A 57,671-nucleotide genomic window follows, 5' to 3' on the forward strand; every position below is an offset into this window, starting at 1 on the left:
CTCCCAACCCCGAGTCCTCGACGCCCGTGGACTAAGCAAGGCGCATGCCTGAGCATTCAGAGGCACTTCAGGGCGAGGAAGCCGACAAGCCCCCGGGAAGGACTGGAGTTTCTCCAGGGTGATCCGGAGGTGATCCGGTCAACGCTTCAGGGCGAGGCTTCGGAGGTGGGGAGCTGGGCGAGCAGGCGCTTCGCCAGTTCGTGATTGGGGTTGAGCGCCAGCAGCTCGTTCAGCAGCGTCCGGGCCGTGTCCGGGTCGTTCTGCCGGAGCGCCAGGCGGGCCCCCAGCACATAGGCGCGCCGGTAGGTGACATCCTGGCCGCGCAGCGTCCCCAGCTCGTCGGAGATGGTCTTGAGCGTGGTCGCGGGCGAGCCGGAGTTGAGGGCGAACTCGGCACGGGCGAGGACGCTCCAGGACGGAGGGATCTCCACCTGGCGCAGGCGTTCCGCGAGGCCCAGGGCATCGGAGGCACCGGTCACCGCGGCGTAGAGGGCCTGGGCCTTGAGGCGCGCGGCGACGGTGGCGGCGGGCTCCACGTCCGGAGCGACGCGGAGGGCTTCGATCAGCGTATCGAGCGCCTTGCGCCGCTCGGCGATGTCGGTGCGCAGCGGCCGCATCTGGCCCTCGAGCTCGCCCATGTCCGAGCGGAGCGCACGCGCCTGGGCCATCCATTCCGGCGACGACTTCGCGGCGGTGACCTCTTCAACCTGCCGCTTGAGCTGAGTCGCCTGGATTCGAAGCAGGTCGAGCTCCGCGTGCAGGTCCGCCAGTTGGAGGGTGTAGGCCACGGCCAGCTCGGCCTGGGCCTCGGCGTACTTCGGGTGGGCGGTGGCCAGGTCCTTGAGGCTCTGGATGGCCTGTTCGCGCGTAGGAGCATCATCGCGGCGCAGGCTCATCACGGCCGCTTCCTTCTTCGACACGGCCTCCACGGGCATGGCGGCGTTGCGGTCGCGGAAGGCGGGATACGCCAGGTACCCGGCCAGGGCGATGCCCGCGAGCACCGCGAGCACGAGGAGCACCTGGCTCACCGCCGAGGAGCGCCGCGCGCCATCCTCGATGGTCAAGGAGCCGGTGCGGGAGGAGGCACCGAGCAGTTCTGGAGGCAGATCGCCGGAGGGCTTCCGGGGAGGAAGGGGCCGGTCCAGGCCGCCCCCGAGCAGCGACGCGCCGGAAGACGCCGCGGCGGGCTTGGAGGGCTCGGTGCGGGCGAAGGGCGCGTCGTCGTCAGAAAGGGAGACAGTCGCGGTCGGAGCGGAGGCCGCCCAGGGCACGTCGCTGTGGCCATCCGGAACGAGCTTGGGACGTGAGCCGCCAGCCGCCGACCAGGGAGGATCCGAGGGGTCGCCCGAAGGCGAGATGTTCTCGAAGGACCGGGGGGCCGCACGGAGCGCGGAGGGCTCAGAAGGGCCCGACACCGCACCGAACGCCTGCGTGGAACCACTGGCCTCGACCGGGCCCGGCACCGCGCCGAACGCGCGGGTGGAACCGACCGCTTCGGCCACCGGCGAACCCGAAGGGCCCGGCACCGCGCCGAACGCTCGCGTCGCTCCACTGCCCGCATCGGCAGCACCAGGAGCCGCGGGGCCCGGCACCGCGCCGAACGCACGCGTCGCTCCACTGCTCGCGTCGGCAGCACCGGGAGCCGCAGGGCCCGGCACCGCGCCGAACGCACGCGTCGCTCCCCCACCCTCTGCCGCGGGCCCGCGCGATGAAGAGCCAGGCTCCGAGAGACGGAACGAACCCGAGGACGACGCGTTGACAGCGCCGAACGCGCGCGTTGTCGCGCCAGGCGCAGGCACCTGGCCCGCTGACGCCACGGGAGGCCCCCCTACTCCAGGCCCCACTGCCCCGAAGGCACGCGTCGCGCCCATCGCCGCGGGAGGCTGTGCCCCAGACGCCGCGGGAGGCGGCGACGCGACCGGCGCGATGGACGGAGGCGGAGGAATCACGCCGGACGAAGACAAGGCTCCCGAAGCCGGCGTCGGCTGCGGAACGAAGGACCCCGAAGCCGTGGTCGAACCCGCGAACAGGTTCGTGGACTTCAGGCCGGCGCTGCTGTCACCGCCGAAGATCTGCGTGGACGACTGCGTGCCCGTCCGGTCGCCGCCACCCGCGGGAGGAATCTTCGGCGCGGGAGCCATGACCCCGGTGGGCGAAGCCATGAACACGTGGCCACACCGCGTGCACTGCACCGAAGCGCCGCCAGGCGGCAGGAGTCGGGCATCCAGCACGTACTGCATCGAGCATTGCGGGCAGGCGATCTGCACCGGCCGTGCTTACCACACGCTCCCAGTGGCCGCCGCCGCGTCCAGCACGGTGGCTGCCCGGAGGGTCTCCAACTTGGCAGCACCCACGCCGGGCACCGCGTCCACGTCTTCCCAGCTCGCGAACCGGCCCTGCTCCTCGCGGGCGGACACCAGCCGTTTGGCCAGATCGCGGCCCACACCGGGCAACAGGGCCAGCTCGGACTCGGAGGCCGCGTTCAGGTCCAGCTTGAGTCCCAGCGCGAGCGCCTGAGCCCCCGTGGGCACCGTCCCCGCGCCGCAGGTGGCCAAGCCCGACGGGTCCAGCCGCACGGCCTCCGGCGGGCAGTCGAGCGAGGGCCGCGAATCCGGCCACCGCGCCCGGGCCGTGAAGCCCAGGGCGAGCAGCCCCAGCGACAGCGCCGCGAGCGCGGACGTGCGCCCGAACCGCCTCAGGCCTTCTGCCCCTTCAGCGCGTCCACTTCCGACACGGTGGGCGTGGCCGTCACGGGGGGCGGCGCGTCCAGCCCGAAGGCCGTGTGCAGCGCGCGCACCGCCAGCTCCGTGTACTTCGTGTGGATCACGCAGGACGTCTTGATCTCCGACGTGGAGATGAGCTGGATGTTGATGCCCTCCTGGGAGAGCGTCTGGAACATCCGAGCCGCGACGCCCGAGTGGTTGCGCATGCCCACGCCGACGATGGACACCTTGGCGATGGTGTCATCGACCTCGACGCCCGTCGCGCCCACTTCCTGCGCGGCCAGCTTCACGACCTCGTGGGCCTTGGCGAAGTCAGACTTGGCGACGGTGAAGGTGACGTCGGTGCGCCCCTCGCGGGACAGGTTCTGCACGATGAGATCCACCACGATGTGCTTCGCGTCGAGCGCTCCGAAGAGCTTCGCCGCGGCGCCCGGCTGATCCGGCACGCCCACCACGGTGATCTTCGCCTCGTTCCGGTCGTACGCGACCCCTCGAACCAGCACGTCCTCCATGGATGCGTCCTCCTCGCAGACGAGCGTGCCCGGATCCTCGGTGAAGGAAGACTTCACCCACAGGGGCACCTTGTACTTCATGGCGAATTCGACCGAGCGGATCTGCAACACCTTGGCGCCCAGGCTGGCCAGCTCCAGCATCTCCTCGTAGGTGATGCGGTCCAGCTTCTTCGCGGCCGGGCACACGTTGGGGTCGGTGGTGTAGACGCCGTCGACGTCCGTATAGATTTCACACGCGTCGGCCTTGAGCGCAGCGGCCAGCGCGACGCCCGTGGTGTCGGACCCGCCGCGTCCCAGCGTGGTGACGCTGCCCGTCTCGTCCACGCCCTGGAAGCCGGCGACGACGACGATCTTCCCCTGCTTCAGCGCGGCGCGGATCGGCTCCGCGTCGATGCTCTTGATGCGCGCCTTGGAGAAGGTGCTGTCGGTGACGATGCGCACCTGGTGGCCGAGGAAGCTGACGGCCTTGCCGCCCTGCGCCTGGATGGCCATGGCGACGAGCCCGATGGACACCTGTTCGCCGGTGGCGACGACGACATCCTGTTCGCGCTCGTCGGGCCGGTCGGTGATCTGCGCCACCAGTTTGAGCAGGCGGTTGGTCTCACCGGACATGGCGGACACAACCACCACGACGTCATGGCCGGCCTTCTGGGCGGCGAGGCAGCGACGCGCGACGTTCTTCATGCGCTCGGTGTCACCCACCGAGGTACCGCCGTACTTCTGGACGATGAGGGCCACGGGGCTCACGACCTCCCTGCACGGACGGGCGCACGCTATATGGGCGCCGGGGCCCGGGTGTAAAGGGCCTCAACCCTCCCTGCCGCGAATCCGCTAGCGTTCGTGGCCCAACGACTTCAAGCCGCATTCCCGGAGTACCCAGACATGTCCCGCCCCCGCCTCCTCATCGATGGTGACACCCTGAAGCTGGAGGAGATCCTCCAGGTCTCCCGCCACGAAGTCACGGTGGAGCTCGCCCCCGAAGCCGCGAAGCGGGTGCAGGCCTCCCGGACGTTGGTGGACCGGGTGGCCGCAGGGGACACGCCCTCGTACGGCATCAACACGGGTTTCGGCACGCTGGCGGAGGTGCGAATCGACCGGAAGGACCTGCGCGACCTGCAGCGCAACCTCATCCTGTCGCACGCATGTGGCGTGGGGAATCCCCTGCCCCTGCCGGAAGCGCGGGTGCTGCTGCTGCTGCGGTGCAACGTGCTGGCGAAGGGCTTCAGCGGCATCCGGATGGAGACGCTGGGGTTGGCCATCGACATGCTGAACCGGGACGTGGTGCCGGTGGTCCCCGAGCGCGGAAGCGTGGGCGCCTCCGGAGACCTGGCCCCGCTGGCGCACCTGGCGCTGGTATTGATTGGCGAGGGCGAGGCGTTCTTTGAGGGCGTGCGGATGCCGTCGAAGCAGGCGCTGGAGAAGGCGGGCCTGAAGCCGGTGGTGCTGGAGGCGAAGGAAGGCCTGACGCTGATCAACGGCACGCAGGCGATGTGCGCGGTGGGCACGCTGACGCAGCTGCGAGCGGAGCTGCTGGCGGACGTGGCGGACATCGCGGGAGCGATGACAGTGGAGGGCCTGTTGGGCAGCCACAAGCCGTTCCTGCCGGAGATCCACGCGGTGCGTCCGCACGCGGGCCAGAAGGCGGTGGCGGACCACCTGCGCCGGATTCTGAAGGGCAGCGAGCTGGTGGAGACGCACGTCAACTGCAGCAAGGTGCAGGATCCGTACAGCCTCCGGTGCATCCCGCAGGTGCACGGCTCCGCGCGAGAGGGATTGGCGTTCGCGCGTCGCATCCTGGAGGTGGAGGTGAACAGCGGGACGGACAACCCGCTGGTGTTCGCGGACACGGAGAGCATCATCTCCGGAGGCAACTTCCACGGTCAGCCCATCTCGCTGGCGATGGACGTGGTGGCCATGTCGCTGACGCAGCTGTCGAGCATCAGCGAGCGCCGGGTGGAGCAGATGGTGAACCCGAGCCTGTCGGGTCTGCCCGCGTTCCTGGCGAAGAACTCAGGGTTGAACTCCGGGTTCATGATTGCGCAGGTGACGGCGGCGGCCCTGGTGGCGGAGTCGCGCATCTTGAGCCACCCGGCCTCCGTGGACTCCATCCCCTCCTCCGCAGGCCGCGAGGACCACGTGTCCATGGGCATGACGGCGGCGCTGAAGGGCCGTCAGGTGTCGGAGTTCGCGCGTTCGTGTCTGGCGATTGAGGTGTTGGTCGCGGCGCAGGCGCTGGACTTCCGGCAGCCCGTGAAGCCCGGCAAGGGCGTCCTGGCGGCGTACGAACTGGTGCGCAGCAAGGTTCCGCACATGGACCGGGACCGCGAGCTACATCACGACATCACGGCGGTCACTGCGCTGGTGGAGTCCGGGGCAATTCGTGAGGCAGTGCGGTCCGCGACCGCCTAGCTGTCGCTTTGTATGTCCACTCATCAGCGATGGTTTGGAATCGTTAATGAACTTGAAGGGCTGGCCATCCATGGACCAGCCCTTTTCGCAGTGAGCAATCATACATCTGCAAACCAATTTGAACCCGATTTGCTCGGCCATGTCGTCTTGGCGGCCACAATGACGGCCACCGAAGCGCCACCGCCAACCCTGCACTCAGTGGCAAGCGCCAACCATTTCACACGCACACCCAACCAACGCCGCTTTCACAATCAGCAAGCACACAACGCATCCCGGCGCGCCCAGCGCGCAAAATCCAAAACAAGCCACCGACAGCACGCAACAAGAAATGACACAAGCGCACCCGCCACCCAAAACATGAACAGCATCCTATATCCACGCGACCATCTACAGGAAGCCCTAAAACTGCGTGCTCCGACGTGGCTTAAGCAACCAGACCTAGTCAAAGCACTGGGTGACATTCTCGATCTCCTGTTCTTCGCAAGCCTCTCGACAGAAGAAGGTGAGTCTATTCGCGTTCAGGTAGCAATACCGACCGGACACACAATAGAAGACATCTTCGACACTTCGGAATTTCGAGACCCTGGCGAACCACCCCAGCATGCATGGCTGCCGATTCCGATTATCCCACAGCCATTAAACATTGACACGCTCATCAAATTATCAATGGCGACCTCTTTTGGACGCACATCGCTTGTCATCACTCCCGACGAGAGCGCAGGCCTACAGATAACAGGGATTGCCCGGCGCAATCCGAAAACCAATGGAGGGGACGCATTACGCATCTCAGCATCCGCTCCAGGCGCGCTCTCGCTAGTCTTTGGCGATACAGAAATAATGAGGTACGAACGTGGACAGCTAGCCAACCCAGCCCCCAATATATTTTACACAGACGGACTCGTTCGCCAAGCGATCCGCAGCTCCCTAAAAAACCTACTTGCCGACGTAAAAGATCAAATTCTTATGCCTGGCTATATTGGAGATCGAGTATTCGATCGCTTGGTCCGAGGCATGAGCGCGACGGGCCGCGGAGGGCTTATTCTGGTGCACCCCCAGACCGCATTAGACCATGACACAGAGCCACCTAAGTATGGACTTTCCGATCCGAATATTCTCGCCTCGAAGATCCATTCGTATTTTGGGACCAGCAAAACATGGCTCAACACTGTCTTTCGCGAAGAAGACGAAGAATCCAGCGAAGAGAGAGCCCGAGCGCACAATGAACGCGTGCTGGCTGAATCCATTGTGGATGAAATCACCGATGACGTCTCCCGCCTTACCGCAATGGATGGTGCCCTTCTCCTTGGTCCCGACTTGCAGATTTTCGGCGCCGGCTTCAAAGTTTCAAAATCCTACACATTTCCACTTTACGAGGTTTTTGACGTAACCGGCCAATCCGTCGCACCCGAGGCATATTCGCTAGACACACACGGAACGCGACACAGGGCAGCAGCAGCCTTTGTTACCGCAACAGGAGGCCTTGCCTTTATCGCGTCGCAGGATGGCCCTCTAAAGTGCCTCCTCAATGATGGCAATAGAATTCTCTTCTGGAAAATTCGGTTCCCTGACGCGTAGCACATGCATTTGAATTTGTGAATACTGCTCACTAGAGCCGGTTTCAGATTTGAGCCAGCAGGCATGGAGCGAAGACCGGGCGGCAGATCGACCTGGAGAGGATGGCAATATTCGAAGCTGACCGGTAGCCCTGACGAATGAACAGTCCGACTGAGCCGACACATCCCGCGCGGAAGTTGAGGCGAGAGGATCGGCCTGGGCGCACGCCCACACCCTCTCGGCGGTTTGTGACGGCATTCTGTGGGTCCTGCGAACCGGTGCGCAGGGAAGCGAGCTGCTGCGGGAGAAGTAGCCGCCTTCCAAGACGGCCCACACTGACTCCAGTGCTGGGTGCGGGATGGCACCTTCGCGCGGTCCTGCGGGCCTTGTCAAAGGCAGCACAGACTGTTGCGACGAACGACGGAACGAGCGGCGCATACTGCATTGCCTCCCCGCGCGTCTCGACGACACTTGTCGGCCATCCACTTGAGCAACCGGCGGATAGAGGACGTAAAACCCTTCGCCTTCACCGACTCAATCTTGGGCCTTCCGATCAGCAACACAAACACAAACACGGCACCACCCCAAAGACCCGGCAACTACACACTTCACACTGAAATCAACACTAATTGCCGAATAGCCACATGCTGGCGTTCAACCTCCCAAGCGCGCACGGAGACCCTACCAATAATTATAAAAACCAAAAAATCATGCTCGAACACAACCCTCAATGCAATCTGACGCCAGTTTTCAAGATCGACAGTCGAAGGGATGGGGTGATCTTCGGGGTGAGAGTGCCATTCACCCAAATAGTTCAGTGTACCATTGGAAGACGCCCACGCCTCATCGACTAGTCGCTGCGCAGGCAATTTGCTCCGCATGAACCTGAACCTAGCCTGAACGTCACTACTGCTTGGCTCTCCTACTTGATCAACTATCACATTCTCCGAATCGACTATTCTTCGACCGAGTAAAATTCCTCCCGCCTCATGGTCGCGCTCTTTCATCTGCCGGTATCGGCTCAATAACTGAAAGGCGCGCTCCGCAATGGCAACTTGACCTCCATTCGGGCGGCGAAACACAAGCGATGTCACCGTCTACACCTCGGGCACCCAGCATGCTGAGTCACCTCGGCACGCCCGCCTGGGGACATCTGGCGTGCGCGCGAGGAGAGGACAAATTTAGCGGATTGCTGTTCCAAGTTTGGCTCAAACCAAGAAACCAAAATTGACCCACCCATCTCACCCGCAAGGACTCGAATTGAAACACGAGCAGCTTCAATAGCAGCACGCTGCGCATCCAGAGAACCAAAGGGCGTGAAAGTACCAGCACATCCCCCAATCGCGGCAGTGAAGCTTTGTCCTGGCTCATAAAGCGACGCCTTACAATGGAGCCCATAGGCGTCATCCTCGACATACAAGCACCCAAGACAGCCAGCCTTGGATTTTCCATCCACAAGCACGTGACCAGCCACCCCATGGGCCTCCAACCAAACATGAACAAGGCGAGTCTTTTGCCTCACCAACTCGCTCATCCGAAGCTCAAATGAATGGTCGCCAGTCGCAAAAATCACCACATCGTGCTGCTGAATAAGCTCAGGATCTTTTTCAATGGCATCTTCGAAGCGGAACGCATGCGTTTCGATGGCGACATGCGGAAGCCGGGACTGAACAAATGCCTTGAGCGCTTCAACTTTTTGACGGCCGACATAGGCGAGTCCGAGGACATGGCGCATGGCATTTTCAGACCTCAAGTAATCATCATCCACAAGGGTCAAGTGGCCAATTCCAGAATCAACCAAGCACATCGCCAGGTAGCCACCAACTGCGCCACAACCCACAACAAGAACTCGCTTTTGCCTGTAGTTCGCCATTGAGCCGGTCCTGGCTGCCAAGAACTCAGCATCACCTCGTTGAACATCCAATCGCTCCGCCTTCTTCCTCCCATTACATCCAATTGCGATGCCGAGCGGCACCCTACCTAGCCTAAACCCATTAGACGACAAACCCGACTTCAATCGCAGCGCAAAAACAGCATCACTTTGACCATCATTAAAAGAGAATGAAAACAAAAACGTCAACCGCGTCTGCCCGCCAATCAGCCAACGCTCAACCATGGCGCGAGTGGCCCCATCCAGATGTTCGCGAATCAACACACCAACATAGCGAAGATTCGTCTCCATTTCGAACGGAGGGGGTGTAACGGGCGAATTCAGCCGAATAAACCAAGCTGGCTCTACAGCGCCAATCCGAAGCCCAATACGCTCAGCAGCACCACGCAACACGTCGGCCGACTCATCAACCACAAATGCAATTCCAGCTCGCCTGTCTGTCAATTCCGCAACTGCGATCCTCCTGGAACTGCGTCTAGACTCACAGAACGCAAGAACGGTGCGACCAGCAGCTGAAGCCCAATACGCATTAAACTCTTGCTGAAGGTCTCCAGCATTCTCGCCCTGCAGACCTTCAATCAAAGTCCTTCGTGCACGACAGAGCGTTTCCCGCACAAGCGAAGCCGGACGCGTTGCATCGAGAAGCAATCCATTGCTCGCAGCAACACACACCTTTCCATCCCTTTCGACATGAGGGATTTGCTTTCTGAGCTTTGCTCGATCCACCCTTACTATTGGAAGAGCATAGGGAAATCCACGCGGCAAAGAAAGGCGGACTGCAGTAGCGGCACCGCCGATGTCGAGCCCGCCTTCCCACGTAAGCGACTGAGTCGTGGGTTGGAAACCCAACGTTTCCAACTCAGCCTCCGCCTCGGCAAAGGCTGAGTCCACATCAACTCGTCTCATGCAGATGAACTCGAGGTGATAATTGCCGGAGCCTGGGTCTTCTTGCCAGTCGCATCTGGTGGCGGCACCGGGAAATCGTCACCGAATATCGGAACCAGCAACTCACAGGCTTTCGTTGGATCAACCTCTCGTTCCGATGCCTCAAGCGCATTCTTCATCACCCGAAAGCGCTCGATAAGCGCCTCCATATGCTCATCGCTCAACTTGGCAAACATGTCTTCATATTCAGGTGACGGCTTTTTCGCCACCACCCGTGTCTGCCCAGTTACAAATGAGGCAATCCCCATTAGGGCGGCTCGATCATCCGGCTTGCCATCCCAACTCATCGTCTTTGCGAGTTGAGCAATCGAGAGCAAAGTAAATGCAAGTCCCGAAGGCTTTGCCTCGGACTCCTCCGGCAATTGAACATCATCCCAGCGTTTCAGACATCTAATCACTCGCCGAAGCTGAGTGGTTTGAGTACTTCCTTCGGTATCTACAAAAGTATCTTGGGCATCATCCACATATTTAAGGAGTTTCGGTGGGTCGGCGGCGATCCAACCCTTGGATGAGTGCGCGAGTCGAAACTGCTCAGCCTCGGCGTCGTCCGTCCACCACGCATACGGCACAAGATCAACGTGGAAGCCCTTAGCGTATCCAACGCGAATACATGGGCCTTTGGATTCGACGTTATCCGTATGGCTCTTGACTGCCTCAAAAACCCATTCACGAACCGTAGTCGCATCATACTCTTCCGCATTGAATTTGAACCGCATCCCGACGTCGATGTCGTATTCCTTTTCTCCAATAGGCTTCACGCCAGTGCGCATGATGTAGCTACCCTGCATCAATCGCAGGAAAGAAGGCCGCTTTGCCTCAGAGAGCGACTTTTCAATTTTCCCAAGAATGATGTCGCGCTTGTCGCGGAGTTCTTTGTTGGTTTCATAATCAGTGCGAATGGTCTCGTGAAAGCCTTCAAATTGCTTTTGGATATTCGCCATGACTATTGCCCTCGCGTACTCAATAAAAACTTCACTCGCCCCCGGAACTCGTTCTGCGAAGCTGCTGTCGTTCCGATTGAGATGAGATCCTGGGTTGCCCCAGCATCGGCAACATCCAGTCCAAGGTGTGGATAGGTTGGCAGGTCAGAACGAATGTATGCTCCGACCCTTTCGTCGCTGTCCCCTGCTCCGAGCCCTAGCATTACGCGTGTAACTGCCGAATGCGTAAGCTTCATAGCTGAACCAATAAACAACTCGGCCAAACTAGGTCCCCAACCAAAGATTCCTCGGCTCAACCTATAGCGCTCAAGACGACTGGGTGGCCTGGTGCGTTCTGCAGTGCTACGTGGGTCGCGGGGCGTAGAGATTGACAAAATCTGAAGCTCTGAAGGACGGCGCCCAAGGTATCCAACGCCCTCTGTGAATGCGAGCAGAGTCGGATTGTTCGCATACACCCCTCCGTCAATAAACTGCTCAACGGCACCGGAAGTAGGTGATGCGATGGTAGCAATCGGGAGATACGTCGGCGCTGCGGAAGTTGCGAGAGCGATGTCACGAACACGGTAGCCGCTATCTCGCGTCAGTTCCGAGGAGTGGTCGGTTTTGAAAATACGCGGTGTTCCACTGGTAAGACAGAAGGCGGGAACAACCACGTACTTTCCACGTGCTTTTATGTCCCCCAACGTTGCATCACCGAAAGCCCCCAAGAGGGCCTCTTTTAATTTAGCATTAGAGTAGCGAGCAAAGAGCAATCCACGCAAAGCACGTAGGGCGCGCGAACCAGGGAACTTATTGCTGAACACCTCTGTGCCCAAGCGCTTGTAGAGGTCGACGATTTCCGAAGCCGATTTTCCGTGAGCAAGAGCTAGAGCAATGATCCCACCTGTGCTCGTGCCGCAAAAGAGATCGAATTCGTCGGCGATCTTGATAGCGAAGTGGCGCTCAAGTTCGGCCAGGAAGCTGGCCGTAGCGAGCCCGAGGTAGCCACCTCCGTCAAGGCAGATTGTGCGTAGTGGTTTCGATGACGGTACGTTTAACGCGCTGCCGTTGGAATTTAGCCCCATTTCAGCGAAACAGTAGTGGAGCTGCTCGGCGTGATCAAGATCGAACGTTCGGGGAAAAAGGACACCGTCGCATTGGGACCTGTGTCGTTTGAAGCGAATGTGGCCAGATGATGATGTCAAGCGCGAGCTGAAGGTTCGACTTGTGTGGGACTTCACGCCTCTCCCATCTGACCAGCGGTACCATCAGCAGTTGAGCCAGTAATATCTTCGATTGCCAACCCGTCGTAGCTAAGAGCTTATTTCGGTAGGAGCGAGTGGAACCACGTGATGATGCCCAGCGCGAAGTGCAGCATCGCGACGTAGGTGTCCTCTCGCTTCTCCCAGCGCACCAGTAATCGGCGGAAGCGGTTGAGCCAGGAGTGGGTCCGCTCCACCATCCAGCGAGGCGAAGGACGTCGCCGCCGAGACAGCTTGGGGCTTCGCGGTCCGCCTCGTTTGGGAGCTTTGAGCGTGAGGCCATACTCCTGGGCCAGTTCACGCACGGGCCTGAAGGCATACCCCAGGTCGACGCACAGCGTTTGCCTACGGCTCCGACTCGGCAAAGGACGTCGGACCGGAATGGACTCAAGCGTGGCTCGCGCCAGCTTGAAGTCGTTCGTGTTGGCGCCAGCGACCACGAGGCCGAGGGGGACGCCACGCGAGTCGGTCAGCAGGCTTCTCTTGGTGCCCCGCTTCGCTCTGTCCGTGGGGTTGGGGCCGGTTTTTTCCCCCACCCAGCGGCGCCTTGCCCTGGGTTCCATCCAACGCGAGCCATCTCCAATCAATTCTGGCCAGGCCGTAGTAGGCCAGAAGCCCCTGGCGCCAGAATTCGCGGAAGACGCCCGCGGCCAACCACTCCCGGAAGCGTCGATAGGCGGACGACGGATGGCACAAGCCGGTGGCCTTCAGCGCGCCCCACTGCATGCCCGTGCGCAACACCAGGAGGATTCCATCCAGGGCCTGCCTGTCGGGCACGCGGGGATTGTGACAGCCCAGCGGGTGCTCCGGCCGAGCCGGCAGGAGCGGCTTGATGCGCCGCCACAACTCGTCTGGCACCCGCCAGCCGTCGTCCTTCTTCACGACCCCCATGGGCTCGTCCTCCTGCCTCTTCAACCCAGCAGGTGGCCAGCCTTCTTCCCTACCGAAATAGGCTCTAATCCTACAGCTGTAGTTTGAATCTCGTCTCCCGGGCTCTGTAATGGCACTGCATGGCGACGGCTTGGTGGTGGCGTCGCCAGCGACTCCACGCCAGGACATGCGCCAGTGGAGTCACCGCACGTTGCAGAAGCGCTACCAGGAGCCCCCGCACTTCCTGGACGGAGTAGCGGACAAGGGCAGTCAGTGAAGGCCGCGCCGGGCGAGAAACGCGCGCATGGGGTTTCTTCGCGACGGCAGGCCAAGGGATTTTGGGGGCAGGCCCTCCTGGGGTTGCAGGTTCGCCATGGCACGTGCGGCGGCCAGGAGGACATGGGCCACGAGGCACAGCGTCATGTGCCGGTGCCAGGCCGTCCAGGTGCGTACCTCGTAGTCCGCCAGGCCCACTTCTCCCTTGGCAGATTCGAAGTCCTCCTCCACGGCCCACCGACTGCCTGCGGCCTGCACCAGCGACGCCAGCGAGGCATTGCGCCGGGCATGAGCGATGTAGAAAGCCACCTTGCCGTCCGCGAGGCTTCGGCGAAAGAGTAGCCAGCGTGACAGTCCCAGGTGCCGGTTGAGCCGCATGCGAGCCCAGTCGTAGAGACGCAGGCCCTTGGTGCCTGTGCCTGCGGAGAGACGTACCCAGGCTTCCGGACGCACTTCTTCCACCATGTCGCCCGGCTTCACCTGGTAGAAGCCACGCCAGACGTGCGTGTTGGAAGCCACCGCCAGCACGTAGGGCTGGTGCAAGTCTTCGAGAAATCGCCGCAGCGTGGTGTCGCGGCCGTAGACTTCATCTCCCACCACCCACGCGGGCTTCAGTCCCGCGCCTAGCGCCCGTTGCAGCATGCCTTGCGCGAGGGCCGGTTTGGACTCGAAGCCCACCTCGTCCGGAATGCCTCCCGCTTCGCGACGAGCACTGTCCTCGGTCCACGGCTCTGGCAGGTACAGCTCCCGGTCCACCAGTGCATGCCCGCGAGGTGTCACATACGAGAGGAAGACGCCCACCTGCGCGTTCTCCACCTTGCCCGCGGTGCCCGTGTACTGGCGCGCCACGCCCACGGACTTCTCTCCCTTCTTCAGGAAGCCCGTCTCGTCCACTGCGAGAATACCGCCTTCGCCCAGTGCCCTGCGTGCGTACTCCAGCACGTCGTCGCGCACCGCATCCGCGTCCCACTTCGCACGCAGCAGCAGGTGCTGGAAGGCATAGGGCGCTCGATGCCCCGCATCCTCCGAAAGGCCCCACATATTCTTGCGCTGCGCCCGCCCCAGGAGTGCCTTCACGTACTCGACTGCGGTGGCATGCGCCTCGCGCCTGCGGAAGTGCGGCTGCAGCCAGGTGCCTACCGCCTCCAGCTCCGTCACGAGACGGCCAACCAGCCGGACTTCCGGTGCCTGCGCTTCTGTGGCCGATGGCTGCTGCATGGGAAGTCTCGCTCCTCCCCCTCTTGTTTCTTCAACAGGAGGAGGACTGCGGGACCTTCCAAACTACAGCTGTAGGACTAACAGCTACTAACAAATGCGAGGACAGAGGCGGCGGAGGAGCATGACGCAGCAGCCGAGGACGAGGAAGCCGAAGTGAACGTCGTCCCTGCGCTCGTCGCGGACTCGAAGTCGGCGCAGCTGGATCTTCCAAGCCAGGTGCGCTCCACGCCCCCGCGGTAGTGTCCGAGCCTTTCCTTTGGACTCGACGCTCGGGCGCGCGATGCGGGCGGCAATGCCGCGCAGGCGAAGTCCACTGCGGTTCTTCCTGGAGGCTTAGGCCTTGTCACCGTGGAGTTTCCTCGGGCGAAAGCGGCGCTGCTCCGAAGGCATCCGCACCGAGGGCACGGAGTCGACGAGGGGGGAAGAGTTCGTGCGTGTCGTGCACGTTGGCTGCCGTCACCGACTCGGTCAGCGGCAGGCCGTGGGCCTCTACGAGAAGATGATGCTTGCTACCCGCCTTCGCTCTGTCCGTCGGGCTTGGGCCCGTGAGGGCCTCCTTTTTGACGCCCGCACGGACGAGGAGTCGATGGAGGCGCGGGAGAGGTCTACTTTGCCGCGCAGCCCGAACTCCTCCAGCAGTCGCTTCTGGAGCTTTTCCCACACACCTGCGCGGGTCCACTCCTCCAGCCTGCGCCAAGCCGTCATGCCCGACAAGCCGAACTGCTTGCGAGGCAGCACCTCCCACGGGATGCCGCTTCGGAGCACGAAGACGATGGCCTCCAGCGCCGCCGGTCATCCGCCCGAGGACGGCCCAGCTTCCTCTTGGGCCGAGGTGGAGGAAGCAGCGGCGCCACGCGCTGCCAAAAAGGCGTCGGGAACGAGCTCGCGGACCATGCCACTCGAGCTGGAGACGGCCCTTGCTACTGGCCAGTCCGGTCCGCACTTTCGTTAGGCGTTGTTGACCCGCGTGGCTCTCCACTCGGGACTCCGATTTCATGCAATCGGCGTCGCCACCAGACGTACGCGGGATTCGACTGACCGTCAGCAGCTCCCATTCATCGAGGCACTTCTTGTCCGTGACCCACTTCAACGTGACTTGCCTGGGGCTGCTTGTCAGCCTCTTCGTCGCTCTTCCTGCGAATGCGGAGGACCGGCCCAGGGAGCAGGTCCATCAGTTCGTAGCCGACTCGCACTTCAATGGCGTCGTCCTGGTCGGGAAAGGCGGGCGTGCGGAATACGTCGAAGCGTTCGGCGGCATGGACGCGGATGCGAAGAAGCCGCTCCAGCGCACCAGCCGCTTCTTCGTGGGCTCCGTGAGCAAGTGGCTCACGTCCATCGCCGTTCTGCGCTTGGTCGACGAAGGAAAGCTGGCGCTCGACGAGCCCATCCTCACGTATCTGCCGGAGTACCGCGCGGACACAGGGAAGCAGCTCACCCTGCGCCACCTGATCAGCCATGGCAGCGGCCTGCCCAATGGCCTCATTGACGCGGCCAAGAAGGACCCCAGCATCGAAAGTGAAACGCGTCCCCAGGCTGAAGCCGTGACGCGGTATGCGAGCGGCGACTTGGCGTTCACGCCTGGCACCCGCTTTGACTACAACCTCTCGAATTGGATTCTCGTGCAGGCCATCCTGGAGCGCGTCTCCGGGCAGTCCTACGCACAGCTCGTCCAGCGGCTCGTGTTCAAGCCCTTGCGCATGACTGACAGCGGCATCGCGGCGGGCGAAGCAGGGACCATTCCGAACCTCGCCCTGGGATACCGGTCGCTGGAGCCGAAGGTCGAGCGTCGAGTCTACACCCTGCCGAACTACCTCGTGACCGCCGGCGGCTTCTACAGCACTGCCGATGACATGCTGCGACTGAACCACGGTGTGCTCTCGGGGAAGCTTCTGTCGCCCGCGTCCAGGAAGGCACTGCTGACCATCGAGCGTCCCGAGTCCGCCTACGCCCTGGGCGGCCGCGTCCGGACCTTCGAAGCCAAGGGACTGGCCGCCCAGACCGTCGCGACGAATGACGGGACGAGCGGTGCCTATCGCACCGTCTCCTGGCGCGTACTCGACGACGGCCGCACCGTCATCCTCCTGAGCAACCTGCGGCCAGATGACGCGAAGCTCTTCGCCTTCACGGAATCGCTCCTGGGCCTTCCGAGCGGACAGCGCGAGAACTAATCATGAACATTCAACGATGGGGCCTGCTGGTTCTCCTGGGATGGACGCAGCTGGCCTGGGGCGCGCCCGACAAGGTGGATGCGTTCCTTCGCGCGGAGATGGCTCGCAATCACATCCCTGGTGCCGCGGTCGCGGTGGTTCGTGATGGCAAGGTCATCAAGCTCGCGTCCTACGGCACGGCGAACCTGGAATGGAAAGCTCCCGCGAGTCCTCGCACGGCGTTCCAAATTGCCTCTGGAACCAAGATGTTCACGGCGGTGCTGCTGATGGACCTCGTGGGCCAGGGCAAGCTCAAGCTCGATGACCGCATCTGCCAATACCTCGCGGACTGTCCTGCTGCATGGAAGGACATCACGGTCCTTCAGCTCGCGAGCCACACCTCAGGGATGAAGCCCGGGCCAGTGAACGCCGACGTCTCCAGCGTCGCGGTCGCCGTCGACGCGGCGAAGAAGGTCCCGCTCGCCGCAGCACCAGGCGAGAAAGCCGCTTATGGGTCTGACGACTTCGTCCTCCTCACCCACATCCTGGAGAAGGTGGGCGGTGCGCCCTACCAACAGCTCCTGCGCGACCACATCTTCACGCCCCTGGGCATGCCGAACAGCGGCTTCGACCAGGCCACTCTCACTGAGGAGGACATTGTCCTGACCAGTGACGTGGTCCCTGAACGGTCGGCGACCTATCAGTGGCGCACCGACCACCAGCAGCAATACTGGTTCGTGTACCCGCATTACACGCTGGCGGCCGGTGGCCTGTTCTCCACTGTGACGGACATGTCCAGGTTCGTTGCCGCAATGATGAGCGACAAGCTTCTGAAGCCAGAACTGCGCTCCGCCATGTGGACGCCGCCCGTGCTCAAGAACGGCAAGCCCAGCAGCTTCGCGGTGGGCTGGACCGTGGGCCGTTATCGGGGACGCCCCGAAGTGGGCCACAGCGGCGGTCCGGCACTCTCCGACACGGTCTACTACCCGGATGACAAGCTGGCCGTGGTGGTGCTGACGAATCAGCGGAAGCTGGTCCCTACCCTCGCCCACGGTGTGGCGAATTTCTACCTGTCGCCCCCGCCCTTCCTGAACGAGCCCGGCATCCCCGACGCTACGCCCGAGCGGACGCAGTCCTTGAAACAGCTCCTGCCCGCACTGATCCAGGGCAAGGCGGAAGCCCGTCACTTCACCGGGACCGCGAAGGACGAGCTCGCGGACTTGAACGAGTGGTTCCGCATGAAGCTCGGCGGAATGCCTCCGCTGAGCCGCTGGATTCTCCTGGAGGACTCCACGGACCACCTGTCACGGACCTACCGTGCCGTGTTCGGCAAGGACGTGACGCAGCGATGGAAGGTCCGCTTCGATTCGGCGGGGTTGCTCTCGGAACTCGACGTGGCGGACGAATAGGCCGCGCCCGACCACTCCCCGCCCCACCCATGCCTTATCGCGCCGAAGCCTCGTCCGCGCTCACCCAGACGTGATGTTCGACCTTGGACCAGTTCTTCTGGGCCGCGGGTGACAGCGTCGCGTACCCCGGCCTCGAGCTCTCCTTCAGGTAGTGCTGGTACGCCTCCTGCGCCGTCGCTCCGTAGCCCAGGACGTACGCGTACATGAACATGTCGGTGGAGAAGTTGTACTGATCCGCGTTGTCTGGGTGCTCGTACATGGTCGCGAGCAGCACACCGCCGCCCTTCGGGATGTGCGGTTCCACGCGCGGGAGGATCTTGTCCAGCGCCTCCTCCATCCGCTTGGAATTGACGGCGGTGACCAACCCGCTCATCACCCACCCCACCACGGCTCCGCTCCACTCGTAGGACTTCGGCCCGGTGAACACGCGGACACCCGTCCCTGCCGGTTGGATCGTCACGGATGTCACCCGCAGCTTCCGCTGCGGCACCAGCGGCTTCACCGCCACTTCGTTACGGGGCTGCGTCAGGGGCACTGGCTGGGCCAACGGGGGCAGGGGCTTCGTGACTCCCACCAGCCGCGAACCGCCCAGGATGGCCTGCCCCGGCTTCTGGCGCTCCGCGTACCCCTGTGACGGCTTGAAGGACACGTGCCGCAGCTTCCGCTCCTGCACGTCGTCCGCGTAGCGGATCTCCGGCGGCTGCATCGCGTACCCGGCCTTCACGTTCTCCTGGTGCACCTGCCCCATCAGCTTCTCCACCGTGCCGCTGCCCTTGTTGATGCTCCCGTCCACCAACGCCAACCGCACGTACCCGTAGCCGTACCGCGTGCCTCGATCCTTCGAGTACACGTGGTCCACGTCGTACCCCGTGGGCACCGTGCCGAACGCGCTCACCCAGGCAGTGCGGTAGTTCGAATAGGACGGGTTCACCCACAGCTGCAGGTCCCCTCCGTAGCCTCGCACCACGAGCACGTCCTTGGCCTGGTAGCGGCCCAGCGACTCGCAGTGGCCGATGTACTTCGCCAGGGCCGCCTGATCCTTCGCGGCGATGGGGATTCGGGGGTCGGTCTGGGGTGGACTCACTGGGAGTGAAGAGCCAAACACAGCCCTCCGCGCCGGGGCAACACGGCGTCCGGTGAATCTTCGACAAGCAAGCCATCCGCCCGTCCGCCTGCCTCCCCTGCACTCAAATCGCCAGGAAAGACGGGAAGTTGAGGGGCCAGCCGAGCGCGTGGTACGAACTCCCGTTCAGTCTCCCCCCTCAAATCCAAAGTGCCTGGAGCCGGCTTCCATGAGCGAGCGCAATGACGTCACGCGGCCTTCGTCCCCCGCATCGGTGCCTCCCCCCGGGGCCCCGGAGGCTGGCGCGGTCCAGGCACTCGCACAGAACGTGACCACCCTGCCCGCCGCCGTTCCCCAGGCCAGCGCCGAGGACGATGCCCGCGAGCGCATCGCTTCCATGGAGCGCGAGGCCAAGGCGCTCGCCACCACCGAGCCCCAGACGGCCGCCCTCCTCTTCCATGAGGTCGGTCTGCTCTGGGAAGAACCGCTCAAGAATCCTCGCAACGCCGCCGTCGCGTTCCAGAACGCGTACAAGCTGGCGCCTCGATTCCTCGCGAACATCCGCGCCGCTCGCCGCCTCTTCGCCGACGTCGGCAACTGGCAGATGGTCGTGCAGCTCATCGACGCGGAGCTCATCGCCTCCGACGACGCTCGCCAGCAGGCCTCCCTCCTCTTCGAGAAGGGGCAGATCCTCGAGGAGCGCCTGTCCCGCGACAACGACGCCGCGGATGCCCTGCGCCAGGCCCTGGACCGCAAGCCCACCGACGTCACCCTCCTCACCCAGCTCGAGTCCGTCTACGCCTCGCGCAACGACGCGGGCGCGCTGGTGGAGATCTACCGGCTGCTCGCCGCCGCCGTCGTCCCTCCGTCCCTTCGCGCCCACTACCTCACCTCCGCGGGCATGGTCCTGGAGGAGCGCCTCAAGCAGAAGGAGGCCGCCGCCGCGGCGTTCCGCGAGGCCTTCGCGCTCGACCGCTCCGACCCGCTGCTCCAGGCCGCCGTCAAGCGCGTCGCCGAGCGCGAGGGCCGCACCGACGAGCTCCTCTCCGCCCTCCTCTCCGAGGCCGAGGGCCAGGGCTCCCAGGGCGCTCCCGCCTACCTCCACATCGCCAAGGTCCATGACCGCCTGGGCCGCAAGGACGATGCCCTGTCCGCGCTGCTCGCCGCTCGCCGCGTGAGCCCGCATGAGCCGCTCGTCCTCAGCGCGCTCGCCGGCATCTACGAGACCCAAGGGCGCTTCGAGGAGCTGGCCGACGTGCTGCTCGCGTGGGTGGGCTCCATCAACGACGAGAGCGAACTCGTCGCCATCAACCTGCGCCTCGCCGCGCTGTACGAGGACGACCTCAAGCGCGACCAGGAGGCCGCCGCCCGCTACCAGGCCATCCTCGCCCGCATCCCCAGCCATGCCGCCGCGCTCGCGGGCCTGGGCAAGCTGTCGTACCGGATGAAGAACTGGGAAGGCCTCGTCGCCGTCTTCGACGCGGAGGTCACCGCCGCCGAGGACGCCAAGGGCAAGGCCGCGCGCATGTACAAGGCGGCTGAGATTCTGGAAGAGCGCCTGGGCCGCCAGGAGGACGCCATCGCGCGCTACAACGCGTGCCTCCAGCTCCAGCCCGGCTACCTCCCCGCGCAGAAGGCCCTCACCCGCCTCTACGAGCGCCAGGGCCGCTTCGCCGAGCTCGTGTCGATGTTCGAGCAGGACCTGCTCCAGACGTCCGACCGTGATCAGGTCATCACCACGCTCAACAAGATGGCGGTCATCTACGAGGACCGCCTGGGTGACCTGGACCACGCCATCGAGTGCATGAAGCGCATCCTCGACCTGGCGTCGGATCACCTGCCCACGCTGCGCAACCTGGCCCGCCTCTACGAGCGCGCCGGTCGCTATCGTGAGCTGCTGGAGACCAACGACCTGGAGGCGTCGTTCGCCGGGGACACCAAGCAGGTCCTGTCGCTGCTCCACCGCAACGCGGAGATCCTCGACGAGCACCTGAAGGACCGCGTGGGCGCCATCACCGCGTATGAGCGTGTGCTCGCGCTGTCGCCGTCGTACCTGCCCGCGCTCAAGGCCCTGGGCCGGCTGTACGCGCAGGACAGCCGCTGGGAGAAGCTCATCGACATGTACCGCGCGGAGTCGGAGATCTCTCCCTCCACCGACGCGGCCGCCGCGCTCATCTACAAGATTGGCGAGCTGTACGAGCACCGCCTCAAGCAGGAGAACGAGGCGCTGGCGTCGTACCAGGAGGCGCTGATGCTGGCGCCCAGCTACTTCCCGGCGCTGCGCGCGCTGGCCCGCATCCACCGGGCCCACGAGGCGTGGGAGCCCCTGGTGGAGGTGCTGCGCGCGGACGCCGCCAACCGCACCGACCCGCTGGAGCGCGCCAACGCGCTCTACCAGGCCGCCGCCATCTGGGAGGACCAGCTGGGCCGCCCGGAGCTGGCCATCGACGGCTATCAGGAAGTGCTGCGCCTCACGCCGGGCCACGCCGCCACGCTGCGCGCGCTGGAGCGCCTGTACGTCGCGCAGGACAACGTGAAGGAGCTGGTCTCCATCCTCGACCGCGAGACGCAGGTGGGCCAGACGCCCGCGGCCAAGGTGACCGCGTACCTCAAGCTCGCGCGGCTGTACCTGGACCGCTTCCAGGAGCCGTCCCGCGCCGCGCAGTGCTGCGAGTCCGTGCTGGGCCTGGAGCCCGGCAACCTCTCCGCCCTCACGATGCTGGAGCGCATCCGCGTGTCGGACCGCCCCCGCCGCGCGGAGCTGCGCGCCCGCATCGCCGAGCGCGTCACCGACCCGCGCCTGTCCAGCGCCCTGCGCCTCTTGGCCGCAGCGGATCAGGAGAAGGGCCCGCCCACCGAGCGCACCCTGGAGGTCTACCAGCGCGCGTTCGACGCGGACCCCTCCGACGCGCGCCTCGCCTTCGGCCTGGAGCGCGTGCTGCGCCAGATTGGTGACACCGCCGGCCTGTCGCGCATGTACGCCATGCGGCTGGCCATCACCACCGACGCCACGGAGGCGCTGGAGCTGCTCCTGCGCGCCGCCGAGCTGGCGGAGAAGAACCCCGACCTGGAGCCCGCCGCCGCCCTCTACCGGCAGGCGCTGGAGCTCCAGTCGCAGTGCCTCCCCGCGCTCCAGGGCGCGCGCCGCGTGGCCCTGCGCCGGGGCGACTTCGCCACCGCCCGCGCCATGATGGAGACCGAGGCCCGCGCGAGCCGCGACACCAAGAGCGCCATCGAAGGCTTCGTCGCCGCCGCGAAGCTCGCGGCCCAGAAGCTCAATGATCCGGACGGCGCCTCGGCCCTCTACCGGCTGGCGCTGGAGCGCGACCCGCTGCACCCGGGCGCGGCCACCGGCCTGGAGGAGCTGCTCGCGCAGCGCGGCGGCTCCTCCGACCTCGCGGCCCTGCACGAGCGGCGCGCGGAGGCACGGCTCGCGCAGCGTGATGTGGAGGCCGCCGCGGCGGCGTATGTCACCGCGGCCCGGCTGCACAACGTGGCCCTGGGGGACAGGGCCCGCGCGCTCGCGGTGCTGGAGAAGGCCCTGGCGGCCCGGCCCGGCTTCCCCGACGCGCTGGAGACTCGCGGCCTGCTCCTCCTGGAGGCGCAGCAGTACGCGGAGGCCGCGCAGATGCTCGGCCAGCGCGTGCAGCAGGGCGGCGACCCTCGCGTGCTCGCGCAGCACCACCTGACGCTGGGCGCGCTCTACCAGCAGCACCTCAACGACCCGGGCCGCGCGGCCGCGCACCTCCAGACGGCGCTGGCCACCCTGCCCCGCCACCCGGAGGCGCTGGAGCGGCTGGCCACGGTGTACGCGCAGGGCCGCAACTTCGGCGGCGCGGTGGACTGCCTGCGGCGGCTGTTGGATCAGGACCTGCCCAACGACGCCCGCGCGCGCTTCACCGTGGAGCTGGCGCGCATCCACGACGAGGGCCTGGGCGACGTCGCCTCCGCCACGGCGCTCTACAAGAAGGCGCTGGAGCTGACGCCGGGCGAGCCCGCGCTGGTGGACCGGCTGGTGGTCCTCTACGAGCGCCAGCGCAACCTGCCGGAGCTGGCGCAGATGCTGGAGGCCCAGGCTGCCGCCACGGCGTCCACGGACGTCAAGCGCGCCGTGGCCCTGCGCATCCGCGTGGCGGGCTTCTACGCGGGCCCGCTGGCGGAGCCTGCTCGCGCCACCGTCATCTACCGGCAGATCGTGGAGCAGGACTCGCAGAACCTCCAGGCCCGCGCCGCGCTGGCGGAGCTGTATGGCCGCGACATGGCCAGCTACCCGCTCGCCATCGAGGAGCACCGGCAGCTGCTGCGCCTGGACCCCGCGCGCCTGGAGAGCCTGCATGCGCTGTTCAAGCTCTGGGATGCCCAGAAGCAGCAGGACAAGGCATTCGCCGTCGCCGCGGTGCTGACGTTCCTGCGCGCCACCAACGAGGTGGAGCAGGCCTTCTACTCGGAGGCCCGCGTCCGGCAGCCGCAGGAGCCGCGTGAAGCCCTGACTCCCAATGACGTGGACACCGTCCTCCTGCACCCGGCCGCGCGCGGCCCGCTGACGGAGCTCCTGCGCGCCATGGGCGAGCACCTGGGCAAGGTCTACCCGCCGCAGTTCGAGATGCTCGGCGTCAACCCGAAGACGGACAAGCTCAAGCCGGACTCGGCCGTGTTCAAGGCCGTGCGCGCGGTGGCGCAGACCTTCGGCGTGGAGGAGTTCGAGGTCTACCTCGCCCGGCGCGGCATGCTGCAGTTGGAGACGACGGAGCCCCTGTCCCTGTGCGTGGGCCAGGACGTCGTGCGCCGCTTCAATGCCCGCGAGCAGAAGTTCCTCATCGGCAAGGCGGTGCTGGGCCTGCTCAACAAGACGGCCGTCCTCGCCAAGACGTCCCAGGGCGAGACGGTGGACCTGTTCGGCAACGCCATCCGCGTCCACGTGCAGCAGTTCAACGGCCTGGGCCGGCGCAACGACGAGACGACCAAGCAGCTCAAGAAGGCCTTCAACCGCAAGGCGATGAAGGCCTCGGAAGGCCCCGCGCAGACGCTGTCCGAGCAGCCGAAGATCGACGTGGCCTCGGTGGTGGACGCGCTCGGCTTCTCCGCGGACCGCGCGGGTCTGCTGGTGTGCGGAGACCCGTCCGTGGGCCTCACCATGGTGCTGCGCGAGGATCCGAACGTGGTGGCCAACAAGCAGGAGAGCACCGACACCCTCCTCCAGGCGGTGCGCGAGCGCGCGGACCTGAAGGCCCTGCTGACGTGGCTGCTCACGGACGACTTCTTCCGGCTGCGCCAGCGGCTGGGCCTGTCGCTGTAGCCGCGCTACTCCCGGCGGACCAGCGCGTCCGCCGGGAACCCCGCGAGCAGGCGGCCCACGGCGTCGTCCACGTGGGCCCGCTCCGGAGCCTCCACCGTCACCTTCACGCGGTAGTCCATGGCCGCGTCGAACACGGGATACGAGCCGATGGCCACGTGGGGCATGTCCAGCGCCACGCGGTCCAGCACGGCGGCCAGGGCGCTCTCGCCCAGGTTGAAGTAGAGGTTGACCAGGTGCACCGGCGTGCCGCTCAGCCGTGAGAGCACCGTCTCCAGTTGCAGCCGGAAGAGCTGCGGCACCCCCGGCAGCAGGAAGAGGTCTCCCACCGTCAGCACGGGGAACCACATGCCCGGCTGGGCCAGGAGCACCGCGCCCTCTGGAGCGTCCGCCAGGCGCAGGGACTCCGGCGTCACCGGCGACGTGCCCGCGCGGGCCTGGATGGCCGACACCATCTCCGGCAGGCGCACCACGGGCCGGCCCAGCGCGAGCGCCACCGCGCGCACCGTGACGTCGTCGTGGGTGGGGCCAATGCCTCCGCTGGTGAAGACGTAGCGGGCCTTGCGCCGGGCGCGGGCGACCGCGTCCACGATGGCGTCCACGTCGTCCAGGATGGTCTCCACCGAGACGAGCGGAATGCCCAACTCCCGCAGCCGCTGGATGAGGTGGGGGCCGTTCTCGTCCTTCACCTTCGCGGTGAGGACCTCGTTGCCAATGATGATCGCCGCCGCGCCGGTGCGCTCCATGGGATCGCGGACTCTACTCCAACGGACCCCGGGGGTGGACTCGCGCGATGCACTGGCGCGGACCCGCCCTGTCCTGGAGTCAGCAGGTGGGGACGGACATCCTTCGCGCATGGACTCCCATGAGACCCGGGACGCGATCCGCGCGTCCGTGCGTGCCCTCTGCAACCGCTTCCCTCCGAAGTACTGGCGCACCCTCGACGCGGAGCGTGAATACCCTCACGACTTCGTCAAGGCCCTCACCGAGGCCGGCCTGCTGGCGGCCCTCATCCCGGCCGAGTACGGCGGCGCGGGGCTGGGCCTGCGCGAGGCGGCCGTGGTGCTGGGGGAGATCAACCACTTCGGCGGGAACGCGTCCGCGTGTCATGCGCAGATGTATGTGATGAACGTGCTGCTGCGGCACGGCTCCGCGGAGCAGAAGCAGCGGTACCTGCCGGAGATCGCCGCGGGCCTGCTGCGGCTCCAGGCGTTCGCCGTGACGGAGCCGAACTCGGGCTCGGACACCACCGCCATCGAGACGACGGCGGTCCGGCGGGGGGACCGCTACGTCGTGAACGGCCAGAAGATCTTCATCTCGCGCGTCCTCCAGTCCGACCTGATGCTTTTGCTCGCACGGACGACACCCCGGGCGGAGGTGCGCAAGAAGACGGAGGGGATGAGCGTGTTCCTGCTCGACCTGCGCAAGACGCAGGGACTGGAGGTGCGGCCCATCCGAACCATGCTCAACCACGCGACGAACGCGCTGTTCTTCGAGGACGTCGAAGTGCCCGCCGAGGGGCTGATTGGCGAAGAGGGCAAGGGCTTCTCGTACATCCTGGACGGCATGAACGCGGAGCGGGTGCTCGTCGCCTCGGAGGCGATCGGGGATGGCCGCTGGTTCATCGAGAAGGCCGTCACCTATGCGCAGGAGCGCGTGGTGTTCGGCAAGCCGATTGGCGCGAACCAGGGCGTGCAGTTCCCCATCGCGAAGGCGCACACGGCGCTCACGGCCGCGTCCCTGCTGACGGAGCAGGCCGCGACGCTCTTCGACAGCCACCAGTCCTGCGCGGCCGAAGCGAACATGGCGAAGTACCTGGCCGCCGAAGCCGCCTGGGAGGCCGCCAACGCCTGCATGGACACCTACGGCGGCTATGGCTTCGCGGAGGAGTACGACGTCGAGCGCAAGTTCCGCGAGGTGCGCCTGTTCATCAACGCCCCCGTGAGCCGGAACATGGCGCTGTCGTACATCAGCCAGCACGTGCTCGGGCTGCCCCGCTCGTTCACGTAACGCCGGGCGGCGCGTCCCGGCCCTCGCGGACGTGGATCACGACCTTGCCGATGGCGCGTCGCTCCGCGAGGGTGCGCAGGCCGTCGGCGGTCTGATCCAGGGGGAGCCGAAGGGTGATGCGCGGAGTGATGCGGCCCTGCGCGTACCAGGAGAAGAGCTGGTCCATGGTTTCGCGGAGCGCGGCCGGGTCGTGGTAGCGGAAGTAGCGCAGCGACGACCCCAGCACCGCGCGGTGCTTCACGAGCAGCCGGTGGGCGGGGATGTTCGGCGCCTGGCCCGCGGCGAAGCCCACGAGCACGTAGCGGCCTCCCCAGCCCAGCGTTGACAGCGCCGGATCGAAGAGCGGGCCTCCGACGGGATCGAAACAGACGCTCACGCCGGAGGACCCCGCGACGGCGAGGACCTGCTCCTTCCAGTTGGCATCGGCGTGGCTGATGACGTGGTCCGCGCCTGCTGCTCGCGCGACGGCCAGCTTGTCCGGTGTGCTCGCGACCGCGATGACGGTGGCGCCCAGCGCCTTGCCCAACTGCACCGCCGCGAGCCCCACGCCGCCGCTGGCTCCAAGCACGAGGAGCACCTCCGACGGTTTCAGGTGGGCGACGCGTGTCAGCGCCAGGGCGGTGCTCACGTAGGCGCTGGTCAGCGCGGCGCCGACGTCGAAGGAGACGCCCGCTGGCAGCAGGAAGGTCTCCCGTGCCGAAGCCACCGCCTGCTCTGCGTAGCCCCCGTGCCACAGGATGGCTACGACCCGGTCTCCGGGTTGGAAGCCCGAGCCTTCGGGGGCGCTGGCGATCGTGCCCGCTGCCTCCAATCCGGGGACGAAGGGCAGCGCGGGACGGGTCTGATAGGTCCCGCCAATCATGAGGAGGTCGGCGAAGTTCACGCTGCAGGCGTGCACGTCGATCTTCACCTCATCGGACTTGGGGACAGGCTCCGGGAACTCCGTGAGGGTGAGCTGCTCGGGGCCGCCCCACGTCCCGCAGACAATCGCTCGCACGTCATCGCTCCTGGGTGGAAGGGGCCGCGAGGCTTCGCCAGAGGTCGTCGTTCGCGGGCAGGCCCGACGCCTCGGTCACCATTTGCTCGAGTTGCTCCGGGCTGCGCGCGCCGACGAGGATCGACGTCACGAAGGGACAGTGCACCAACCACCAGGTGGCAAGACCCGACGGTGACAGCGAGTGGGCGGCGGCCTGCGACTTCAGGTGTTCGACGCGCGCCGCGTTCTCCGGGGTCCAGGCCTTCGCGTAGAGGTCCCGGCGCTGCCCGATGCGCGTGCCTTCTGGAATCTCACCTGCGATGGCGTACCTGCCGCTCAGCAGGCCGCCCGCCAACGGCGAATAGGGCGTGTACTGGAGCCCCAGCTTCGCGCAGGCCTCCAGCACGCCGTTGTGGGCGTCGTCCCGTTCGAGCAGGTTGAAGCGGTTCTGGACCCAGCCGAACCCCACGGGTCCACCCGAGCGTGGAGCGGCACAGCGCCAGAGGTCGCTCGCGGCCACGTTCGACAGGCCGAAGCGGCGGACCTTGCCCGCCCTCACGAGGGCCTGGAAGGTGTCGAGCACTTCGTCCCAAGGTGTGGCGGGGTCGGGCACGTGCGACAGGTAGAAGTCGAGCGCGTCGATGTGAAGACGCGCGAGCGAGCGGTCCACCTCCGCGAACACGTGCTTCCGCCCGAGCCCGCCGCGAAGGCCGACCTTGGAGGAGATGAGCACGCGGTCTCGCATCGCGGCACCGCGCGATGCCAGCCAGGCCCCGATGATGGATTCGCTGGCTCCGTCCGCGTAGGTGCCCGCCGTGTCGATGAGGTTGATCCCCAACGCCACCGCGCGGTCCAGGAGCGCATGAGCTTCTGCTTCGGTCTCTCCCTGGCCCAGCAGCTTCCGGGAGCTTCCAATGCCTCCGAAGTTGGCCGCCCCCAGGGCGAAGACTGACACGTCGATGCCGCCAAGCTTGCGGTAGATCACGTCCGCCACGCCTCCGGAAAGGGCAACGCCAGGTCCCCCTCCCCTGCACCGGAGGCAGCGGGCTGGCCAAGCAACGTGAAGTGCGCCGTGTAGGTCGCGGCGGGCGCGCCGTCGTCGATGAAGACCTGTGACGTGGCCGTGAGCCGCACCTTGCCGCCCTGACGAAGCATGTCGGCGTCCAGCGTGGGCAACGCGCCACAGCGGGCCCGGTAGTCGCAGGTGATGGGCCGGTGGATGGCGAACTCACAGCGGCGCAGGAGGATCTGCACGGAGAGCCGCTCCGCCCACGCCGCCCGCACGAGCAACAACCAGGGCGCGAGCCCCGCCGAGGTGAACACCCCCGGACCGAAGGCCGTCCCCCGGTGGTTCAACGATGGGCCCAGCGGCGCCTCGATCACGATGCGCCCGGGTTCGAACTCCACGAAGTGGATGCCCAGGAACTTCGTCATCGGGATCCGCTCATGGAGCTCTCGCGCGAGTCGGGCCAGGACCGCTCCCTGTTCCTCGTCCAGGTGGAGGCTCATGATCCGGACACCTGGGGGGCCGGCCCGGCTTCGAGCACGATCGGGATCCACGCATGGAGTTCCCGCGCCAGCCACGCCATGACGTCCTCCTGCTCTTCGTTCAGGTGAAGGCTCATGCTCCGCGCACCTGGAGGTCGGGCCCGGCTTCGAGCACGACGTGGTAGTGGGTGCCTCCGCCTGCGGCCGCGTTCACTCCCGCGAAGCGCGCCTCCTTCAGCTCTTCGCGGCCCGTGATGACTCGAAGGTTGTCGGCCGCGCCGACGAGTGGGGTCGTTACCCCCACTGTTGGTGGGACCCGCTTCGCGGCCAGCGCGAACAGCGCCTTCATCAGGCTCGCGGCTCCCGAGGCCGCACCGGTGTGACCGATGTTCGGCATGACCGCACCAATGGGCAGCGGCCTGGCTCGCGCGGTGGCGAGCGTCCGCCCCAGGGCAGCAAGCTCCGCCCGATCGCTGGAGGGATGACCGCTGCCTGAGCACTCCACGAAGGCGAGCGCGTCCGCCGACACATCACACCGTCCATAGGCACGCCGGATGGCCAGGCTCATCGCGGGCTCGGAGACGAGGCCGAGGTCGTCTGGCGTCCCGAACGCGCTGCCCATCGCCCGGATGATCCCGAGCACCGGTTCCCCTCGCTCCTGCGCGTCCGACAAGCGGCGCAGCAGGCACACCGTGGCGCCTTCACCGGGCAGGTACCCGTCTGACGCTGTGTCGAACGCGGTCGGTGTGTCCCGGCGGGACAGGAGCCCCAGCGCGTCTTCGTCGGCCAGGCGCGTGACTCCGAGCCGCATGTCCGCCGTCGCCCAGAAGACCGCGTCCGCCTCACGGGATGCCAGCCGGCCGCATGCGACCTCCAGGCCTCCCATGGACGCCGCCGCGCCTCCGGCCTCGATGGCGCAGGTCGGTCCGGTCAGGTCGAACGCCCGGGCGATCCTCGCCGCCATGAAGCTGGGCGACAGGTTGAACAGGCTGCCGGCCCACAGCTCCGGCAGGTCGCTCGACAGGCGCTTCGTCGCCGCGCGCACCGTCCGGGCCACCCCCTTGGAGTCCTTGCCCGTCTCACGCAACACGCGCTGGAGGTGCTCCTCGATCTCCGGCAGACGTGCCGCGGCGACCTGGCGCAGGCCGTACCCGGTGCAGTGCTCCGCGGAGACGACCACCGGGATGTTGCTTCCCCGTTCGATGGAGACCTTCGTGGCCGCGCTTCGCGCAAGGTCCACCAGCAGGTAGTGGAGCGGATCATGCCGGAGGATGTCGGCGGGACGTTCGTCGTACTGGCTGGCGCTGCCGGTAAACCGGTTTGCATCCAGGTCCAGCGGCGCACCGAGCCCGAACGGCAACCTCCGGAATGCACGGCGACCGTGGAGCAGGTTCGTCCACAGCGTGGCGAGGTCGGGGGCGTCCGCGAACGCTCCCGCCATGCCCACGATGGCGATGGGCTCGTCACTCCTCGCGGGGCTTCTTCGTGTGCCTCGCAGCAGCGCCTGGGCTCGCGCGGGTGAAGGCCGGTCCTCCACCACCGCGTGGTAGTTCTGGCCTCCGCTCGCGATGGCGCTGACGCCCCCGATGCGCGGCTGCTCGCCCGCCGGCCAGGAGCGGGCGGTCCGCTCGACCTCGATGAGCCCTCCGGGTTCGAGCAGGCTCCGGGGCTTGTCCCCGTGGACCGGTCCCGGGATGCCCCCGGACTCGAACAGGGCGAGCAGCGCGACCAGGTTCGCCAGGCCCGAGGCCTCCTTCGCATGCCCCAGGTTCCCCTTGATGGACATCACGGGCACCGGCGACGCGGGCTGGGCTGCCTCCCCATGCGCCTTCAAGGCCCGATCAAAGACCTTCGCCTCCACGGCATCCCCAGCCCGCGTGCCCGTGCCGTGCGCGAGGATCACGCCCAGTTCCCGTGGCGCCACGCCTGCCTGGTCGAGCGCACGCCGGACCGCCAGCGCATGTCCGCGCGGGTTCGGGACCAACATGTACGCTTCAGCGGCGCCGTCGTTCGCCCCCCCGACGCCACGGATCACGCCGTGGATGGGAAGCCGCTCCCGCGAGGCCCGCTCCAGGCTCGTGAGCACCAGCAGCACCACGCCGTCGGAGATGACGGTGCCATTCCCCTTCTGGGCGAACGGGAAGCAGCCCTCGGACGACAGCAGACGTGAGTTCGAATAGAGGACCTGGTTGACCGTGTCGACGTAGGACAGCGCGCCCGCGATGGCCCACGGCGCGCCCTTCGCGAGCTCTCGCGCCGCCAGCTCAACCGCGGCCAGACCGCCGGTGCAGTTCCCGTCCACGAGCAGCGCCTTCTCCGTGGTCCCCAGCGCCTCCGCGATGGCGCTCGCCAGCCGGTGCGTGGCGCGCTCCCTCGGGTCCTCCACGAAGTCCGGCCCGAACGACTCCCGGAGTGACTGGCGCACCTTCCGGGTGAGGTCCGTCAGCTCCTGATGGGAGAACTCGTTCGGATGCGCGCCGTGAACGAGGTACGGCTGGAGCTGTCCCGCCACGGCCAGCACCGCGGCGTCGTAGAGGCCATGACCGCCCCCGCGCGAGTGCGCGAGGAACACCGGAACCGGCTGCCCACCGAGCGACCCAGGAGCCAGCCCCGCCGAGGCCAGGGCCCGGTGCGCCGTCTCCACGACCCACCGGTGCGGCACCTTCGACGGACCCGATGCGTCCTCGGGAAGCTCGCGCGAACCCACCACCCCACCCAGCAGCGTGGAGATCCGGGCCGCGCCCACGGCCGCCGAGGGGTCCAGATACAGGGCCCGGGGAATGCGCTCCTCCGGCCACTGGCCATACGTCGTCTTCCCCCCGTGTAGCACTTCCGCCAGTTCATCGAGTGTGCGAGCGCCCGGCAAGGCGAACGCAAAACCAGAGATCGCAACCGGCGCGATCCCATCCAGATGTCCCTTCAGCATTGCCAGACAATGTAAGGACCCGATCCGGATGCGTCCACGACCAGCCAAATCACATACAAAAAGACCAACACGTGACGGCGTCGCCGGGATCCTACCCGACGCATGCAAGGGGTTGCGCTCCCGGATCGGCATCGCCCTCCTGGGAGCGTCGTTCCCGAGCCCGTGGGCGGGTGATAGGGTTTCAAGCCGCGCGTTCCATCCAGGCCCTATCAAAGGCTGTCTTTTTCGAGTGAGCCTGTTCAAGCCATGGGTGGATTGACGCCGGACTTTCGCATCAGTATATCAAGTCAGACATCGCGGCCCATTTCCTATCAGTTGGCTGCCGCTCCCTTCCCCTCATCCCCTGGACAGCCCATGAAAAGACTCGATCCGAGCCGTCTCAAGGATTCGTTCATCAATGTCTCCACCTTTCCGGCGGACCTGGGTGAAGGCCGCTCGGCGGCTCCGGCTCCCGCGCTGCTCGACGCCATCGTCGAAGCCGTGGAGAAGAAGAACGGGTTCGCGGTGGTGTTCGGCGTGAACAAGCTGCTCGCGGAGCGCGGGCTGGACCTCCACACCGAGTCCGGCGCCGCGCTGGCCCGCGACTTCCTGGAGGGCGTCTTCCGGGCGATCGCGCCTCGCTTCGATCTGTCGCGCTACAGCCCCACGCCCATCACGTACGACCGCGTCGCCAAGATGGACGTGGACGGCTTCAACAAGAACCGGAACTTCACGCCCAACAGCGACCACACGGAGAGCCGCGAGTTCGTCACCACGAAGTGCGTCCACTTCGATTCGGCGACGCCGTTCATCGCGAACCTCTACGGGCCCAACCAGAACATCAGCGGCGGCATGCCGATGATCTGCGACACGCGCCGGTTCTGCCAGGACAAGGGCCTGGATCCGCGGGCGCTCATCGAGAACATCCCCAACAACTACAACGTCGCGGTGAAGGCGGAGTTCTCCGAGGAGATCCTGCGCGACTACTCGTTCGCGCTGAAGCTGGACCTGGAGAACGACATCGTGATGATCGTCCTCCACAACGAGGTGGTGGGCGGGCTCGCCCACGCGGCCACCCAGCCGTCCCTCACCGACGCGAGCAAGGCCGCGAAGCGCCCCATCCGGCACGTCGAGTACCAGGTCGCGGACTCCAACGACCTCAAGCGCTGGTACGACTACTACGGCCTGTCGCTGGAGAAGGCGACGAACCACAAGGAGGACGCCAACATCACCCGCTTCGTCAGCGGCGAGCTCAACCCCTACCCGAACGTCATCGAGGTGCGGGCATGACCACGCGACAGCACGCGGAGCGCAACGCGGCGGAGATGAAGGAGCTGCTGGCCTACCTGGACGCCCGGCCCTGGCCGGACGGCTACGAGGCCGCGCGGGTCCACTACGATTCGCTCGGGCTGCCCATCGCCGCGGACATCGGCGTGGAGCCCGTGGACGTGAACGGCGTCCGCGCCCAGTGGCTCACGCCGCCGGTGTGCGAGCAGGACCGCGCCCTCCTCTTCCTGCACGGTGGCGGCTTCGTCTTCGGCTCGCTGGTAAGCCATGGCCACATGGCCGCGGAGATGGCGCGGCAGGCGCGCTGCCGGGTGCTCCAGCTCGACTACCGCCGGGCTCCGGAGCACCCCTACCCGGCCGCCCTGGACGACGCGACCACCGCGTACCGCTGGCTGCTGGAGCGTGGGTTCGCTCCGGGCCACATCTCCATCGCTGGGGACTCCGCGGGCGGTGGCCTGGTGGTGTCCATGCAGGTCAACGCCCGGGCCAAGGGCCTGCCGCTCGCGGGCGCCCTGGTGTGCATCTCCTCGTGGTTCGACCTGGGCATCCAGGGCGACAGCTATACATCGCGCGAGAAGGCCGACGCGCTCGTGCAACGCAAGGTGGTGGAGGAGGTCGCGCGGCACTACCTGAACGGGCAGGACGCCCGGCAGCCCACGATTTCGCCCATCCACGCGGACCTCACCGGCTTGCCTCCCCTGCTCATCCAGGTGGGCGAGCGGGAGCTGCTCTTCAGCGACTCGCAGGCGATGGCCAGGAAGGCCCAGGCCCAGGGCGTGGACGTCACGTTCGAGGAATGGCCCGACATGGTCCACGTCTGGCACCTGCACTTCAACCGGCTCAGCAGCGGCCGTGAGGCCTTGCAGCGCATTGGCCAGTTCGTGATCGACAAGACAGGAGCGCGGAAGTGACGACGTCCAGCGACGCGGTCATGGGTCCCCACCTGCACCGCAACAACCAGAAGATGATCCCCACCAGCGAGAGCGCCTGGGCCGTGGCCCGCGAATCGCACATGCTCGACATCCGCGTGGAGGCGGTGGGCGGGCAGAACCACCTGCGCGAGGTGGACACCGGGCACGAGTTCGCCAACCTGTGCTCCTGCTCCTACCTGGGGCTCAACAGCCACCCGGACGTCATCCAGGGCGGCATCGACGCGCTGAAGCGCGCTGGCATCACCGGCCTGTCGATGGCGGAGTTCCGCATCCGGCTGGGTCTGATGGAGGAGCTGGAAGTGCAGCTGGCGGACCTCTTCGGAGGGCCCGTGCTGCCCGCCGTCACCTCCAGCGCGCTCACGGCGGCCATCCTCCCGGTGCTGGGGTCCGGCCACCTGACCGACAGCGAGCCCCTGGTGATGGTGTTCGACAAGTTCGCGCACTTCTCCATGGCGTTCGTGAAGCCCATCGTCGCCGACGAGACGCGGGTGCTGAACTGCCCGCACAACGACATGAACTACCTGGAGGACGTCTGCCGGAAGTACCCGCGCGTGGCGTACGTCTGCGACGGCGTCTACTCCACGGGCGGCGTCACGGACCTCCAGGCGCTGCTCACGCTCCAGGAGAAGTACGGCCTCTTCCTCTACATCGATGACTCGCACTCGCTCTCCACGCAGGGGAAGAACGGCGAGGGCTACATCCGTTCCCGGCTGCGTGAGCTGAACGACCGCACGCTGATCATCGCCTCCATCGCCAAGGCGTTCGGCAGCACGGGCGGCATCGCGATGCTCGGCTCTCGCAAGCACTACGACTTCCTCTACCGGACGGGCCCCATGGGCTGGTCCCAGAGCCTGCGGACGGCGGCCATCGGCACGTCCATGGGCAGCATCCAGGTGCACCGCAGCCCGGAGCTGGCGAAGCGGCAGGAGCAGCTGCGCCGGAACATCGCCCTGTTCGACGAGCACATCCAGACCGCGCAGCGTGGCGACGGGCTGCACATCAAGGTCGTGGAGGTGGGCGAGCAGGACAAGGCCGTGAAGCTCTCACGCGAGCTCTACAAACGCGGCTTCTACTGCTCCGCGGTCTTCTTCCCCATCGTGCCCGTGGGGAAGGCGGGCATCCGGCTCATGCTGCGTGGCGACCTGCCCACGGAGATGGTCCAGGCGTTCATCGGCCACCTGAAGGAAGTCCTCGCGACGCTGTAGGCAAAGGAGCGCGCGATGGCTGCCTTCCTTCCCCACGATGTCGTCTCCGCGCACGGGAACCTGCCCCGGCTCGTGCACGAGCTGGAGGCGGCGCTCACGGAGGGCCTGCATGAGCGCGTGCAGGTCCCGCTGCGCGTCGCGGTCCCGTCCGCCACCCGGCACGCCGCGTTCGTGTCGATGCCGGCCGTGTCGGAGCACCTGGGTCTCTACATCAACAAGGTGGCGACCCTCGTCGAACGCGCCGCCACGGACCCGCTGCCCACCATGAACGGGGTGGTGGCGGCGTTCTCAACGCGCACGGGGGAGCTGCTCGCGTTGCTCGACGGTGCCGCGGTCACGGAGCTCAAGTGCGCCGCCGTGTCCGCGCTGGTCACGGACCTGTGCGCACGCACGGATGCCCGGACGCTGGCGGTGGCGGGGACCGGCGCGCAGGCGCGGCAGCAGGTGGCGGCGGTCCGCGCGGTCCGCCCCATCCAGGAGGTGCGGCTCTGGGCGCGGAACCCGGCCCGAGGCAACGCGTTCGCGGCGGAGCTGCGCGCGTCCCTGGGCGAAGCGGTGCACGTCGTCGCGTGTGCGTCGCTCGACGAGGCCCTCCGGGGCGCGGATGTGATTGGCACCGCGACATCGTCGAAGACGCCGCTGGGGGCCTTCGAGGGCCTCTCCCCCAGCGTGCACATCAACTGCATGGGCGGGCACACGGTGGAGGCCCGGGAGGTACCGCTCGAACTGCTGCGAACATCGACGGTGATCGTCGAGGACCTGGTCACGGCGCTCGCTGAGGCCGGACCGGTCCACGCCAGCGCCATCACCCTGGGGCAGCTCGTGCGGAGGGACAGCGGTCCCCTGCGCGCGGGCCGCACCGTCTTCAGCTCGACGGGCCACGCCTTCCTCGACGTCCTCACGGTCGCGCACCTGTTGCGAGAGCTCGAAGGACGCCACCGGCCCGCGAGCCCCTGAGCCATTGAACCTGGAGGAGCACATGATGAAGGAGTTGCCCCGAATCGATTTGACGTCCGCGACGCCAGGGTCGGAAGCCGAGCGCCGGGCGGCGTTCGAGATCGACCGGGCCTGCAAGCAGGTGGGCTTCTTCACCCTGAGCGGCCACGGCATCGCGCCAGCGGTCTTCGAGGAGGCCTATGCCCTCTCACGGGCGTTCTTCCGCCAGCCGTTGGATGCGAAGAACCGCTGCCGGCTGCAGTCCGGCTTCACCATGGCCGCGGACGACTACACGCCCTACGGCTACAGCGGCATGCTGGAGGAGAACGCCTACGCGTACATGGGCCGCAAGGGGCTGCCCAGCGACTACGTGGAGAAGTTCAGCGTGGGCCGGCTCATCGAGGACGACGGCGCGAGGCTGCCGTTCAGCACGGACGCGGAAGGCCAGCGGCTGCGCGCGGCCCTCAAGGCGTACTTCCGCGAGTGCGAGGCGCTGACGGCCCGGCTCACGGAGCTGTTCAGCATCGCGCTGGACCTGCCCCGGGACTTCTTCGCGAAGAAGACCTCCGCCTCCACCGACTCGCTCCGCTCCCTGCTCTATCCACAGCTCAGTACTGAACTGGTCAACGACCAGGGCATGGGTGAGCACACGGACGGCACGCTGCTGACGATGCTGGCGCAGACGGGCCCGGGCATCCAGGTGAAGGAGCGCGGAGGTTCCTGGATCACGCCCACGCTGGAGCGGCGCGACCACCTCATCGTCAACATTGGCGACCTGATGGCCCGCTGGTCCAACGACGAATACGTCTCCACTCCGCACCGGGTCGTGCTGTCCGGCGGCGAGCGGCAGTCCCTGGCGTTCTTCAAGCTCGCCAACGACGACGCGCTCATCGAGTGCTTCCCCAAGTTCTGCAAGGACACGCCCGCGAAGTACGAGCCCGTTGTCTACAAGGCCTTCTCCCTCCAGAAGATGAACGCGCTGTTCGGTGTCGGCGACGCCGGACGCGCCTGAGGCCCAACCATGATCGGCGAATTCAACGAAGCATTCCTCGCAGCGCTGGAGGAGGGCTGGACTCCCGCGCGTGACGCCACGGCATACGCGAGCACGGTGGCAGCCATCCGCGACCTGGACTCTCCCATGTACGAGCAGAGCCAGTTCTCGCATCCGCTTCTCTTCAGCGAGGCGGAGTTCCAGGAGCTGAGCCGGGCGTGCCGCGCCCTGCTCTCCGCGCAGCTGAAGCTCATCGGCCACCTCATCGACACGCACTCGCGGGAAGGCCTGCTCGACCTGCTGCGGATGCCCCGGCGGCTCGCCGCGTTCATCCACTGGGACAACCTGCGCCACGGTGACGCGTCGATTGGCCGCATGGACGTGGTGCCGACGCGGCAGGGCTACTTCTTCTGCGAGTTCAACATCTTCCCCGGCGTGGGCGGAGGCGAGGCCTACGAGGGCTCCCGCGCGGCCACCGAGGCGCTCGGCTTTCCACGGGCCAAGCTGATGGGCAGTCCGCTGCGGGACCTCGCCGTGCTGTACGCGGAGGAGTGCCGGAAGCGGGATCTTCGACGGGTGGTGATCCTCGACTCCACCGGGCACTCGAACCTCGGGTACCCGAGACAGGAGTATCTGAAGCGCTACCTCGAGGAGCTGAACCCAGGGGTTCCGGTCCATATCCTCGATGAGGTGCGATACCCCGAGGCGTGGCTGAAGCGGGAGGAGGCGGAGCGAACGCTCATCCACCGCATGTTCACCTACGAGGAGGTCACCGACGGCTTCGAGTTCCTAAAGAAGCTCTGGGCGAGCGGCGCGGTGCTCACCAACGGTTTCGAACCGGAGTTGCGGATGAGCAAGCGGTTCCTCGCGCTGCTGTGCGAGCCAGGCCACCAGTCGCTGTTCAGCGACGAAGAGGTCGCCACCATCCAGAAGTACCTGCCCCCCGCCTTTTCGCTGTCGGAGGAGAACCTGTCGGCCGCGCTGCGCGACAAGGCCGGCCTGGTGTTCAAGATCGACGACAGCAGTTCCTACGGCGGCAGTGGCGTGCTGATGGGAACGGACTGGCCCGCGGACGAGCTGGAACAGAAGCTGCGCGAGGCGGGCGTCGAGCGGTGGATCTGCCAGCGCGTCGTGGAAGCGGAGACCGTCCGTCTGCGAGCGGCCGGCGACACGGCCGCGGAGGAGTACCGGCTGGTGCTGGGCTTCTACTCGTACGGAGGAAAGGCGAACGGCTTCCTGGTGCGAGGCAGCCGCACTTCCAAGGTGGTGAACATCACCAGTGGAGGCAAGCTGGGGTGGGCGTTCGTCGTTTCCGAGGAAGGACGCCAGGCCTTCATCCGTCACGCGCGAGGCCGCGCGGAGGACGTCACATCAAGGAGCGCATGAACCATGGCGGCGAACCTCATCCTTCTGGGCGCGAGGCAGTTCATCACGGAGCGGGCGTGGCAGCTGGGCCTGCGGCCGCTGATCATCCAGCAGCCGGGGCTGTCCGATGATCACGTGAACCGGCAGTCCGACCGGGTCCTCCTCATGAGCTACGACGACCCGGCGCTCATCCCCATGCTGAAGGCCGCGCACGCCGTCACCCCCTTCGTGAGCGCCATCACCGTCGCGGAGGAGGCACTGATTCCCTGCGCGCGCATCAACGAGGCGCTGGGGCTGCGGGGGACTCCTCTGGAGTTGGTGGAGAAGACGCGCGACAAGCCGGCCATGCGGCGGGTGCTCGACTCCGGCGGGTTCTCGCCCGTGCAGTGGGCGGCGGTGAAGACGCGGGAGGACGCCGTCGCGTTCGCCGAGCGACAGGGTTACCCGTTCATCCTCAAGCCCGTGGACGGAGTGGGCAGCATCGACGTGAGGCTCGTCCGTTCCGCGGCGGACCTGGAGGGCGTGCTGAACGGCCGCGCGTCGTGGATCGCCGAGGAGTACCTGGACGGCCCTGAGTACTCCGTGGAGTGTTTCTCCTTCGCGGGACGCCACGTCATCCTGGGCATCAACGAGGAGACGAAGAGCACGGACCCCAACGGCAGCGCGTTCCTGGAGGTTGCCCACCAGGTCCCCGCGCCGATGAGCCCGGAGCGTGACCGCGAGGTACGGAACTTCATCCGGAGCTTCCTGGACGTGCTCGGCATCCAGGACGGGCCTTCGCACACGGAACTGAAGTACACGTCGCGCGGTCCCCGCATCGTGGAGACGCACACGCGGTTGGGCGGAGACCGGCTCTGGGATCTGGTCCGGCTGACCACGGGGCATGACCTGCTCGACATGACGCTTCAGTGGGCCATGGGGACGCTCAAACCCCTGGAGGCGGATCCCGTGCCCCGAGGCGGCGCGGCCATCCAGTACTTCACGCCGCCGCCCGGCAAGCTCAAGCGAATCAACGGTGCGCTGGCACTGCGGCGGCTTCCCGGCGTGGTGGACATCTCGCTCGCGGTGGAACTGGGCACCACCATCCGTCAGGCACTGAAGTCGGAGGACCGCGCGGGCTACGTGCTCGCCTACGCGGACACCGTGGAGCAGGCGCAGGCCGTGTGCAGGGAAGTCAGTCAGCGGCTCGTGTTGGAGACCGCCTGAGGGGTCGCCAGAAGTTGGTCGCCAGATCCTGCGCTCCAAAGTCCTCCGCGAGGACACGCGCCTCGCGGAGTGTGGTGGTGGGCCGCACCGGCGTGCTGAAGCGGATGCCAAGGCGAATCCGCGGACAGAGGCGCCCTGCCGGGAGCGCCGACTCCCAACTGGTCCGACAGTCGGACCAGTTCGCGCCGCATCAGGCCCAGGGCCGCGCCCGCTTTCGCGTCCATGTCAGACCCCTGTGGTCTGGTGCGAGAGGCTTGGACGAGGAGGGGGACGGGGATGGTGCGGGTGGGGCTCGTGGCGTACGTGGAGGAGCAGCTCGAGCGCGATATTTCGCTGGGGAGGCTGCCGAGAAGCGGGGAGTTGGGCTCGGAAAGGATGCTGGCGCGCATCTACGGGGTGAGTCGGGGCACGGTGCGCGAGGCACTGCGGCGGCTGGCGGCGCGAGGGCTGGTGGTGCAGCGCTCCGCGCGCAGGGCGCGCGCGGTGGCGCTGGATGAGTCGCTGACGCTGGAGAACCTGGGACTGGCGCTGCATGACGAGCGCCGCCCGGAGTGCCGGCGGCTGCTGGAGGGCTTCTTCAGCCTCAAGCGGCAGGTGCTGGTGGAGTTGCTGGCCGACTGCTGCGCGAGGGCCTCCGGGGCGGACCTGCGCCCGTTGGAGGATGCCTGCTTCAGGCTTTGGGACGCGGCGCGATGGCACCCAGGGGTCCGCTGCGCGCAGTTGGAATTCGAGCTGCTGAGGCTGGCGGCCCGGATTGCGGAGCGCCCAGGGCACCTGCTCCTCATCCAGTCGCTGCAGTGGGCCTTGCGAGGCAAGGCGTCCCGGCTGCTGTCCCTCATGGGCGGCGAGCCGCTGCGCCAGTGGACCACCTGCGCGATGGGGGCCCTGGACACTCGCGACGTGCAGCGACTCCAGCACGAGCTGCCGGCGCTGCTGAAGGCGTGCGATGAGCGCGTGCTGGACGACTTCGCCCCCGCCCCCCAGGCGCAGGAGTCCCCTCAAGCCCAGGACGCCCAGGAGTGCTTCGTCGGCGCTCCTGAGTCAGTCACCGAGCAGGACGATGCGCCCGCGGCACGCCCCTTCGTTGAAGAGCTTGGCCTCGACCGCCCCGCGCCGGCCAACGAGGCCAACGAGGTGCTCGGAGTTGCCTCCTGCCCCCAGGTGCAGGCTCCTCCCTTGGAGGCAGACAGCGGGGCGCTGCCGTTTCCATCCGTCCCTGAGCCCACTCCCCGTGAGCCCGGTGGGGAGTGCACAGAGGCGGACGGGACGAACGCAGCCTTGGGCAATCTGCCCGACTGTCGGACAGGGTGGGCCGCTTCGTCTCCAGAGGGGACCCTCCAGGTCGAACCTCCACCGGCCGACTCCCTCGGCCCCACCCGCGTGACGGTTCGCAAGGAGGACGAAGCTCTTCGCGGCACTCAGAGGAACCCTCTGAGCCGGTGGGCAGCACGCCTCTGGCGCTTCATTGCCCATTTTTTGGGGTCACCTGCTTCGTGAGCGGCGACAGCCCTTCGCGTCCTCTCTCGCCCATGAAGCCGACGTATGTCCCCTTGCGGGGGAGAACCTGCGGCGATTGACCGCGCACGCATCCGCCCGATACCGCGCCTCCACGCCGGATGGGGCAACGAGCTTCTGGCCAACCCTTCAGGCGATGCGTCTTCCGGCGCAGCGGTGAGTCGGAACCCGCCGCATCGGACGCATGCGCGCCTCCGTCCCTCCTCGCGGAGGTGGAAGTCAGACCTCTGGTCCATGGTCCGGGTTCCTCGCACCTTTCTCGTTAAGGGACTTGTTCATGGATGCAGTGAGGAACGGCGAAGACCTCTTCCATTCAGCCACCAATCTCGTGGACCTGCTCTGCCTGCGCGCGGAGCAGTTGGGAGAAGCGCGGCTCTACCGCTTCCTGGAAACCGGAGACGTGGAGGGCTCTTCGGAGGAGTGGAGTTTCGCCCACCTGGACACGCTGGCGCGGGCGCTGGGCGCGTGGCTGCGGACGCTGAACGCAACCGGTGAGCGGGCGCTGCTCCTGTACCCGCCGGGCCTGGAGTTCGTCGCGGGGTTCATGGGCTGCCTGTACGCAGGGGCCATCGCCGTGCCGTGCTACCCGCCGGATCCCTCGCGCATGGACCGCACGCTGCCCCGTCTGCGCGCCATCGCACGGGACTGCGGTGCGCGCTTCGTGCTGACGACGAGCGGCATCCTGGAGATGTCCGAGTTCCTCACGCCTCAGGCGCCGGAGCTGGGTGAGCTCCAATGGGTGGCCACGGACATGGTGCCGATGTCGCTCGCGGCGGCCTGGAAGCGGCCGGAGCTGGCGCCGGACATGCTGGCGTTCCTCCAGTACACGTCCGGATCCACGGGCAACCCCAAGGGCGTGAAGGTGAGCCACGCCAACATCCTGCACAACGAGAAGCTCATCACGCGCGCGTTCGGCTTGAAGCCAGGCCGCTCGCACGGCGTGGGTTGGCTGCCGATGTTCCATGACATGGGGCTCATCGGGAAGGTGCTCCAGCCGCTCGCGCTGGGCTTCGAGTGCACGCTGATGTCGCCCATCGCCTTCCTGCAGCGCCCGCTGCGCTGGCTGGAGGCCATCTCTCATTTCCGCGGCACGGCCAGCGGGGGACCCAACTTCGCGTTCGAGCTGTGCGTGCGCGAGGCGAAGGACGCGGACCTGACGCGGCTGGACCTGAGCAGTTGGAACCTGGCGTTCAACGGCGCGGAGCCCGTGCGCCACGAGACGATGGAGCGGTTCGTCCAGGTGTTCGAGCCGTGTGGCTTCCGCCGTGAGGCGCTCTATCCCTGCTACGGGCTCGCGGAGACGACGCTGATCGTCACCGGCGGCACCAGGGGCACGCGCTACGTGCACGGACACTACGATGCGGCCTCGCTGGAGCGCGGCACGGCGCTGCCCGCGAGCGAAGGAGCGGGGACGCGGGGACTGGTGTCGTCGGGTCGCGGCTCGCCGGATCAGCGGCTGCTCATCGTGGACCCGGAGTCTCGCCAGGAACGTGCGCCGGGCGCGGTGGGTGAAATCTGGGTCGCTGGGCCGAGCGTGGCGGGCGGCTATTGGAACCGTCCCGAGGAGACGGCCCACGCCTTCGACGGGCGGCTGGCCAACGGCGAGGGGCCGTACCTGCGCACCGGTGATCTGGGCTTCGTGTCCGGGGACGGAGAGCTGTTCGTCACCGGCCGGCTCAAGGACCTGCTGATCATCCGGGGCCGCAACCTGTATCCGAACGACCTGGAGTTGACGGTGGAGCAGGCGCACCGGGCCGTGCGTCCGGGCTGCACCGCCGCGTTCCGCGTGGAGGTGGACGGCGAGGAGCGCCTGGCCCTCGCCGCCGAAGTGGATGTGCGCGAGGACTTCGACGCGAACGCGGTCGTCTCCGCGTTGCGCGCGGCGCTCGCGCAGGAGCACGAGGTGAACGCGCACGCGGTGCTGCTGCTCCAGGCGCGCAGCATTCCGAAGACGTCCAGCGGGAAGATCCAGCGGCACGCCACCCGGGAGGCGTACCTCGCGGGCGAGCTTGAGATCATCGGTTCCTCCGTCGCGCAGGAAGTACCGGCGGTGGAACCGGTGGCCTCCGTCCCCGTGCTCGAGCGCCTGGAGGCCGCGTCCGAAGCTGAGCGGCCCGCCGTCCTCACCGGGTTCCTGCGCGAGACGCTGGCCCGTGCGCTGCGCGTGGCGCCTGGGGCTCTTGCCGATGATGTCTCGCTCGCGGGGCTGGGGCTGGACTCGCTGATGGCGATCGAGCTGCACGGTGAACTGGAGACGGCGCTGGGCGTGTCCCTGTCGCCCGCGTTCCTCTGGCAGCACCCCACCCTCGCCTCCGCCGCGCTGGGGATGTTGGAGGCGTGGCGCGGGGCCTCGGGTGCCGTGCTGCCTCCGCTGACGCGCGGGCACCTGGATGGGGATTTGCCGCTGTCCTCGGGCCAGCAGCGGCTGTGGTTCCTGGATCGGCTGGTTCCCGACAGCGCCCTCTACAACGTCCACTTCCAGCTGCACCTGACCGGAAAGCTGGATGAGGCCGCGCTGCGGAGTGCGCTCGATGGGTTGTTGCTGCGTCACCCCGTGCTTCGCGCCTCCTTCCCCGAAGTGGAAGGCCAGCCGCGCCAGGTCGTGGCCCCTGTCGCGTCGCTGGAACTGCCGCGCATCAACCTGCGTGCGCTCCCTCTGGACGAACGTGAAGCGGCGCTGCGGCGGCATGCGCTCGCGCACGGACAGCCGCCCTTCCGGCTGGCGGAAGGGCCACTCGTGCGTGCCGCGCTCGTGGCCCTGGATGACTCCGAGCACGTCCTGCTCATGACCCAGCATCACATCGTCACCGATGGCTGGACCCTGGGCCTGCTCGCGCGCGAACTGGCGGTGCTCTACGGCGAGGCCCTGGCGGGTGGCTCCAGCACCCTGCCGCTGCCCTCCTTCCTGCCGGTGGACCATGCGCGGTGGCAGCGTGGCCTGGGCCCCCTGCTGGATGATTCGCGGGCGTGGTGGGGACGGCGCCTGGAGCACCTGCCCCGGCTGGAACTACCCACGGACTTCCCGCGTCCACGCGAGCCGAAGTTCCACGGCGCGCTGCACCGGCTGTCGCTGCCGCGCCCGCTGGTGGACTCCCTGAAGGCGCTGGGACGCGAGGAGGGCTGCACCCTCTTCATCACGCTGGCGGCGGCGTGGACGGCGCTCCTGCACCGCTACAGCGCGCAGGAGGACTTCGGCCTGGGCACCCTCGTGGCCAACCGCGAGCGGCCCGGCTTGCGCGACATGGTGGGCTTCCTCGCGAGCACGCTGGTGCTGCGGATGGACGTGTCAGGCGCACCGGCCTTTCGTGAGCTGCTGGGCCGCGTGCGCCGCACCTTCCATGAAGCCCTGGCCCATGCGGACGTGCCCTTCGAGGACGTCGTGGGCGCGGCTCGCGCGAACCGTGGCGCGGAGAACCCGCTGTTCCAGGTGAACCTCCTGCTGGAGACCCTGCCCCCCGTGTCCATGGACGTGCCCGGCATGACGTGGCGGCCGGTGCTGCCCACGCCCGACGGCGCAGTGGAGGGCACCGCGAAGTTCGACCTCCAGCTCGCGCTGGTGGAGACGCCCGAGGGCCTGGACGGCGCGCTGGAGTATCGAACCGACCTCTTCACTCCCGACACTGCGGCGAGGCTGGCCCGGCACTTCCGGACGCTGCTGGAGGGCGTGGTCGCCTCTCCCGGGATGTCAGTGGCGGACGTGCCGCTCCTCAATGAGACGGAGCGGAACACGCTGCTCCACGAGTGGAACGACCTGACGCTACCGTCCCTGCCGGATGACTCGCGTTGCCTGCCCGCGCAGTTCCGCGCGCAGGTGGCTCGCACTCCGGACGCGGTGGCGGTGGTGGCGGATGATGAAACGCTCACCTACACGCAGCTGGATGCGGCCAGTGACGCGCTGGCGTGGCACCTGCGCGAACACGGTGTCGCGCGCGACGTGCGCGTGGGTCTGTGCGTGGAGCGCTCCGCCAGCATGGTGGTGGCGATGCTCGGCATCCTCAAGGCGGGCGGCGCCTACGTCCCGCTGGATCCGGACTCCCCGCGCGAGCGGCTGGCGGCGATGCTGGAGGACTCGCAGGCGCGGGTGCTCGTCACGCAGTCGCACCTGGTCCAGGCCCTGCCGGCGGACGGCGTGCGCACCGTCCTCCTGGACTCGGAGGATGCCTTCGAGCTGGAGGTGCTGGGACCTCCTCGCGCGGGCACGACGCCGGATGACCTGGCCTACGTCATCTACACTTCCGGCTCCACCGGCAAGCCCAAGGGCGTGATGGTGCCGCACGGGAGCGTGGCGAACTTCTTCAGCGCCATGGACTCGCGCGTGGGCGCGGCTCCCGTGGGCACGTGGCTCGCCGTCACCAGCATCTCCTTCGACATCTCCGTGCTGGAGCTGCTGTGGACGCTCGTGCGTGGCTTCCGCGTCGTGGTGCAGGGCGATGGCGCGGCGATGAAGACGCCCGCTCGCCGCGCTCCGGCCGTTTGGCGGAAGCCGCTGGACTTCAGCCTCTTCTACTTCGCGGATGACGCGGAGGCGGCCGGGGGCGACCGCTACCAGCTGCTGCTGGAGGGCGCGAAGTACGCGGACGCCCATGGCTTCGCCGCCGTGTGGACGCCCGAGCGGCACTTCCATGCCTTCGGCGGCCTCTACCCCAGCCCCGCCGTCGCGAGCGCCGCCATCGCCGCCGTGACGAAGCACATCGCCATCCGCGCGGGCAGCGTCGTGCTGCCCCTCCACCACCCGGTGCGAGTGGCCGAGGAGTGGGCGCTCGTGGACAACCTCTCCGGAGGCCGGGTGGGCATCTCCGTCGCCTCCGGGTGGCATTCGAACGACTTCGTCTTCGCACCCGAACACTACGAACAGCGGCGCGAACGGATGCTGGAGGGCGTGGAGACACTGCGCCGGCTGTGGGCGGGAGAGACGGTGCGGTTCCCCGGCGGCGCGTGCGCGAAGGTGGACGTGACGCTGCGGCCCCGCCCCGTGCAGCGGGCGCTCCCCCTGTGGCTCACCGCCGCGGGCAATCCGGACACGTTCGTCAGCGCCGGCCGCATGGGCTGCCACGTCCTCACCCACCTGCTGGGCCAGACGTGGGAGGACCTGGAGCGGAAGGTGTCGCTCTACCGCCGGGCCTGGCGCGACGCGGGCCATGAGGGGGACGGCCACGTCACGCTCATGCTGCACACGTACATTGGCGAGGACGAGGCCCAGGTGCGCTCCGTGGTGGAGGGCCCCTTCCGCGACTCCCTCAAGAGCTCCGCGGACCTGATGCGGGGCCTGGGGCGCACGCTGGGCATGGACATGGACGCGGCCACAACAGCGGACCTGGACCGGCTCGCGGGCCATGCCTTCGAGCGCTACTTCGAGACGAGCGGCCTGTTCGGCACACCCCGCTCGGTGCGAGAGCGCGTGGAGCAGCTCCAGGGGCTCGGCGTGGACGAGGTGGGCTGCCTCATCGACTTCGGCATCCCCACGCAGACGGTGCTCGACAGCCTGCCGCGCCTGCGCGAGGTGAAGGACCGTCACGCGCGGGACCACCGCCGCATCGGACGGGGCCGCTCCATCCCCGAACACCTGCGCGAGTCCGGCATCACGCACCTGCAGGGCACGCCGTCGCTGGCGCGCACGCTGCTGGCGGACGACCGCGCGGCGCAGTCGCTGACAGGCCTGCGCCGCTTGATGGTGGGCGGAGAAGCCCTGCCCGGAGCCCTGGCAGTGGCCCTGCGGCAACACCTGTCCAAAGACGCCGAGCTGCTCAACATGTACGGTCCCACGGAGACCACCATCTGGTCCGCCACGCACTGCGTGGATCCGGATACGGGTGAAGGCGTGGTGCCCCTGGGCACACCCATCCTGCGCACGCAGCTCTACGTGTTGGACGCGCGCATGGCACCGGTGCCGGTGGGCGTGCCCGGCGAGCTTTACATCGGCGGAGAGGGAGTCGTGCGCGGCTATCTGTTCCGCCCCGCGCTCACGGCGGAGCGCTTCGTACCGGATCCGTTCAGCGAGCTGCCAGGCTCACGGCTGTACCGCACGGGCGACCGGGCCCGCTGGAGGCCGGACGGCACGGTGGAGTTCCTGGGCCGCATGGACCACCAGCTCAAGGTGCGAGGCTTCCGCATCGAGGCCGGTGAAATCGAAGCGGCGCTGACGGCGCAACCCTCCGTGCGCGAAGCCGTGGTCGTGGCACGCGAGGACGTCCCGGGAGACGTGCGGCTCATCGCCTACGTCGTGGCCCGTCCAGGCATGACCGTGGAGGGCAACGCCCTACGCGAGGCCGTGGCGCGGCGGCTGCCCGAGTACATGGTGCCGTCGGTGGTGATGGAGCTTCAGGTCCTGCCGCTCACGCCCAACGGCAAGGTGGACCGCAAGGCCCTGCCCGCGCCCACCGCGGCGCGGGCCACCCGCGCCGCGTACGTGGCCCCCGAGGGCCAGGTGGAGGAGCGCATCGCGGAGGTGTGGCGCAACGTGCTGCGCGTCGAACAGGTGGGCGTGCACGACCACTTCTTCGACCTGGGCGGGCACTCACTGCTGATGGTGCAGGCCCATGCGCAGCTGAAGACCGTGCTGGGCCAGGACCTGCCCCTGCTCAAGCTGCTGGAGCACCCCACCATCCGCGCGCTGGCGAAACTCGCCCGGCAGGAGCCCGCCACCGCGCAGGCCTCCGTGGACGCGGCCCAGGACCGCGCGAAGCGGCAGCTGGAGAGCCTCAAGCGCCAGCGTCAGCGGACGGGCCGCGAGTAACGGCCCCAGGTCCGCCCCGGGAGGTCCATGCGCCCGGGGCGGATGAAGTCCCAAGGCCCGCGGCCGGACCTCAGCGCTTGCGCGCGAGCACCCGCCGCACTTCCACCAGGCACGCGTCCGTCACGGCCTCCACGGACAGCTCACCGTCGATGTGCACGATGCGCTCGCGCTTCTCCCGCAGCGTGATGGCCTTGAGGTACTGCTTCGCGATCCGCCGCTGGGCCTCGTCCGCCTCGAACAGCTCCGCGGGGCCTCCGCGCACGGCCCGGCGCTTCGCCGCGACCTTGGGGTCCACGCCCACGAACAGCGTCAGGTCCGGCGACACCGCGTGCGCGTTCACCGTGTCCACCCACGCCATGGGCAGGCTCGCCCCCTGGTACGCCAGCGAGGACAGCACGTAGCGGTCGCACAGCACCACCTTGCCCTCCTCCAGCGCCGGCAACACCCTCGCCTGCAGGTGGTCCATCCGGTCCGCCGCGAACAGGAGCGCCAGCGTCTCCTGCGCCAGCGGCCCCCGGCCCTGCGGCAGGCCCAGGCGGCCCGTGAGCGCCTGGCGCAGCATCGTGCCGACCGGGCCATCCGAAGGCTCGCGCGTCGTCACCACCGCGCGCCCTTCCGCCCTCAGCGCGGACGCCAGCCGCTCCGTCTGCGTGGTGGTGCCCGCACCGTCCAGGCCCTCCAGCACGATGAACCGCCCCGGAAGGGCGACCTTCCTGGCGGCGCTCACCGGGGAAGGAGCGCCGCGGGGTTGTCCAGGTGCAGCTCGCGGCGCAGCGCGAGCAGCGCCTCGTAGCGCTGGAGCTCGTCCACCAGCACCACGCGGCCCTTGCGGTAGCTACGGAAGCCGTACACCAGCAGCCCCAGCGCCAGGAGCGTCGCTCCCCAGGCCAGCAGCGGCGCGCGCAGCGAGTCGTAGAACAACTTCCCCGCCGCCCCCGAAATCAGCATGAAGGCGATGACGGAAACGCCCGCGTGGGTGAAGTGGGTGGTGCTCTGCCGGGTCGCCAGACTCTCCTGCAGCTGATCGAACCGGGCCCGCTTGTCCTGGATATCTGCGCTCACGGAGCCGGGCATCCTACATCACATGCCCCAGCCCGTCGAGTCGCCCGCCGGGCGGCGCCCACCTATACGGACGCGCAGTCACAGGTTCCCCTCATCCCAGCCATCGAACGGACGCACGCTCGCTCCCCGGGCATGGCTTGCCACCCCACCCCCCTCGCGTTACATGCCGCGCACCATGCCCCTCCACGTCGTCAGCAGGGCGAGCACCCCCGACATGAGCCGAGACTCCGAGTTGAACACCATCGAGGAGGCCATCCGGGACATCCAGGCCGGCAAGTGCGTCATCGTCGCCGACGACGAGGACCGCGAGAACGAAGGCGACCTCATCATGGCCGCCGAACTGGCCACCCCCGAGCAGCTGGCCTTCATGGTCCGCCACACCAGCGGCATCATCTGCCAGCCCATGCTCGCCGAGCGGCTGGACGCGCTGCGCCTGCCCCAGATGGTGGCGGAGAACACCGAGTCCCACCGCACCGCCTTCACCGTCTCCGTGGACTTCCGTCACGGCACCACCACCGGCGTCTCCGCCAGCGACCGCATGAAGACCATCCGCGCGCTCGCCGACCCGAACAGCACCGCGGACGACTTCCTGCGCCCCGGCCACATCTTCCCGCTGCGCTACCGCGAAGGCGGCGTGCTGCGCCGCGCGGGCCACACCGAGGCGGCCGTGGACCTGGCGCGCCTCGCGGGCCTGCAGCCCTCCGGCATCCTCTGCGAGCTGGTGAAGGACGACGGCACCATGCAGCGCATGCCGGACCTCAAGCTGTTCGCGCGCGAGCACCAGCTGAAGCTCATCACCATCGCGGACCTCATCGAGTACCGCAGCCGCAAGGACCGGCTGGTGCGCCGCGAGGCCGGCCAGAGCGTCGTGCGCACCCGCCACGGCGAGTTCACCGCCTTCACCTATACGTGGACGCCCGACGGCGCGAAGTCCCTGGTCCTGGTGAAGGGCGACCCCGCGAAGGCCCAGCCCGCCCCGCTGGTGCGCCTGCACGGCGCCTGCGCCCTGGGCGACGTGTTCGGGTCACCGGATTGCAAGTGCAACCTGCTGCTGGACCGCGCCCTGGAGCACGTGGCGCGCGAGGGCAACGGCGTCATCGTCTACCTGCCCGGCATGCACGGCAACGACTTCGGCATCCACCACAAGCGCGCGGGCGACGGCAGCAACGCATCCTCCAGCCGCACGCCCAATGAGTCGCGAGACGTGGGCATGGGCTGCCAGATCCTCACCGACCTGGGCGTGAGCGCCATGCGCCTGATGTCCAACACGGACATGACCTACCGGGGCCTTTCTGGCTTCGGTCTCACCATCGAGTCGCGCCAGCCGCTCGTGGTGGAGTAGCGAAACCCGGGAGGTTCGCCGGACGCCCCGTGTCAGACCGGAATGGGAGGGTACGCCCCCATTCCAGCACGACCAGGGCATGCAAACGGAATCGCGCCACGGCATCGACGACGACCCGGAGCGGCTCCAGCGCGCCGCCCCCGGGCCCGGGCCCTTCTCCCGGTTCGTGCTGCTGTGGATGGGGCAGACGGTGTCGGGCATGGGCTCGCACCTGAACGGCTTCGGCCTGGCCGTGTGGATGTACGAGCACACGCGGTCCACCTCGCTCTACTCGCTCATCGCCCTGGCCAGCTTCGCGCCCGGCGTGCTGGTGGCTCCGCTGCTGGGCGGCGTGGTGGACCGGCACGACCTGCGCAAGGTGATGATGCTCGGCCATGCGGGCGGGGCGGTCTGCACCGTGCTCATCGCGGTGCTGCTCTTGCTGGGGCACTTGAGCGTGGCCGCCCTCCTCGCGCTCGTCGCGGGCGGCGCCGCGTTCAACAGCGTCCAGCGGCCCGCCTTCACCAAGGCCACCACGTTGATGGTGGCTCCGGAACGGCTTCCACGCGCCAATGGCCTCATGCAGTTGGGCCTGGCGCTGGGCTACATCGTCGCGCCGCTGCTGTCGGGCACCCTGCTGCCACGGATTGGCGTCACCGGACTGCTGGCCCTTGACGTCATCGCGGCGGCGCTCTCGCTGGGGGTGCTGCAGCCCCTGCGCATCCCCGCCGCGCCACCGAAGGAGTCCGCGCCGGCGAAGGCGTCCATGGGAGGCCGCGCGCTCCAGGACGCCGCGGTGGGCTGGCGCTATATCCGCGAGCGGCCGGGCCTGTTGGGACTCCAGGTTCTCATCACGCTGATGAGCTTCAACCTGGGCATCCTCCAGGTGCTGGTGACGCCCCTGGTCATGTCCTTCACCGACGCGCCCACGCTGGGCGCGGTGATGACCGCGGGGGGGCTGGGCATGCTCGCCGGAAGCCTGCTGCTGCTCGCCTGGGGCGGTGCGCGCAGCCGCGTCTGGGCCGTGCTCGGTTTCGTGTTGCTGCAGGGCCTGTTCATGGGGCTGGGCGCGTCACGTGCGTCCGCATGGACGGTGGGTGCGGGCGCGTTTGGCGTCCTGTTCACCGTCCCCGTCATCCTGAGTTGCAACCAGACCCTGTGGCAGCGCAAGGTCCCCACCGGCTTGCAGGGCCGCGTCTTCGCCGTGCATGCCGCGCTGTCCGGAGGCGCGATCCCTGTCGCCTACCTGCTCTCCGGGCCGCTCGCGGATCACGTCTTCGAACCGATGATGGCCGTGGGCAGGCCCCTGGCCCCGGCGCTGAGCCCCTGGGTGGGCGGCATGGGGCCGGGCCGGGGGATCGCCCTGTTCTTCCTGCTCCTCGGCATCGCCACCGTGTTGCTCGTGGTGGCCTGCGCCCTGCTGCCGAGCATCCGGCGCGTCGAACAGGTCCTGCCCGACGCGCCCGCGGAACCCCTTCCCGGCGTCTCGACCTGACTCAGCCCAGGTCCTTCAGGGCCGCGCGCACGGCGGACAGGTCCGCGGGCAGCTCCACCGGCGGGTTCGCGTATGCGGACTTCACGTCCGCCAGCGTCTCCCGGTGGTAGCCCACCTTGAAGTCCGCGAACTTCAACCCGTGCGCGGTGGCCACCACCGCGACGCTGGCGCCCTTCGCCATCACGCCCGACGCGACCAGCTTCTCCACCGCCGCCAGCGCGACGCCCGTCTGCGGACAGGCGAAGGTGCCTTCACGGTCCGCCCGGGCCGCCGCGTTGGCCAGCTCCGACTCCGACGCCTCCTCCACCACGCCGTCGAACGCGCGCAGCATCCGCACCGCGCGGCGGAAGGACACCGGGTTGCCAATCTGGATGGCGGACGCGAGCGTCGCTTCCGCCTGCATGGGCACCAGGTCCTGGAAGCCGCCCCGGAAGGAGCGCGCCAGGGGGTTCGCACGCTGCGCCTGCGCCACCGCGATGCGCGGCCGGCGGGTGATGAGCCCCAGGTTGAACAGCAGGTCCAGGCCACGGCCCAGCGCGCTCGCGTTGCCCAGGTTGCCGCCCGGGATGACGATCCAATCCGGCGGCTCCCAGCCCAGGTCCTGGCACAGCTCGACGGCGATCATCTTCTGGCCCTCGATGCGCAGCGAGTTCATCGAGTTCGCCAGGTACAGCCCCGTGTCCGCCGTCACCGCCTGCACCAGCTTCATGCAGCCGTCGAAGTCCGTGTCCAACGACAACACGCGCGCCCCGTTGGCGATGGGCTGCACCAACTGCGCGAGCGACACCTTGTTCTTCGGCAGGAACACCACCGCCGGGATGCCCGCCGCCGCGGCGTACGCGGACAGCGCCGCGGACGTGTCGCCGGTGGACGCGCACGCCACCGCGCGGATGGGCGTGCCTCGCGAGCGCAGGTGCTTCACCGCGGACACCAGGACGGTCATCCCCCAGTCCTTGAAGCTGCCCGTCGGGGAGACGCCGCACTCCTTCAACATCAGCGAGCCCAACCCCAGCTCCGCCGCCATGCGGGGCAGCGGCTTGAGCGGCACGCGCCCCTCGCCCAGCGAGACGATGTCCTCCAGCGGCAGCTCCGGCAGCGCCCACTCGCGCTTGCCCCAGACGCCGGAGCCGTCCGGCAGCCGGGACGTCGCGAAGCGGGATTCGAAGCGGCGCTTCCACTCCGCCGCGGGGATGGCGCGCAGGGCGGCCTCGTCGTGGGCCACCTCCAGCAGGCCTTCGCAGCGCGGGCAGCGGTAGACGACCTCCCATAGCGAGGCGGTGAAGCCACAGCCCTCGCTGCACGCGTAGCCCGCCTTCAACGCCGGAGCCGTCATCCCTCCGCCTCCACCTTCGTGCCGCACGCCACGCACGGGCGGCCCGGCCAGCCCGGCACGTGGCAGGAGGGACAGGGCACGCGCTCGCCATCATCCGCGCCCTTGCGCTTCGCCGTCGCGGCCGCCGCCACACGGACGCGGGGCAGCCGCATGCCGCAGCCGTCACACAGCAGGCCTTCCGCCTGGACATGGCGGCAGTAGCGGCACGTCACCGCGCCCACGGGAGCGGCGGTGCGCACGCCGTCGTCCTGTGCGCGGCCCGTGTCCAGGTCCGTCATCTGCGCCACGGGCACCTCGCCCGTGACGCCTGAACGGGTCAGCTCCAGGTCGGGCACGGACATGGCCGGCAGGTCCGGCCCCGAGCGCAGCCGCGTCAGGTCCAGCTCCGGCATCACGGGCGCGTCCACCGGCACGCGTCCGCCCGCGTGGTGCGTCAGCTCCAGCTCCGGCAGTGGGGTCACGACTGGGGCCGGGGGGGTCGCGAGGCCGGGAAAGCGCTTGCCACAGCCTTCGCACTCTTCGCCTTCCGACTGCACGTGGTCGCAGACCGGGCAGATGATCATGGGCGGGACGTTACCGGTCCCCTCTCCCGTCGGCAACGCGACCCGGGACCCAGGGAGTGGGCGTGCAGGCGTGCGTCCTTCCGCACCCGCCAGCTCCCTCCGCTCCCTCAGCCCGGCGACAGGCCCTGCCCTGTCATGGGCACGAAGCGCACCGGCAGCAGGCGCTCCACCTGGGGCAGCGTCCCCGGCTGTCCCCGGCGGATGCGCAGCAACTCCTGCGTCTCGTTCACCGCGCCCACGGGGATGACCATCCGCCCCCCGGGCTTCAGCTGGCTCAGCAGCGGACGGGGAATATCCTCTGGCGCGGCCGTCGCGATGATGGCGTCGAAGGGCGCCGCCTCGGGCCAGCCCAGGGAGCCGTCACCCTCCCGGAAGAAGACGTTGGTGAAGCCCAGCCGGTGCAGCAGCCTCCGGGCGGGCCGGGCCAGTTCGCGGACGATCTCCACCGTGAAGACCTCGCGGGCCAGCAGCGCGAGCACCGCCGTCTGGTAGCCGGAGCCGGTGCCAATCTCGAGCACGCGCTCACAGCCTCGCAGGCGCATGGCCTCGGTCATCAGGGCGACCACATAGGGTTGGCTGATGGTCTGCCCGTGGCCGATGGGCAGGGGGGCGTCCTGATAGGCCGCGTCCCGCTCACCGGCGGGCACGAAGTCCGCACGGCTCAGGTTGGCGATCGCCGCGAGCACCCGCCGGTCCCGGATGCCCTGCCGCGCCAGATACTCCGCTCGGCCCCAGTCTCCCATCGCGTACGCCCCCCATGCGTCTCCAGCCGGAAAAGTAAGCACGCCGACAGTCCGGGACAATCCTTGGAGGGGGCGCAGGCCTCCCCGGGCCTACCCCACCCGGGCGAGCGCGAGCCGGCCCTCCCAGCGCTCCTCCAGCGCCTTCACGAGCCCCTGGTGGTCCGGATCCTGGAGCTTGGGGTCGGTGTCCATGATGCGCCGCGCTTCCACCTGCGCGAGCGACAGCAGGTCGCCGTCGCGCACGAGGTTCGCCACGGCCAGTTCGGGGAGGCCGCTCTGCCGCGTGCCCAGGAACTCGCCGGGGCCGCGGATCTCCAGGTCCTTCTCCGCGATGACGAAGCCGTCACTGCTGCGCTCCATCACGCCCAGCCGCTCGGTGGACTCCCAGGAGCGCGCGGCGCCCGCGACGAGGAAGCAGTAGCTGGCCGCGGCGCCACGGCCCACGCGCCCGCGCAGCTGGTGCAGCTGCGACAGGCCGAAGCGCTCCGCGGCCTCCACCACCATGACGGACGCATTGGGCACGTCCACGCCCACCTCCACCACCGTGGTGCAGACGAGCAATTGGATGCGCTTGTCGCGGAAGGCCTCCATCACGGCGTCCTTCTCCTCCGGCTTCATGCGCCCGTGCAGCAGGCCCACGCTGGCGGAGGGAAAGACGACCTGCAGCTTCGCCGCGCCCTGGGTGGCGTCCTCCAGGTCCAGCTTCTCCGACTCCTCCACCAGCGGATAGACGACGTAGGCCTGGTGGCCCTTGGCCAGCTCCGCGCCCACCGCTTCGTAGACGCGCGCGCGCTGCTCGTTGTTGAAGACGCGCGTGGTGATGGGCGTGCGGCCCGGCGGGAGCTGGTCGATGATGGACACGTCCAGGTCGCCGTAGAGCGTCATCGCGAGCGTGCGCGGGATGGGCGTGGCGGTCATCACCAGCACGTCCGGCGTGAGCCCCTTGCTCATGAGCGTGTGGCGCTGGAGCACGCCGAAGCGGTGCTGCTCGTCGATGACCACCAGCCCCAGCTTCTGGAAGGACACGCCGCCTTCAATCAGCGCGTGCGTGCCCACGGCCAGGTGGATGTCCCCCTTCGCCACGGCCTCGCGCACCTCGCGCTTGTGCTTCGCGGTGCCCGCCGCGCTGATGAGCCCCACGCGGAAGCCCAGCGGCTCCAGGATGCGGCGGAAGGTGCGCTCGTGCTGTTCCGCCAGGATTTCGGTGGGGGCCATCACCGCCACCTGGTAGCCGTCCTGGAGCGCCACCATGCCGGCCACGAGCGCCACGGCCGTCTTGCCGCTGCCCACGTCGCCCTGCACCAGCCGGTTCATCGGCTCCGGGCGCACCATGTCGCGGGCGAGGTCGCCCACCACGCGCGCCTGCGCGCCGGTGAGCTGGAACGGCAACGCGGCGCGGGCCTTCTCCAGCCGCTCCGGGGTGACGTCGAAGGCGATGCCCTCCTCCGCCTTGATGCCCTGGCGCTTGAGGGCCATGCCCAGCTGGAGGAAGAACAGCTCGTCGAACGCGAGCCGGCGGTGCGCGGGGCTCTGGTGCGCGTCCAGCGCCTCCAGGTCCGCGTCGTCGGGCGGGAAGTGGATGAAGCGCAGCGCGTCCGGCAAGCCCATCAGGTGGTAGCGGCGGCGCAGGTCCGCGGGCAGCGGTTCTTCCAGGTGGTGCGCGTGCTGTTCGCTGATGCGCGAGGTCAGTTCGCGGAAGGAGCGCTGCTCGCCGCGCTCGAAGCCCGGGTAGACGGGGACGATGCGGTGGAAGTGGACGGAGGTGGTGTTCTCCAGGTCCTCGGCGGGCTCCAGCTCCGGGTGGGCCATCTCCCGGCCATTCATGGAGGCACGCACTTCACCGGAGAGCACCAGCTGCTTGCCCACGGAGAAGCGGCTCTTGAGCCACGGACCCGCGTTGAAATAGGTGGCCGCGATGCTGCCGGAGCGGTCGCCCACGACGGCGCGGAACATGCGCTTGCCGCCGCGCCCCGGGACGAAGTCGGCCGTCTTGACGGTGCCCACCGTCACGCCGCGCTCGCCGGGGATGAGCTCCGCGATGGTACGAAGGCGGCGGCGGTCCTCGTAACAGCGTGGCAGGAGGAACAGGATGTCGCCCGTGCGGCGCAGGCCCTTCTTGTCGAGCACGGCGATGAGGCGCGGCCCCAGGCGCTTGCCCAGCGTCTTGAGCGGCGCGGACAGCGGGCCGGTGCGCGGCGCGATGGACAGGAGCTTCGCCTCGGAACGGGACGCCTCCGCGCCCACCGCCTTGGCCTTCTTCTTCCGGGCCTTCTCCGTGGGAGCCCGCTCCGCCGGGGGCGCGACCTTCGCGCCAGGCTTGCCCGCGGGCGCTTGGACCACCGCGTTGCCAGGACCGGCGGCGGCACTCCGGGCCGCGGCCATGCGCGCACCGTAGGGCTGGGGTTCGCTCCGGGCAGGGACCATGGCACCGCCACGCGATGCCGTGCCCCGCGCCGGGCCCACCGCACCGGTGCGTGCACCGTAAGGCTGGGCGTCCCCCTGCGCGGGGCCTGCCGCACCGCCACGGGATGCCGCCATGCGCGCGCCGTAAGGCTGGGGTTCGGCCTTCGCCGGGCCCGCGCTCGCACCTTGAGCCGCGCCCGGCACCGGACGGGCCTGTGGCTGTCGGGCCACAGGTGCCGAAGCATCGCCTCCGCCCACCTGCGGCACGGGGGCCTGCGAACGCCACGGCGGCACGGTGTTGCCGCGCGCCTCCATCGTCCCCGGCGGCGGCGTCAACCGGCGACGGGGCGTCGCGGGGATGACCTCCCCTTCGAGCAGGTGCGCACGCTCCGGCGCCCGGGGGAACCCCGCCGCCACGGCGTTGATCTCCCCCGTGACAACCACCCGCTCCAGCTCCTCCGGCAGCGCCACGCCGCTGAGCTTCAGCGCCCCCAGCACCTGGCGCAGCGCGGCCTTGCGGTGCTCCGGAGGCGCGGGCGGATCCACGTGCGGCAGCGCCGCCTTCAAGTCCTCCAACGCCCGCGCATCCACGCCGCCGGCCGCCGCCAGGGTGCGCTCCATCAAGGTGCGCAGGTCCCGGACGGTCCCCAGCTGGGCGAAGTCCCGCTGACACGCGTACTTGAGAGGTCCAACGAGGCTGGCGAGCGGGT

38 protein-coding genes and 2 pseudogenes (1 of these 40 running past the window's edge) are annotated in these 57,671 nt (G+C 67.9%); 17 read left to right on the forward strand and 23 right to left on the reverse strand.

The features are described from left to right. Positions 1-146: 146 nt before the first annotated feature. From D7X32_RS46705 to D7X32_RS13795, 4 genes and pseudogenes are all read right to left on the reverse strand, one after another. A complete protein-coding gene (locus tag D7X32_RS46705) occupies positions 147-1,415 on the reverse strand; it encodes a tetratricopeptide repeat protein (protein ID WP_244238997.1) in 1,269 nt (422 codons plus the stop codon). A gap of 753 nt (positions 1,416-2,168) precedes the next feature. Then, positions 2,169-2,267: pseudogene (locus D7X32_RS47830) on the reverse strand (zinc-ribbon domain-containing protein); the annotation flags it as partial. Positions 2,268-2,276: 9 nt separating this feature from the next. Then, positions 2,277-2,576: a ComEA family DNA-binding protein gene (locus tag D7X32_RS13790; protein ID WP_244238998.1), complete on the reverse strand. Its 300-nt coding sequence runs from the start codon at positions 2,574-2,576 to the stop codon at positions 2,277-2,279. 119 nt (positions 2,577-2,695) lie between these two features. Beyond that, entirely contained in the window at positions 2,696-3,973 is a 1,278-nt protein-coding gene (locus D7X32_RS13795) for an aspartate kinase (RefSeq protein ID WP_120603006.1), read from the reverse strand. A gap of 144 nt (positions 3,974-4,117) precedes the next feature. Between D7X32_RS13795 and hutH the strand changes: the two genes are divergently transcribed. Together hutH and D7X32_RS44965 are read left to right on the forward strand one after the other, a co-directional pair. Continuing rightward, the gene (gene hutH / locus D7X32_RS13800; RefSeq protein WP_120603007.1) at positions 4,118-5,644 is read left to right on the forward strand and encodes a histidine ammonia-lyase; all 1,527 of its coding nucleotides are present in this window, start codon (positions 4,118-4,120) and stop codon (positions 5,642-5,644) included. A 12-nt stretch (positions 5,645-5,656) separates the two neighbouring features. After that, the gene (locus tag D7X32_RS44965) at positions 5,657-7,219 is read left to right on the forward strand and encodes a putative sensor domain DACNV-containing protein (RefSeq protein WP_147450142.1); all 1,563 of its coding nucleotides are present in this window, start codon (positions 5,657-5,659) and stop codon (positions 7,217-7,219) included. A gap of 587 nt (positions 7,220-7,806) precedes the next feature. On the opposite strand, the gene D7X32_RS13805 is transcribed toward D7X32_RS44965, so the two are convergent. The 7 genes and pseudogenes from D7X32_RS13805 to D7X32_RS47945 all read right to left on the reverse strand — a co-directional run bounded on the left by D7X32_RS13805 (position 7,807) and on the right by D7X32_RS47945 (position 15,479). Next, positions 7,807-8,292 (reverse strand): Mov34/MPN/PAD-1 family protein, encoded by a 486-nt coding sequence (locus tag D7X32_RS13805; protein WP_147450143.1) that lies wholly within the window; start codon positions 8,290-8,292, stop codon positions 7,807-7,809. Further along, on the reverse strand, positions 8,289-9,995 hold the full coding sequence (locus D7X32_RS13810) for a ThiF family adenylyltransferase (RefSeq protein WP_120603009.1): 1,707 nt from the start codon (positions 9,993-9,995) through the stop codon (positions 8,289-8,291). Before D7X32_RS13810 ends, D7X32_RS13805 begins: the two co-directional genes overlap by 4 nt. After that, positions 9,992-10,975 (reverse strand): nucleotidyltransferase domain-containing protein, encoded by a 984-nt coding sequence (locus D7X32_RS44970; RefSeq protein ID WP_147450144.1) that lies wholly within the window; start codon positions 10,973-10,975, stop codon positions 9,992-9,994. The genes D7X32_RS13810 and D7X32_RS44970 overlap by 4 nt, the downstream gene beginning before the upstream one ends. A gap of 2 nt (positions 10,976-10,977) precedes the next feature. Further along, the gene (locus D7X32_RS47835) at positions 10,978-12,039 is read right to left on the reverse strand and encodes a CBASS cGAMP-activated phospholipase (protein ID WP_120603010.1); all 1,062 of its coding nucleotides are present in this window, start codon (positions 12,037-12,039) and stop codon (positions 10,978-10,980) included. Between the two features lie 236 nt (positions 12,040-12,275). After that, positions 12,276-13,107 (reverse strand): IS5 family transposase gene (locus D7X32_RS13820; RefSeq protein WP_120603037.1). Its coding sequence is split into 2 segments (ribosomal slippage): positions 12,276-12,749 and positions 12,751-13,107, totalling 831 coding nucleotides; the frame shifts between segments, so codons are not numbered across the junction. Positions 13,108-13,356: 249 nt separating this feature from the next. Further along, positions 13,357-14,580, reverse strand: a complete 1,224-nt coding sequence (locus tag D7X32_RS13825; protein ID WP_120603011.1) for an IS701 family transposase — start codon at positions 14,578-14,580, stop codon at positions 13,357-13,359. An 87-nt stretch (positions 14,581-14,667) separates the two neighbouring features. Then, a pseudogene (locus D7X32_RS47945) lies at positions 14,668-15,479 on the reverse strand (IS5 family transposase). A 96-nt stretch (positions 15,480-15,575) separates the two neighbouring features. Here D7X32_RS47945 and D7X32_RS13835 point away from each other — a divergent pair. Beyond that, entirely contained in the window at positions 15,576-16,748 is a 1,173-nt protein-coding gene (locus D7X32_RS13835) for a serine hydrolase domain-containing protein (protein ID WP_120603012.1), read from the forward strand. A gap of 2 nt (positions 16,749-16,750) precedes the next feature. Further along, positions 16,751-18,136: a serine hydrolase domain-containing protein gene (locus D7X32_RS13840; RefSeq protein ID WP_120603013.1), complete on the forward strand. Its 1,386-nt coding sequence runs from the start codon at positions 16,751-16,753 to the stop codon at positions 18,134-18,136. 34 nt (positions 18,137-18,170) lie between these two features. Here the strand turns inward: D7X32_RS13840 and D7X32_RS13845 are convergent, their stop codons facing one another. Next, positions 18,171-19,220 (reverse strand): hypothetical protein, encoded by a 1,050-nt coding sequence (locus D7X32_RS13845; RefSeq protein ID WP_120603014.1) that lies wholly within the window; start codon positions 19,218-19,220, stop codon positions 18,171-18,173. 208 nt (positions 19,221-19,428) lie between these two features. Between D7X32_RS13845 and D7X32_RS13850 the strand changes: the two genes are divergently transcribed. Continuing rightward, positions 19,429-24,495, forward strand: coding sequence for a tetratricopeptide repeat protein (locus D7X32_RS13850; protein ID WP_120603015.1), 5,067 nt, complete (start codon positions 19,429-19,431; stop codon positions 24,493-24,495). Between the two features lie 5 nt (positions 24,496-24,500). Here D7X32_RS13850 and D7X32_RS13855 read toward each other — a convergent pair whose 3' ends face one another. Continuing rightward, complete coding sequence (locus tag D7X32_RS13855) at positions 24,501-25,238, reverse strand: competence/damage-inducible protein A (protein WP_120525645.1); 738 nt, start codon at positions 25,236-25,238, stop codon at positions 24,501-24,503. 109 nt (positions 25,239-25,347) lie between these two features. On the opposite strand from D7X32_RS13855, the gene D7X32_RS13860 reads away from it, so the two are divergent. Continuing rightward, complete coding sequence (locus tag D7X32_RS13860; protein ID WP_120603016.1) at positions 25,348-26,502, forward strand: acyl-CoA dehydrogenase family protein; 1,155 nt, start codon at positions 25,348-25,350, stop codon at positions 26,500-26,502. Here D7X32_RS13860 and D7X32_RS13865 read toward each other — a convergent pair. The 4 genes from D7X32_RS13865 to D7X32_RS13880 all read right to left on the reverse strand — a co-directional run bounded on the left by D7X32_RS13865 (position 26,495) and on the right by D7X32_RS13880 (position 32,024). Then, positions 26,495-27,499, reverse strand: a complete 1,005-nt coding sequence (locus D7X32_RS13865) for an NADPH:quinone oxidoreductase family protein (protein WP_120603017.1) — start codon at positions 27,497-27,499, stop codon at positions 26,495-26,497. The two genes, D7X32_RS13860 and D7X32_RS13865, sit on opposite strands and share 8 nt — an antisense overlap. Position 27,500: 1 nt before the next feature. Beyond that, the gene (locus tag D7X32_RS13870; RefSeq protein ID WP_120603018.1) at positions 27,501-28,472 is read right to left on the reverse strand and encodes an aldo/keto reductase; all 972 of its coding nucleotides are present in this window, start codon (positions 28,470-28,472) and stop codon (positions 27,501-27,503) included. Then, positions 28,460-28,987 carry a YiiD C-terminal domain-containing protein gene (locus tag D7X32_RS13875; RefSeq protein WP_120603019.1) on the reverse strand — a complete coding sequence of 176 codons (528 nt, stop codon included), beginning with the start codon at positions 28,985-28,987 and terminating at the stop codon, positions 28,460-28,462. Before D7X32_RS13875 ends, D7X32_RS13870 begins: the two co-directional genes overlap by 13 nt. A gap of 112 nt (positions 28,988-29,099) precedes the next feature. After that, the gene (locus tag D7X32_RS13880) at positions 29,100-32,024 is read right to left on the reverse strand and encodes a beta-ketoacyl [acyl carrier protein] synthase domain-containing protein (RefSeq protein WP_120603020.1); all 2,925 of its coding nucleotides are present in this window, start codon (positions 32,022-32,024) and stop codon (positions 29,100-29,102) included. A 222-nt stretch (positions 32,025-32,246) separates the two neighbouring features. Between D7X32_RS13880 and D7X32_RS13885 the strand changes: the two genes are divergently transcribed. The 9 genes from D7X32_RS13885 to D7X32_RS13925 all read left to right on the forward strand — a co-directional run bounded on the left by D7X32_RS13885 (position 32,247) and on the right by D7X32_RS13925 (position 48,041). Further along, positions 32,247-33,161 carry a hypothetical protein gene (locus D7X32_RS13885; protein ID WP_120603021.1) on the forward strand — a complete coding sequence of 305 codons (915 nt, stop codon included), beginning with the start codon at positions 32,247-32,249 and terminating at the stop codon, positions 33,159-33,161. Further along, positions 33,158-34,069, forward strand: coding sequence for an alpha/beta hydrolase (locus D7X32_RS13890; RefSeq protein WP_120603022.1), 912 nt, complete (start codon positions 33,158-33,160; stop codon positions 34,067-34,069). Before D7X32_RS13885 ends, D7X32_RS13890 begins: the two co-directional genes overlap by 4 nt. After that, the gene (locus tag D7X32_RS13895) at positions 34,066-35,295 is read left to right on the forward strand and encodes an aminotransferase class I/II-fold pyridoxal phosphate-dependent enzyme (protein WP_208752417.1); all 1,230 of its coding nucleotides are present in this window, start codon (positions 34,066-34,068) and stop codon (positions 35,293-35,295) included. The genes D7X32_RS13890 and D7X32_RS13895 overlap by 4 nt, the downstream gene beginning before the upstream one ends. Positions 35,296-35,310: 15 nt before the next feature. Further along, positions 35,311-36,252 carry an ornithine cyclodeaminase family protein gene (locus D7X32_RS13900; protein ID WP_120603023.1) on the forward strand — a complete coding sequence of 314 codons (942 nt, stop codon included), beginning with the start codon at positions 35,311-35,313 and terminating at the stop codon, positions 36,250-36,252. Between the two features lie 22 nt (positions 36,253-36,274). Next, positions 36,275-37,243: an isopenicillin N synthase family dioxygenase gene (locus tag D7X32_RS13905; protein ID WP_120603039.1), complete on the forward strand. Its 969-nt coding sequence runs from the start codon at positions 36,275-36,277 to the stop codon at positions 37,241-37,243. A gap of 9 nt (positions 37,244-37,252) precedes the next feature. Next, entirely contained in the window at positions 37,253-38,608 is a 1,356-nt protein-coding gene (locus tag D7X32_RS13910; protein ID WP_120603024.1) for a hypothetical protein, read from the forward strand. Between the two features lie 3 nt (positions 38,609-38,611). After that, a complete protein-coding gene (locus D7X32_RS13915) occupies positions 38,612-39,793 on the forward strand; it encodes an ATP-grasp domain-containing protein (RefSeq protein ID WP_120603025.1) in 1,182 nt (393 codons plus the stop codon). Between the two features lie 276 nt (positions 39,794-40,069). Then, positions 40,070-41,290 (forward strand): FadR/GntR family transcriptional regulator, encoded by a 1,221-nt coding sequence (locus tag D7X32_RS13920; protein ID WP_120603026.1) that lies wholly within the window; start codon positions 40,070-40,072, stop codon positions 41,288-41,290. Between the two features lie 295 nt (positions 41,291-41,585). Further along, complete coding sequence (locus tag D7X32_RS13925; RefSeq protein WP_120603040.1) at positions 41,586-48,041, forward strand: MupA/Atu3671 family FMN-dependent luciferase-like monooxygenase; 6,456 nt, start codon at positions 41,586-41,588, stop codon at positions 48,039-48,041. A 70-nt stretch (positions 48,042-48,111) separates the two neighbouring features. Here the strand turns inward: D7X32_RS13925 and tmk are convergent, their stop codons facing one another. Both tmk and D7X32_RS13935 read right to left on the reverse strand, forming a co-directional pair. Next, positions 48,112-48,768 carry a dTMP kinase gene (tmk, locus tag D7X32_RS13930; protein ID WP_120603027.1) on the reverse strand — a complete coding sequence of 219 codons (657 nt, stop codon included), beginning with the start codon at positions 48,766-48,768 and terminating at the stop codon, positions 48,112-48,114. Continuing rightward, on the reverse strand, positions 48,765-49,103 hold the full coding sequence (locus tag D7X32_RS13935) for a hypothetical protein (protein WP_244239000.1): 339 nt from the start codon (positions 49,101-49,103) through the stop codon (positions 48,765-48,767). Before D7X32_RS13935 ends, tmk begins: the two co-directional genes overlap by 4 nt. A gap of 214 nt (positions 49,104-49,317) precedes the next feature. Between D7X32_RS13935 and ribB the strand changes: the two genes are divergently transcribed. Beyond that, positions 49,318-50,445, forward strand: coding sequence for a 3,4-dihydroxy-2-butanone-4-phosphate synthase (ribB, locus tag D7X32_RS13940; RefSeq protein ID WP_120603041.1), 1,128 nt, complete (start codon positions 49,318-49,320; stop codon positions 50,443-50,445). Between the two features lie 79 nt (positions 50,446-50,524). Further along, complete coding sequence (locus D7X32_RS13945; RefSeq protein WP_120603029.1) at positions 50,525-51,919, forward strand: MFS transporter; 1,395 nt, start codon at positions 50,525-50,527, stop codon at positions 51,917-51,919. A gap of 1 nt (position 51,920) precedes the next feature. Here the strand turns inward: D7X32_RS13945 and thrC are convergent, their stop codons facing one another. From thrC to recG, 4 genes are all read right to left on the reverse strand, one after another. Continuing rightward, on the reverse strand, positions 51,921-53,252 hold the full coding sequence (gene thrC, locus D7X32_RS13950; RefSeq protein WP_120603030.1) for a threonine synthase: 1,332 nt from the start codon (positions 53,250-53,252) through the stop codon (positions 51,921-51,923). Beyond that, positions 53,249-53,713: a hypothetical protein gene (locus D7X32_RS13955; protein WP_341868128.1), complete on the reverse strand. Its 465-nt coding sequence runs from the start codon at positions 53,711-53,713 to the stop codon at positions 53,249-53,251. Before D7X32_RS13955 ends, thrC begins: the two co-directional genes overlap by 4 nt. 209 nt (positions 53,714-53,922) lie before the next feature. Then, a complete protein-coding gene (locus D7X32_RS13960; protein ID WP_120603032.1) occupies positions 53,923-54,558 on the reverse strand; it encodes a protein-L-isoaspartate(D-aspartate) O-methyltransferase in 636 nt (211 codons plus the stop codon). Between the two features lie 90 nt (positions 54,559-54,648). Next, positions 54,649-57,671, reverse strand: partial view of an ATP-dependent DNA helicase RecG gene (gene recG, locus D7X32_RS13965; protein ID WP_120603033.1) — the 3' portion only. The gene runs 7 nt beyond the window's last position; 3,023 of the gene's 3,030 nt are visible here — the last part of the coding sequence; its start codon lies beyond the right edge, outside the window; it ends in the stop codon at positions 54,649-54,651.

Origin of the sequence: Corallococcus carmarthensis (genome assembly GCF_003611695.1) — a bacterium.
GTDB lineage: Bacteria > Myxococcota > Myxococcia > Myxococcales > Myxococcaceae > Corallococcus > Corallococcus carmarthensis.

Bases quoted from the DNA above. Each gene is read 5' to 3' on its own strand.
- hutH (WP_120603007.1), top strand. From the start codon at position 4,118: ATGTCCCGCCCCCGCCTCCTCATCGATGGTGACACCCTGAAGCTGGAG.
- D7X32_RS44965 (WP_147450142.1), top strand. From the start codon at position 5,657: ATGTCCACTCATCAGCGATGGTTTGGAATCGTTAATGAACTTGAAGGG.
- D7X32_RS13810 (WP_120603009.1), bottom strand. From the start codon at position 9,995: ATGAGACGAGTTGATGTGGACTCAGCCTTTGCCGAGGCGGAGGCTGAG.
- D7X32_RS44970 (WP_147450144.1), bottom strand. From the start codon at position 10,975: ATGGCGAATATCCAAAAGCAATTTGAAGGCTTTCACGAGACCATTCGC.
- D7X32_RS47835 (WP_120603010.1), bottom strand. From the start codon at position 12,039: ATGGGGCTAAATTCCAACGGCAGCGCGTTAAACGTACCGTCATCGAAA.
- D7X32_RS13825 (WP_120603011.1), bottom strand. From the start codon at position 14,580: ATGCAGCAGCCATCGGCCACAGAAGCGCAGGCACCGGAAGTCCGGCTG.
- D7X32_RS13835 (WP_120603012.1), top strand. From the start codon at position 15,576: ATGCAATCGGCGTCGCCACCAGACGTACGCGGGATTCGACTGACCGTC.
- D7X32_RS13840 (WP_120603013.1), top strand. From the start codon at position 16,751: ATGAACATTCAACGATGGGGCCTGCTGGTTCTCCTGGGATGGACGCAG.
- D7X32_RS13850 (WP_120603015.1), top strand. From the start codon at position 19,429: ATGAGCGAGCGCAATGACGTCACGCGGCCTTCGTCCCCCGCATCGGTG.
- D7X32_RS13855 (WP_120525645.1), bottom strand. From the start codon at position 25,238: ATGGAGCGCACCGGCGCGGCGGCGATCATCATTGGCAACGAGGTCCTC.
- D7X32_RS13860 (WP_120603016.1), top strand. From the start codon at position 25,348: ATGGACTCCCATGAGACCCGGGACGCGATCCGCGCGTCCGTGCGTGCC.
- D7X32_RS13875 (WP_120603019.1), bottom strand. From the start codon at position 28,987: ATGAGCCTCCACCTGGACGAGGAACAGGGAGCGGTCCTGGCCCGACTC.
- D7X32_RS13880 (WP_120603020.1), bottom strand. From the start codon at position 32,024: ATGCCGATCCGGGAGCGCAACCCCTTGCATGCGTCGGGTAGGATCCCG.
- D7X32_RS13885 (WP_120603021.1), top strand. From the start codon at position 32,247: ATGAAAAGACTCGATCCGAGCCGTCTCAAGGATTCGTTCATCAATGTC.
- D7X32_RS13890 (WP_120603022.1), top strand. From the start codon at position 33,158: ATGACCACGCGACAGCACGCGGAGCGCAACGCGGCGGAGATGAAGGAG.
- D7X32_RS13900 (WP_120603023.1), top strand. From the start codon at position 35,311: ATGGCTGCCTTCCTTCCCCACGATGTCGTCTCCGCGCACGGGAACCTG.
- D7X32_RS13905 (WP_120603039.1), top strand. From the start codon at position 36,275: ATGATGAAGGAGTTGCCCCGAATCGATTTGACGTCCGCGACGCCAGGG.
- D7X32_RS13910 (WP_120603024.1), top strand. From the start codon at position 37,253: ATGATCGGCGAATTCAACGAAGCATTCCTCGCAGCGCTGGAGGAGGGC.
- D7X32_RS13915 (WP_120603025.1), top strand. From the start codon at position 38,612: ATGGCGGCGAACCTCATCCTTCTGGGCGCGAGGCAGTTCATCACGGAG.
- D7X32_RS13920 (WP_120603026.1), top strand. From the start codon at position 40,070: ATGGTGCGGGTGGGGCTCGTGGCGTACGTGGAGGAGCAGCTCGAGCGC.
- D7X32_RS13925 (WP_120603040.1), top strand. From the start codon at position 41,586: ATGGATGCAGTGAGGAACGGCGAAGACCTCTTCCATTCAGCCACCAAT.
- ribB (WP_120603041.1), top strand. From the start codon at position 49,318: ATGAGCCGAGACTCCGAGTTGAACACCATCGAGGAGGCCATCCGGGAC.
- D7X32_RS13945 (WP_120603029.1), top strand. From the start codon at position 50,525: ATGCAAACGGAATCGCGCCACGGCATCGACGACGACCCGGAGCGGCTC.
- thrC (WP_120603030.1), bottom strand. From the start codon at position 53,252: ATGACGGCTCCGGCGTTGAAGGCGGGCTACGCGTGCAGCGAGGGCTGT.
- D7X32_RS13960 (WP_120603032.1), bottom strand. From the start codon at position 54,558: ATGGGAGACTGGGGCCGAGCGGAGTATCTGGCGCGGCAGGGCATCCGG.